The organism is Rhizomicrobium sp. (genome assembly GCF_056722145.1).
Genome location: NZ_JBWZET010000364.1, coordinates 1 through 51,840, shown reverse-complemented (window position 1 = coordinate 51,840; position 51,840 = coordinate 1). Strand labels below are relative to the sequence as shown.

Below are 51,840 nucleotides of genomic sequence, written 5' to 3'. Positions count from 1 at the left end.
GAGGCGGGCTTTGGCTTCCTGGCCGCGCTGGCGCACGAGGTCCGACAGGGTCTCGGCGATGCGCGAGAAGCCGGCTTTCAACTCACCCACGTCGTCCGACAGCTTCTTGACGTCTTCGTTTGCCATGGCACTTCCATCCTGCTGTTCCGGGTTGAGACAACCCGCTTGAATTCCTATCCCCACACTGTGGCAGCATATTGCCGCAGGGCAAGCCCTCCAGGCAATTTCGCCTGTGGGCATCACCGGGGCCTCCTCTTAAGGGAATTCGGGGTTCAAATACAGGAAGAACCTGAGTCTCGCTGCCCCCGTCGCGGGAGTAATTTGACAATGCGCAATGCGTTTGGCGGCCCCGGCTTCCACAACAGCGCGCCCCTGGAGGGAATTCGACCATGCAGCACGCCCTGATCATTGCCCACCCCAATCCGCGCAGTTTCGTCTCGTCGTTGGCGGTGGCCTATGCCGAGGCCGCCGAAGCGCTCGGACATAAAACAATCATGCGCGACCTCTATGGCATGGCGTTCGATCCTTGCCTGAAGGCCGACGAGATTCCGTCCGCGGCCGGCTATGCGCCCCGCCCCGATGTCGTGGCCGAGCGCCTTCTGCTGGCCGATACCGATGTGTTTGCGCTGTTTTATCCGTTCTGGCTCAACTCCCCGCCGGCGATGCTGAAGGGCTATCTCGATCGCGTCTTCGGCTATGGTTTTGCCTATGGAAAAGGCAAGGCGGGCAACGAGCCGCTGCTGACGGGGCGCAAGCTGATCAGTTTCACGGCATCGGGGGCGCCGTCGGAATGGGTGCGGAAAACCGGCGCCTGGGAGGCGGTCCGCACACTGTTTGACGAACATGTGTCAGCCGTCTGCGGTCTTACAGTCGTCGACCATGTTCATTTTGGCAGCGTCGTCCCGGGCATTCGTGGCGATGTTGTGGCACGCCACCAGGACAGCGTGCGTGACGCTGTGGCGAGACAATTCGGCCCACACTGACTGACTGGCAATCCCCAGGTCAGAGGTTTAACAGGCCCGCAAACCCCCCAATGAGGCGCGATGCATGACGACCCGCAACCTTGATGCTTTGTTTCATCCCAAGAGCATTGCTCTGATCGGTGCCAGCCAGAAGCCGAAGTCGATCGGCGCGGTGATTGCTGAGAACCTGCTCGCCGGCGGCTTCAAAGGCCCGATCATGCCGGTCAATCCCAAGGCCGAAGCGATCAACGGCGTGCTCGCTTATAAAGATGTCGCCAGCCTGCCGGTCGTTCCCGACCTGGCGTGCATCGCGACGCCGCCGGCTTCGATCCCGGCGATCATCGACGAACTCGGCGCCCGCGGCACCCGCGCGGCGGTCGTGATCACCGCCGGCCTGCGCGACATGCTCGCCCCCGACGGTCAGACGCTCGAATATCACATGCTCGCGAACGCCAAGAAGCACGGCCTTCGCATCGCCGGTCCGAACTGCATCGGCATCATCTCCACTCCGGCCGGCGTCAACGCCTCGTTCGCCGAAGCCAAGCCGAAGAAGGGCCGCGTTGCCTTCGTGGCGCAGTCCGGTGCGCTCGTCGCCACCATGCTCGACTGGGCGCTGGAACGCGGCGTCGGCTTCAGCCATCTCGTCTCGATGGGCGACCAAGCCGATGCCGACTTCGGCGACATGCTCGACTACATGGCGCAGGACCCCGACACCGACGCGGTCGTGCTCTACATCGAAGCGGCCGGCCACAAGAACGGCTTCAGCCCGCGCAAGTTCATCTCGGCGGCGCGCGCCTGCGCCCGCATCAAGCCCGTGATCGCCATCAAGGCCGGCCGCTCGGCCGCGGCGGCGAAGGCGGCGTCCTCGCACACCGGCGCGCTCGCCGGCGCCGACGGCGTCTATGATGCGGTGTTCAACCGCTCGGGCATTCTGCGCGCCCGCGATCTCGACGAGATCTTCGACGCGATCGAAACCCTGTCGAAGCCCGGTCGCGTCACCGGCGACCGTCTGCTCATCGTCACCAACGGCGGCGGCGCCGGCGTGATGGCGGTGGACAAGCTGTCGGACCTCGGCGGCAATCTGATCGACATCTCGGAAGAAACGATCAAGAACATCGACGCCGTCTGCCCGCCGACGTGGTCGCGCGGTAACCCGGTCGACATCATCGGCGACGCCCCCGGCAAGCGCTTCTTCGACACCATGAAGATCTGCAACGAGGTTCCCGATGCCGATGGCGTCGTCGTCCTCTATTGCCCGACCGCCGTGGCGTCGAGCCTGGAAGGCGCCGAGGCGGTGGTCGAATCCGTCAAGGGTACGACCCGTCCGGTCTTCACCAACTGGCTGGGCTCGTCGGACGAAACCAAGAAGGCCCGCGATGCGTTCCGCGCCGCCGGCATTCCGACCTTCGAAACCCCGGAAAAGGCGATCCGCGCCTTCATGCACCTGGCCCAGTTCAGCCGCGTGCAGAACCTTCTGATGGAAGTGCCGCCGTCCAAGGGCGAGAATTTCTCGCCGGATGAAGCCAAGGCCAAGGCGATCGTCGAAAAGGCGATGAGCGAAAAGCAGCTGTGGCTCGATGCGGTCAGCCTGTCCGATCTGTTCGCCTGCTACCAGATCCCGATCGCCCGTTCGAAGGCCGCCAAGACCCCGGCCGACGTCGCCGCGATTTCGGCCGACTGGAAGTCGCCGATCGTGATCAAGATCATGTCGCCGGAAATCACCCACAAGTCGGACGTCGGCGGCGTCAAGCTGAACCTGGAAACCCCGGAAGAGGCCAAGGCCGCGGCCGAGCAGATGCTGATCACCGTCGGCAAGAACTGCCCGGACGCCAAGCTCGACGGCTTCCTGGTGCAGGAAATGATCAAGCGCCCGCGCGCCTACGAACTGATCTGCGGCGTTGCGGTCGACGGCACCTTCGGACCGTACCTGTTGTTCGGTCAGGGCGGCGTGTCGGTGGAAGTGGTGGCGGACTCGGCGCTGGCGCTGGCGCCGATCAACACCACGCTCGCCATGGACATGATCACCCATACCCGCATCTACAAGCAGCTCAAGGGCTTCCGCGATCGTCCGCCGGCGGCGATCAACGACGTTGCCGACGTGCTGGTGCGCGTGTCGAAGCTGATCTGCGACTTCCCGGAAATCCAGGAACTCGACATCAATCCGCTGCTCTGCGACGACAAGGGCGTGATCGCGGTCGACGCCCGCATCAAGCTTGGCGAACCCAAGCCGGGTGCGCGTGACGGTCGCCTTGCGATCAAGCCGTATCCGAAGGAACTGGAAGCCACCGAAGCCGTCTCCGGCGCCGGCGAATTCTTCGTCCGTCCGGTCCGCCCCGAGGACTACAAGGTGTTCACCGAATTCTTCGGCAAGCTGGCGCCCGATGACGTCCGCCTGCGGTTCTTCTCGCCGCTGCGCACCCTGCCGACCAGCCTGCTGTCGCGTCTCACCCACATCGACTACGACCGCGACATGGCGTTCGTCATGTTCAACGACAAGAACGAGCTGGTGGGCATCGCCAACTTCTCGTCGGATGCCAACAAGGACAGCGCCGAGTATGCGGTCCTGGTGCGCTCCGACCTCAAGGGCCACGGCCTCGGCACCGCGCTGATGAAGCGCGTCGTCGAGTACGCCAAGTCCTATGGCGTCAAGGAGGTCCACGGCGACGTCCTGACCGAGAACACCATGATGCTGGCCCTGTGCAAGGACCTCGGCTTCAAGGTGGTTCCGGTCGCGGGTTCGCCGGAATTGGTGGTTACCTCGCTGACGTTCTAAAATATCCCGGAAGTCCGTAACGGAATTTCGGAAATTACATACGGGGGGTGGCTCTTTACAGGGAGCCGCCCCCCGGCGCTATTCTGGGGTGTCGCGTTTCGCGGAAGGCTCCAGTGCAGCGCAGATTGGCAGAAAGTGCGATCGACACGCCCGGCGAGGCCGCGAGGCCGGCGGCTTGCGAGCACGGCTGCCGCTTCTTCGCCGACACCGGCTGCATCTCCAAATCCGACATGGACGCGCACGGCGTCACCATGCACTTCGCCCGCAACGAGACGATCTACGCCAAGGGCGACGAGGCGCGTTATTCCTTCAAGGTGGTCGAAGGGGCGGTGCGCCTGTCGCGCATCTTCGCCGACGGCCGCCGCCAGATCGTCAATTTCTTCCTGCCCGACGAAACCTTCGGCATCGAGCTTTCCAACGAATACTCGGCGACCGCCGAGGCAGTCGGCGATGTCGTGGCGCTGAGGTGTCCACGCCTGTGCATTTCGGCGATGACCGAAGGCGATCCCGACATCAGCCAGAAGCGGCTGGCGATGTTCTCGAAGTCGCTCGCGGCCGCCGAACGCCATGTCGCCATGCTCGGCCACCAGAGCGCCAAGGAGCGGGTCGCCTCGTTCTTCATGGCGCTCGAGATGCAGCGCCGCAACGATGATTCCCACACGCTCGACCTGCCGCTCAGCCGCCAGGACATCGCCGATTATCTCGGCCTGACGATCGAAACCACCTGCCGGGCGCTGTCGGAGCTGAAGCGCCAGAACATCATCGCCACCCCCAGCCGCCGCCGCATCGTCATCCGCGACCTCGCCGGCCTGACCGCCATCGCCGAGGGCGGCGGGGACTAAGGCCCTCTTTTCTGCCCCCACACGCGCACCGGTCGCCTCGCTCGCACACAGAGTGTGGGGGAAGTGGCGCGAGAGCGCCAAAAGGGGCAGAATGCCCATCTTTGACAACTCTCAATGCCAAACCCGCGCCGATAGGCTCTTGTTCTGACGAATGGGGGCTTTCTGGGGAGTGGGCCATGCCGTTCGTCAAGATTCTGGTGCCGGTTGCAGGCGTGGCGCGGGACCGTTTCGCGCTGGCCACGGCGTTCGCGGCGGCCAAGCCCTTCAACGCCCATGTACTGGCGCTGTTCGTACACGCCGACCCGCGCGAGCAGGTGCCCTATGGCGAGCTGCCGCTGTCGCCCGACATCGTCCAGGATCTGATCGATACCGCCGCCGATCTCGAAAAGGCCTCGTCCAAGGCGGCGCGCTCGACGCTGGCTTCGATGGCGGCCGAGGCGAACATGCGCATCGTCGCCCGGGCGGAGCGCAAGGACGCCGTCACCGTCTCCTATGAAGAGGTGCGCGAGCACCTGCCGCGGGCGCTCGACAAGGCGGCGCGGCTTTGCGACCTGGTGGTGTTCCCGCCGATCCGCGAGACCGACGAGCCCGAGGTGCAGGAAGCGTTCGTCCGTACCCTGACCAAAGTCGGGCGCCCGGTGCTGCTCTCGGCCGAAACCATGCCCGAGACCATCGGCAAGCGCATTGCGGTCGGCTGGGACGGCTCCATCGTTTCGGCGCATGCGCTGACCGCGGCGTTGCCGTTCCTGCGCCGGGCCGAGAAGATCGAAGTCATCACCGTCCAGAACGGCGTGCTGCCGGGCAACGGTTCCGACGTCGCCGCCTATCTCGCCCTGCACAACCTGACGTGCGAGACCAAGATCTTGCCGCGTGGCGACGCTTCGACCGCGGAAGTGCTGCTCGATACTGCCGCGAACCAAGGCTTCGATCTGCTGGTCTGCGGCGGCTACGGTCACCACCAGGTAATGGAATCGATCTTCGGCGGCGTCACCGAACACATCGTCTCCCACCCGATGATCCCGGTACTGATGATGCACTGAGGCAAGAGAGGCCGGCGTCAGTCCTTCCATTTTTGCCAAGTGTAGTCGGCCCACCCCTTGTCGCGGTAGTGCTCGCAAGGCGCAAATTCGGCTGCGCCGCAATCGAGACCGTCGCTATCTGGTACGCGATATTCACCCCAGTTGGCCTTTTTGACCAGACGGCCAGGATAGGCTGTCCACCAGCCGGTATACTGATTATTGGCATATCCGTCCGACACGATGTCGATTTCGTCGCGAACCAGACTGCCCTGGGCGTCGATCACCCAATCGAGCCACATCGTGCCCGTAAAGATGCCGGCATGGGTCTGTTCGGGATTTTCCCGAAATTCATAATGGGCGGCGAGATGACCGCGCGCCTTTACCGTGACCGGCGGCACATCTTCCGGCGTGTAAGTGAACGGCGCCTGTGCGGAGATCTTGTCGATGACGATGGTGCCGGTGAAATCGCACGCGGTGTTCTTCACCAGCGTCAGGCCGCGGACGCGATAGAGTTTGGGATTGGCGCTATCGCGTCTGACCTCGGTGAAGTGGATTTTCAGGCGCTGAAAATCGGTGCCGATATAGCCGATGAATTCCGACCCAGGCTTGAGCAGCGTCGAGAAATCCCGAGCCGCATAGCGACTCGTCGTTGTGGCGCCCTGCTCGGTCGCCGCGGCAGGAGCCATCGCGATCATGAGCAATGTCAGGAACCGGATTATTCGCCACATCTGCCGACCCACCCGAGTTGCACTTCTGTGATCCTAGCCTCCACGGCCAGGAGGGCGATGCGTCGGTTCCGTCATAATTTTGCACAGGAGCGTAGGGTTGCGCGCGGTTTGGACGAGGCGAAAAAGTTTCACGCCGGCTTGGCAGGTCACTACAAGGTACGCCGCCTATAAGTCGCAATCGCATTGGTGCAGCGCAAATATTAGAGCGTTTCGAATTGGATTCGGGCAGGAGCGCTCCGCGCTGTTTAGCGTGGGCCTATTTGGCTAAAAAACGCCCGTTTTCCGCCTTTTGGCCAGTCTGAAGTGCGTCGGAGCGGCGGATTTCGCCCACACTTCGGATCAAAACAGGTATCGGACCTTCGGTTTTTTGTTGCGTTGCGGCACGCCCGGGGCTTTGTTCCATTTCCAAGTTTCACCGCCACGAGCACCAAGTCCAAATGTCACCCAGCCTGCAACTCGACAGCCACGAAACCATCCGCCGCCTCGGCCGCATCCTTGGCACCGTCATCAAGGAGCAATACGGCCAGGGTGAAGCCGAGCTGAAGCGCGGCCAGCACGATCTCGATCTGGTCGAGCAGATCCGCCAGCAATCGGTCGGCGAGTACCGCTCCGGGGCCGGCGAGGTGACGATCGAGAAGCGTCTGTCGCAGCTCGATCCGCGCGAGGTGGCGCTTTTGATCCGCGCCTTCTCGATCTTCTCCCAGCTCGCCAACATCGCCGACGACCATTGGGTGCGGGCGGAAAAAGGCCCCGGGCCTCTGCAGAAGCTCGAGCACCAGATGTGGATCAACGCCAGCAAGGTGCGCGCCTTCCTGGCCCAGGCGCTGTTGTCGCCGGTGATCACCGCCCATCCGACCGAAGTGCGGCGCAAGTCGATCCTCGACCGCGAAACCGACATCGCCCACCTGCTGAATCAGCTCGACGACGCCAATCATCACGAAGGCGAAGATTCCGAGATTGAGGCCCAGCTCAAGCGCGAAATCCGCACCTTGTGGCAGACCCGCATGTTCCGGCCGGTGCGCATCCATGTCACCGACGAGATCGAGAACGCCATCGCGGTGTTCGCGCGCACCTTCGTGCCGCAGATTCCGCTGCTCAAGCGCCGCGTCGGCGAGCTTTACGGCCTCGGCGGCGAGGTAGTGCCCTATATCAAGCCGGGCTCGTGGGTCGGCGGCGACCGCGACGGCAATCCCTTCGTCACCGCTCAGACGCTCGAATACGCGCTGCACCGCCAGTGCGAAGTGGTGCTCGACCATTATCTCAGCGAAGTGAATACGCTCGGCAGCGAGCTGTCGCTGTCGGACGAGTTCGTCTCCACCAGCACCGCCTTGAAGGCGCTGGCGGCGACCCCCGATCACGTCTCGCATCAGCAGATGGACGAGCCCTACCGGCGCGCCCTCATCACCTGTTACGCGCGGCTGGCGGCCACCCGCAAGGTCCTGGTCGGCCAGGGCCCGGCGCTGGCCCCGCGCTGGGACGCGGCGCCGTATGATTGCCCCGAGGATTTCGCTGCCGATCTCGCGGTGGTGGTCCATTCGCTGCAGGAAAACGGCGACGGCGATCTCGCTGACGGCCGCCTGTTCTCGCTGCGCGAGGCGGTGACGACGTTCGGCTTCCATCTGGCGACCATGGATTTGCGCCAGAATTCGGCGGTGCACGAGCATGTCGTGGCCGAGCTCTTGAAAAGCGCCGGCGTGGTCGAGGACTACAGCGCCCTCGCCGAAAAGGAGCGCGTCGCGCTGCTGCTCAAGGAGCTGTCGAGCCCACGGCTGCTGCGCTCGCCGTACCGCGACTATTCGGCGCTGACCCAGAGCGAACTCGGCATCGGCGACAAGGCGGCCGAAATCCTCAAGCGCTTCGGCAAGGACGCCATCTCGAACTACGTCATTTCGCACACCGAAAGCGTCTCGGATTTCTTCGAGACCGCATTGGTGATGAGGGAAACCGGCCTGTTCGAGCCCGGCGAGAGCCCGCGCGGGGCCTTGCGCATCGTGCCGCTGTTCGAAACCATTCCCGACTTGCGCGCCTCCGACGAGATCATGCGCACCTGGCTCGACATGCCGTTCGTGCGGGCGCTGCTCGACGGGCAGGGCGCCATCCAGGAAGTGATGATCGGCTATTCCGATTCCAACAAGGACGGTGGCTATCTCACCTCCAACTGGGAAATCCGCACCTCGATCGCGCGCCTGACCTATCTCGCCGCCGCGCGCGGCATCAAGATGCGCTTCTTCCATGGCCGCGGTGGTGCCGTGGGCCGCGGCGGTGGCTCCTCGTTCGACGCCATCCAGGCGCTGCCGTGCAATGCCTCGGCGCCGGGCATCCGCATCACCGAGCAGGGCGAGGTCGTTTCCTCCAAGTACGGCGATCCCGAACTCGGCCGCCGCAATCTCGAGACCATCCTGGTCGCGGCGCTGCTGTCGGAATTGAACCACGACACCGATGCCGCCGACGGCGAAGCGGCGATCATGCTGTCGACCATGAGCGAGACTTCGCTTCGGACCTACCAGTCGCTGGTCTATGGCACGCCGGGGTTCGTCGATTATTTCCGCCAATCGACGCCGCTGCCGGAAATCTCCGACCTCAAGATCGGTTCGCGGCCGGCCTCGCGCACGTCGTCGGTGCGGATCGAGGATCTTCGCGCCATTCCGTGGGTGTTCTCGTGGAGCCAGGCGCGCGTCATGCTGCCCGGCTGGTACGGTTTCGGCACTGCCGTGCGCGAAATGGGCATGGAGCATTTGCGGCCGCTCTACCGCACCTCGCCGTTCTTCCGCACCACCGTGTCGAACATGGAGATGGTGCTGGCGAAGTCGTCGCTGCCGATCGCGCGGCGCTACTCCGAGCTGGTGGAAGACAAGGCGCTGGCGCGAGCTATTTTCGCGAGCATCGAGAAGGAGTGGCACGCTACGGTGGAAGCAATTCTCGGCCTGACGGAGCAGCGCATCCTGCTCGAGCGCAGTCCGAAGCTGCTGTCGTCGATCCGGCTCAGATTGCCGTACATCGACGCGCTCAACCACTTGCAGGTTGATTTGATGCGCCGCCGCAGGGCCGGTGATGACAGTGAGGGCACGAGCCGTGCCATTCACATGTCGATCAACGGCATCTCTGCGGGGCTGAGAAACAGCGGCTGAAGCCGGCGCGCGACGGGAAACCGGCGATCATGCCGAGTCCGGTTTCCACGTCGTCGCAGCGGTTCAAGCGACCGTTTCCTCGCCGATTCCGTACAGCTCGTCGGCCTTGCCCTCAGCCAGTTGCTTGGCAAGGTTGAGGATGGCGCGGCGGTGCTTGGGTGCCTGGATCGACGCATACGCATCGAGCAGTTCGGTCGCGCCCGGCTCGTTGAGGCTGGCCAGGTGGCGCGAGAACGCTGTCGACTCGCCGGGCTTGTCGAGATCGCCGACGATATCGCTGATGCCGCAATGCAGCGCCTGGGCGATTTCGACGAGACGCGAGAAGCTCACGCGGTTCGTGCCGTGCTCGTATTTCTGAACTTGCTGAAAGGTGATGCCGACTTCGCGTGCGAGCTGCTCCTGGGAATATCCCAGTTCGCGGCGACGCAGGCGAATGCGTGATCCAAGGGCAATATCAAGCGGGTGCGGAGAGCCGTTCTCCGTGGTCTTTGTCATTAGTGTGCCTTCTGTCCATCGGTTGAAGCACCCCTACCACTTGCAAATGCCCCGTGTTTTTGGTGCGCGTCCCCACGCGCAGTCCGGAGTTGTAGAACAACCCCCACAGAAAGCATCCGTAATTGCGACCGCTGGTTAATCAGCCATTGTGGCGCAAGTATAGCGGAAAATGTTCGTTTGTTCAGCGAACGGTCCGTACTCTGCAATTCTCAAGGCCTCAGCGCAGGTTGAGTAGTCTTGGGTCTGGCAACCGTAATGATTCCCCGCGACGAATTGTTTTGGTTTTAACCATCTACTGTATCGACGCGGGACAGCGCGCTTCCTAGCGCAGCGGCGCCTACACCGCAATCGTGTACACCTACGTCGCGAAATGGGACGGAGTGGACCCGTAAAACTGGCCCCACTCATGCAACCGGGATGATCGAAGCCATCGTCCGGTCCTGTTCTTGAGCACGCACCAGCACTCCATCGTCGTTGGCAACGCCGATTCGATCGGCGAAGCGATTGCGGCACTGCCCTCGCCCGTCGATTTACTGCCGGCCGGCAGTGTCAATCTGTTCACCCCGGTCAACACCAACGACGACTGGTCGGCGAGCTTCGCCAAACGGCTGTTGGACATCGCAATTGCGGTGCCGGCGCTGCTTTTGCTGTCGCCGCTGTTCCTCGTCATCGCGTTCCTCATCACCATCGATTCCAACGGACCGGTGTTGTTCCGCCAGCAGCGCACCGGCGCCTGCGGCAAAAGCTTCGAGATCCTGAAATTCCGCACCATGCATGTGATGGAAGACGGCGCCGAGGTGAGGCAGGCCGTCGCCGGCGATTCCCGCACTACGCGCATCGGCCGCTTCCTGCGCAAGTATTCCCTCGACGAACTGCCGCAGCTGTTCAACGTCGCCAACGGCGAGATGTCGCTGGTTGGCCCGCGCCCGCACGCCAAGGCCCACGATGCCTATTACGGCGAGCACATTGCCGAGTACGGCCATCGCTTCGCAGTCAAGCCGGGCATGACCGGCTGGGCCCAGATCAAAGGCCATCGCGGACCGACGCCGACTGTCGCGGTGATGGAAGCACGCATCGATCACGACGTCTGGTACGTCAAGCACGCCAGCTTCGCGCTCGATCTCAAGATCCTCATCAAGACCCCGTTCGCCATCATCAGCCCGAGGAATGCCGTTTGATGCGTGCCGATGCTGCCCCTGTTCGCGAACGCCGCTCCGGCCCGCGCCTTTATGACCGGGTGACGGTCGGTGGCCTCGAAACCGCCTGCGTTTCCCGCCACCAGCTCGGCGGCCTGATGGTCGGCGACTGCCTGGCCGCCCGTGGCGGACGCCGCTCGCCGCGCCTGGTGTTCGCCTCCAACGGCCACGCCATCGCCATGGCCGCGCTTGACCGCCGCTTCCGCGACACCTTCAGCAAGGCCGATCTGATCCATGCCGACGGCGAGCCCGTGGTTGCCGCCTCCAAGCTGTTGTCGCGCACGCCGGTGCCGGAACGTAGCGCCACCACCGATTTCCTGTTCGATGCCGCCGCCGCCGCCGCCGCCAGCGGGCTGACCTTTTTCCTGCTCGGCGCCACCGAGACCATCAACGCACGCGCTGCCGCCAAGGTGGAAACGGCGGGCGTGACCGTGGTCGGCCGGCGCAACGGCTATTTCTCGCGCGATGAAGAAGAGGCGGTCGTCGCCGCGATCAATGCCTCGGGCGCCGACGTGTTGTGGGTCGGCCTCGGTGTGCCGTTCGAGTACGAATTCTGCCTGCGCAACAAGGCCCGTCTCAAAGTGGGATGGGTGGTGACCTGCGGCGGCTGCTTCAATTTCGCTGCCGGCGATTACCAGCGCGCTCCCGCATGGATGCAGAAAAACGGCCTGGAATGGCTGTTCCGGCTGTGGCGCGAACCGCGCCGGCTGTTCTGGCGCTATCTCATTACCAACCCCGTCGCGATCGCGATGCTTCTTCTGAGGACCGGCGCGAAACCTGCAAGCTGATGTTCTTATGTCAGCATTGGGACAACGCGCGGGTGTGGAAGGCTGGACGGCAGCGGTCTGGCGCTCGGCCTATCGCTATGGCCTGACCTCGCTTGGCCCGGTGGCGGTGTCGGGAGCTCATTTCGTCGCCTCACTGTTGTTCCTGCGGCTGCTGCCGCCGGCCGATTTCGGACATTTCTCTTTTTTAATGATCGTGGTGCCGTTCTGCCTGTCGGCGACCGGTGCGATGCTCGGTGCGCCCGCCGCCATGACCCGCGGCAAGGACCCGCTCGCCGCCGAAGCTGACCTCAAGATCCTCGTCAACATATCACTGGTGGTTTCGACGCTGGCGTTCGGCGTGGTCGCCGCGATGATGGCCGCCACCGGCGCCACGCTTCTCTCGGCGCTGGTGTTCGGGCTTTATGCTGCCGTCTTCACCGCCCGCTCATTTGCCCGCAGCTTCGCCAATGTGATGGGCGCGATCGAGCGCGTCGCGATGTCGGATATCGCCTATTCCCTGGTTTTGATTGCGGCGCTCACAGGGCTCGCCGCCACCGGCCGGTTCACCCTCGCCAACGCCGCGATTGCGCTGGTCGTCGCCAGCCTGATTGCCCTGCCGCTGTTCGGTCGGGCTTATGCCGCCCGGCTGCGCGCGGCGTTTGCGGCGCCCCGGCTTGCCGCCTACCGGCCGATGTGGCGCGACGTCACCCGCTGGTCGCTGCTCGGGGTGGTGCTGACCGAACTGGCGTCCAACTGCCACGCCTACCTTGTCACCTTCATTTCCGGCCCCGGCGCTTTCGGCCTGCTGGCGCTGGGCGCCCTGTTCATGCGCCCGGCGAGCCTGGTTCTGGGGGCGCTGCCCGACATCGACCAGCCGGTGATGGCCCGCAAGATCGCGAGCGGCGACTGGAAGGGCGCCGTTGCCGTGGTTAACGAATTTCGAACGGCGGGGGGTGCAGTCTTGGCGGGAACCGTTTTGTTGGCGCTCGTCCTCGTGGTCTGGTTTCCGCACCTTCTGCTCAAACACTACCAGGTGAACGACGTGTTGGTCGTGCTCGCCTTGTGGACCGTGATCACGGCCCTCAGAGTCGTGCGCACGCCCGAAGCGGTGCTGGTGATGGCAAATGGAGGCTATTCCAAGCTCGCCTGGATCAGCGGCGTCTCCAGCGTGGCGGCCTTGGTGCTGACTTTGATCCTGCTCGTCACCGTCGGCCCGGTGTGGTCGCTCGGCGGCGTCTTGGCGGGCGAGGTCGTGATGGTGGCGATGCTGCTGCCCCTCACCAACCGATGGAGGCGGCAGATTGGCTGAGATCGTCGTCGCCATTCCGACCTTCAAGCGCCCGGTCGCGCTGGCGAAGCTGCTCGCCGCCCTGGAAAAGCTTGATACCGAAGAATCGCTGATCGTCATCGTTGCCGACAATGATGGCGACGGCCATGGCGGCTACGATCTCTGCCGCTCGCTCGCCACCCATTACCGCTGGCCGCTCGATCCGGTGATCGCCGAGGAGCGCGGGCTGGCCCAGGTGCGCAACGTACTGGTGGAGCGCGCGCTGTCCTATCCCGACGCGTCTTATGTCGCCATGATCGACGACGACGAATGGCCGGCGCCCGGCTGGCTGCAAGAACTCGTCCGCGTCCAGCGCCAGACCGGCGCCGATATTGTGGAAGGCTCGATCCTGTTCGAAGGCGGCGAGGCGGGGCCGTTCGACGGCGTCTCCGATATGCGCCGCCCGACCGGTCCGGTTGCCATGCTGGAAGGGGCGGGCAACCTTCTCATCGCGCGGGCCTGCCTCGAAAAGTTCGCCCGGCCGTGGTTCGATCCGGCGTTTGCCTTGAGCGGTGGCGAGGACCATGAGTTTTTCACCCGCGTGAAGGCCTCCGGCGGCCGTTTCGCCTGGGCTGATGACGCGGTTGCCCACACCAAGGTGCCCGAAATCCGCCGCTCGCTGACCTGGCGCCTCAGCCGCGCTTACGGCATCGGCAATTCCGAGATGCGCGTGTTCCTCAAATACAAGCCGGCGCCCGCGGCTTGCTGGCGCGAATACGCCAAGATCGCCGCCGCGCTGGTGACGACGCCGCTGGCGGGTGTGGCGCTGATGCTGTCGCCGCCGCGCGCGGCCGATGCCTGGCGCCGCTTCTTCCGCAATGCCGGCAAGCTTGCGGCGTTGATGGGTGTGCATACCGAGCCCTATGCGGTGCGCCATGTCGACTGATGCGCCCCGCCGCTGGATCGACGAGGCTGTGTTCCTCGCCTTCCTGCTGATTGCCTTCATCGGCGTGGCGCCGTTCAAGGCGCCCGATCCGGTCGCGGTCAATCTCGGCGGCACGATTTCCACCGGGGCCGGCGATGCGCTGCGGCAGCTGGCCTATCTCGCGGCATTCGCGGCCATCGTGGTGGTAGCGCTCTGCCGTCGCGGGGCCAAAGTGCTTTCGGCCTTTCCCCTTATTTTGTTAGGGTTACTGACATGGTGTGTGTTGAGTGCGCTGTGGTCGCCGGAGCCGACCGTCACCATCCGCCGCGCCGGTCTCGCCATCGTCCTGGTGACGTCGGCGATGCTGAGTGTCGAAACTCTCGGCGCCGAAGAGGCGATGCGGCTGTGGCGCTGGGTGCTGCTGGCGGTGCTGGTCATCAACATCGTTTCGGTCAAATTTGTCGCCAACGCCGTCCATCTGCCCGGTGAGGCCGATCCGGCGCTGGTTGGCAATTGGCGCGGTCTTTACGTGCACAAGAACATCGCCGGCGCGGTCGGGGCCGTGACCGTGCTGGTGTTCCTGTTCACGCCGCGCACCAAGCTCTGGCCCAAGCTTTCCGATTTCGCCGTTGCGGCACTGGCGCTGTTCTTCACGGTGATGACCCACTCCAAATCCTCGCTCGGGCTGCTGGTAGTGGCGATCGCGGCGGGCGCGGTCTACCGCATTGCCTGGCGGCGCGAGATCGACCGCACCATCGCGTTGGTGGCGACCGGGCTCGTTGTGATCGCCGGCATTGTGTTTTTCTTCGCCGATCAAGCGCTGGTGGCGCGGCTGCTGGCCGACCCGCAGCAATTCACCGGCCGCACCCAGATCTGGAACGCCGAAATCGCCTACATCCGCGACCATCCCTTGTTCGGCGCCGGCTTCGGCACCTTTGCCGATACCGGTGGGGTGTCGCCGCTCGCCCGCTATGTCGGCGGCTGGGTGTCGAGCGATGCCGCCAACGGCCACAACGGTTTCCTGCAGCTTTTGGTGACGATCGGCGGCATCGGCTTCGTGCTGGCGCTGCTGGCGCTGATCGTCCAGCCGATGACCGCGTTCTGGCGCCGCGACGCGACGCCTGAGAAATCGGTGCTGTTCGCGGTGTTCGTGTTCCTGGTGCTGCACAATCTGATGGAGACCGATTACCTCGAAGGCTTCGGCGTCGCCTGGATCGCCTACCTGCTGATATTGGCGATGCTCGGCACCATGCGGAGCCGTGCATGAACCCGTTCTTCTCCGTCGTGATCCCCGTCTACAACCGCGCCCATCTTATCGGCGATGCAATTCAGTCGGTGCTCGACCAGACCGAGCAGGATTTCGAGATCGTGGTGGTCGACGACGGCTCCAGCGACGATCCCGAAGCGGTGGTGAAAGCGTTCGCCGATCCCCGGATCGTGTTCCTTCGCCAAGCCAACGGCGGCGGCGGCAAGGCGCGCAATACCGGCATTGATGCCTGCAGGGGCGTCTTCATCGCCTTCCTCGATTCCGACGACCAGTTCCTGCCGCATCATCTCGCCGCGATGCACGCGCTTTTGGAAGGCACCCGCAACACCGGCGCTTATGCCCGCTTCATCGTCGATCGCGGCGAAGGACGGACGATCTTCAAACCGCATCGCGCCGTGCGGCCCGACGAGGACATGGCGACGTATCTGCTCTGTGACCGCGGCTTCATCGCCACCTCGGTGATCGTGGTGCCGACGGGGCTGGCGCGGTCGATCCGCTTCGACGAGAACCTGCCGGCGGCGGAAGATACCGATTTTCTCATCCGCGCCGCGCTCGCCGGCACCCGTTTCGTGATGGCGGAGACGCCGTCGCTTTATTGGCGCGATTTCTATGATCCGGGCCGGCTTTCCATCGGCCGGCGCTGCGAGTCGATGAAGGCTTGGATCGAATCCTTGCGCAATCGCATTCCCGAAAAGGCCTATTACGGCTGTCTCGGCTGGGCCTATGCGAAATATGTCGCGACCGACCGGCCAGGGGCGGCGTTCCGTCTGTGGCTCAATGCGATCGTACGTGGCTGTTACCGCCCCAGCGTTGCGGCAATTGTGTTTCTGCAGATTTTCCTTGGCGACAAAGGGTACCGGCGCGTTGCCGATACCGCGATCGGCTGGCTGGGGCCGTTGTGGAATCGCGCTGTGAAGCGTTAACTCCCGCGTTCACTCCCCATTGACCGCCCCGCCGTTATGCTCGCCGCCATGAAGCAGAAAGTTCTCCTGGTCACGACGGTCGCCTATTCGTCCGCGGCGCGGATGGCAGGAGCCTTCGCGAGCCTTGGCGCTGAGGTGGAAGCGGTGTTCCCGCGTGGCCATGCCCTTGGCGTCAGCCGCTATGTCGACCGCGGCTATCGCTACCGTGCGCTCGCCGCCGAAGCCTCGCTTGCCAGGGCGCTTCACGCGTCAGAACCGGATTTTCTCGTCTGCTGCGACGACCGCGCCATCGCGCTGCTGACCGAGCTGACCGAATTCGCGTCGCTGTTCGAACGCGCCCTGGGGCCACGCGAGTCCTATCGCCGGTTGCTCGCCCGCGCGCCTTCCATCGCGGCGGCCCGAGAAGAGGGTTTGGCGGCACCGTTGACGCTGGCCGTCGATAGCCGGGCGGCGCTACCTGAGGCGCTGCACGAGGTTGGGCTTCCTTGCGTAATGAAGACGGATTCGTCGTGGGGCGGCGCCGGGGTGAAATTCGTCTGTTCCACCGCCGAAGCCGAACGCGCGTTCATCAAGCTACAAGGCCCGCCGTCGCGGCTACGCAGTCTCGTGCGCGCGGTGAAGCGCCACGATCTGCATTTTCTCGACGCCGCCTTCCGTCCGCTCAAGGCGACGGTGAATGTCCAGGCCCTGGTGGCGGGAAAGCCCGCGACCAGCGTGTTTGCGGCCAAGGACGGCAAAGTGTTCGCAGCCCAGCACATGGATGTTGTGGCGTGGCAGGGCGACACCGGTCCGGCCAAGGTGATGGCGCGGGTTGACGATCCGCGGATGGATGAAGCCGCCGCCAAGATCGCCGCCCGCTTCCGCCTCAGCGGCCTGCATGGGCTCGATTTCGTGCGCGACGGCGATGGCGTGCCGCATCTCATAGAAGTCAATCCGCGCGCCACCCAGATTTGCCACCTGCCGCTCGATGGCGACTTGGCCGCTGCTCTGCTGGAGGTGCCGGCGCGCCCGGCAGTAACCGATTTGAAACGGATTGCGCTCTTCCCCCAGCTTCTCACATCCGAAACCCCGCCGCAGGTCTATCGCGACATCCCGTGGGACGATCCCAAGGTGTTGAGGGACTTAAGCGGCGAGGCGCTGCCGGAAGCGGCCGACCTCGAAGCGATCGCGCAATTCGATCGTCCGGTGGGGCGGGCGCTCAGGACCCGTTAACCGTTCCTCATCCGATTGCGGGTAAACCGAAGGGGCAGGCTGGCGGAAAAATGGCCACGAACGAACCGCGTCCCGAAGTTCCCGCGCCGCCCGAATCGACCTTCGGGCCGGCCGACTTGCTGCGCGTGATCGGCGAGCGCCACGCGCTCATTCGTACCGTGACGCTTTTGACCGTGGCGATCACCGCGGCGCTGATGTTCAGCCTGCCGACGCTGTATTCGACCAGCGCCAAGCTGATGCTGGACCAGCGCAAGAATGCGGTCGCCGATACCTCCAGCGTGTTGTCGGCACTGCCCACCGATCCCTCCAGCGTGCAGAACCAGATCCAGGTATTGTCGTCGCGCGATCTGGCACTGAAGGTGATCGAACGCCTCCATCTCGACGCCGACCCCGAGTTCAATCCCAGTCTCGGCGGCGGCATCGATCTCAACCCGCTGCATTACCTGCACCGCTCGACAGGCGCAGGCGACCCGCGCGACGGCGTGGTGGATGCCTTCCTCAAGCATCTCGATGTCGCCCAGCTCGGCCTGTCGACGTCGATCGAAGTCAGCTTCACCGCCAAAGACCCGCAGAAGGCGGCGCGCATCGTCAACGCGCTGGCCAAGAGCTACACCGACGATCAGATCGCCACCAAAGTGCAGGCGTCGCGTCAGGCCGCGACCTGGCTTGGCGAGCGTATGCGCCAGCTGTCGCAGCAGATGCAGCAGCAGGAAGCCGCGGTCCAGCTCTACAAGGCCGAAAACGATCTCGTCGAATCCGCCGACGGCCGCTCGCTGGTCGATGAGCAGTTGATCGCCATCAACGCCCAGTTGATCGCCGCCCAGTCCGACCTCGCCGAGAAGAAAGCGGCTTACGATCGGGTGGCGGCCTTGGCGCGGACCGGCAATGCCGCCGACATCACGCCGGTGGTGACCTCCAAAATGATCGGCGATTTGCGCACTCAGGAAGCCGAACTGGTGCGCCAGGAATCCGACCTCGCCACCCGTTACGGGCCGAACCATCCCAAGATGGTGGCGATCCGCAACGAAAAACGCGACCTCGCCGCCAAGATCGCGCGCGAAGTCCAGGGCATCGCCGGTTCGCTTGAAAGCGATCTTGAAGTCGCGCGCGCCCATGTCGGATCGATCCAGGCGAGCCTTGCCCGCGTAGAGCATGAGGCGCGGCAGGACAACATGGCGCGGGTCAAGCTGAAGGCGCTGGAGGGCAATCTTGCCTCCACCCGCGCGACATATGAATCCTTCGTCACCCGGCTTCGCGCCGTGCAGGACCAGGACGACATCCAGATTCCGGAAGCGCGGGTCATTTCCGCCGCCCCGGTGCCGACGGCGCCGTCGTCGCCGCACCGCACCCTGTTCATCGGCGCGTCCATTCCCGGCGGCCTCCTGCTCGGCATTCTGATCGCTTTGCTGCTCGAACGCTTCGCCGGCCCGGCACCGCAACCCGTCCGCATCGGCGAACGGCCGATGGCGCCGCCCGGCGCAGTTCCGGCGTTTGCGTACAGCCGCCCGCCGCCGCTCGATCTGCCGCCGGTGCTGGCGGAGCTTGCCACCTCGCCCGATTTGCGCCTCGCCGACTGGGTGCTCGACAACCCCCGGTCGCCGTACGGTCGCGGCCTGTTCGCCATCGTTTCCGCGCTGATGAGCCAGCGCAGCGGTTCGGCGCTGATCGTTGCGCTGACCTCGGTGACCGCCGATCCGGCCCAGTCGGCGACGGCTTTGGCGCTGGGGCGGGTGGCGACCGTAAACGGCTTGCGCACCCTGGTGATCGATGGCGAGCGCGGCCGTCTGGCGCCGGCGTCGCCCAATACCGGCTTGGCGGCGATGGTGAACGGCACCCCGTTTGCGACCGCCGTGCTCAAGGACCGGCGCACCAATCTTTATTGCCTGTCGGGGTTTGCGGCGGCCTGGCCGCAGGCCGACGGCGTCCTGGCGGGCTTGCGGTCGGGGCTCGATCTGGTCCTGATCAATGCGCCCGCGGCGGCCGATCCGGCGCTCTGGCCGCACCTGGCGCGTCACTGCGATGCGGTGCTGCTGGGCGTGCCGGCAAATGCCGCACAACCGGTTCTGGAGGCGGCGCTGCGCTCGCTGGTCGCAATGCGCGCCCCCCTGCGCGGCCTGGTGGTTACGCGATAAGTCTCTGACGCATCAGCGTTCTTTGATGGCTTGTGGGGTCAAACGCGGATTCATCAATAACCAACCTTGCGAAGATTTTCGTTGAGATTGCGGCAAGATATGGGATAGGCGAGGCCCTCGGAATTGGCCAGCCAATCCCGTCATTCGATCCACCGTAACAAAGCGAACCCAAATGAGCGAAATATCTCCTCCGCCAACGCGCACGAGTTTCGTTGACGGGTTACCACCCGGTGCCAAGAAGGCGGCGCTCTGGGGTGGAGTTGCCCTAGTTGGTATCCTTCTGGGTTGGGTTGGCCGCGGCGTTATCGCCGGACCGGCCGACGTGTTTACCGTCCAGGCCTATCAGGACTGGCGCGTGATCTGCCCGGCCCGCAAGGAAAAGGACCAGCACTGCCGTATGGAAAGCGTGGTGACCGATCAGCAGACCGGTCAGACCATCGCGACCCTGTCGTTCGTCACCGAGATCGACAAGGACAAGAAAGAGAGCAAGGTCCTGATCGCCAGCGTTCCGCTCGGCGTCGGCCTGCAGCCCGGTCTTGGCCTCAAGATCGGCGGCGACACCAAGACCTATGCCTATCGCGCCTGTTTGCAGGCCGGTTGCGCCGCGGTCATTCCGGTAACCGACGGCCTTGAGCAGTCGGTCGCCGATGCCAGCGATACCTCCCTTATCGTCGCCGGCGACAACGACCAGGCGGTCCCGCTGCCGTTCTCTACCAAGGGCTTTGCCGATGCGCGCAGGGCTTACAAGAATTTCGAAGCGAAGCGTTCTGCTCTTTGGTGGAGACTGTGGATATGAAATCTCTCGGTATTTCCCTGGCCTTTGCCGCTGCGTTGCTGGCCACTCCGGCCCTGGCGCAGGATGAGCAGCAGGCGCCCCCGCAGCAGCAGCGTCCGGTCCAGCCGACCGACCAGAAGGGTATCGGCGATTGGACCGTGCAGTGCTATCCGGTCCATTCCGCCACGCCCTGCGAAATGCTCGAAATGCAGGTCTCGACCAAGACCCGCCAGCGCATTCTCGCCGTGCTGCTCGCTTACGCGCCGAACGAGAACGTGACGCTGATGCGCGTCTCGGTGCCGCTCGGATCGCTGATCCAGAACGGCGTTGTGGTCTCGACCGATACGTATAAGTCGGGCGCGCTGAAGTTCCTGCGCTGCGATCAGGCGGGCTGCTACGCTCAGATCACCCTGACGCCGGACCAGGTCAATGCCCTCGGCAAGGCGACCACCAGCAAGGTCGAGATCGTGATGATCGACGGCAAGCATTACGGCCTTTCGTTCTCGACCAAGGGCTTTGCCGAGGCTTACAGCGCCATGGCAGGTCTGGCCCGGGCGAAGGCGCCCAAGGGCAATGAACCGGCCCCGGCTCCGGCCCAGTAAGCCAGTTCTACTTTCGTTCAGTTGATGGGGCGCGCGGATTTATCTTGCGCGCCCTTTCTATTGGCGACAAATCGGACAAACCTCGGCAAATGCGCTTTGCTATTCCGACCGGGTTCCGAAACTCGCGCGTTAGACCCGATGAGGGTAAGCCCATGAACGACCAGCCGAGCCGATTTAACAACCTTGAGACACCCCGCCGCCGCTTCGGAACCGAGGCGCGCGAAACCTATGGTCGCTGGCGCGAAAATCATCCCAACGCCAACAAGGCGGTGTGGCTGGTGCTGGCGCTGGTGCTGGTCGGCCTGTTCGTGTGGTGGCTGTTGCCCGGCCGGCTCAAAGGCGACATGCCGCGGGGCATGGGTGGTCCGCAGCCGGTCGGCGTCGAACGCGCGGTCAAGGGTCCGATCGACGTCACCATCAATGCGCTCGGCACGGTGACGCCGCTTGCGACCGTTAGCGTCCGGCCGCAGGTGTCGGGAACGGTCGTCCGCTTCGCCTTCCACGAAGGCCAGATGGTTCAGGCCGGCGACGTGCTGGTCGAAATCGATCCGCGCACGTTCCAGGCCGCGCTCGATCAGGCCAAGGGACAGCTCGCCCGTGATCAGGCGCTCCTCTCATTCAATCGGGTCGAACTCAAGCGCCAGCAGGCGCTGATGGCGGCAAAGGCGACCTCGCAGCAAAATCTCGACAACCAGATCGCGACGGTGAAGCAGTACGAAGGTACGGTCACCTCGGATCAGGCCAATGTCAAAGCCGCCGACGTCAATTTCGGCTACACCAAGGTGACCTCGCCGGTGGCGGGGCGCGCCGGCATCCGTCAGGTCGATGTCGGCAATTTTGTCAGCGCCGGCCAGACCACCCCGATCGTGGTGGTGACCCAGCTGCAGCCGATCTCGGTGTTGTTCACCGTTCCGGAAGACAATATCGGCGCCATCATGGAGCGCTTCAATGCCGGCGAGGCGATGCAGGTCGACGCCTATGACCGCGCCCAGACGGTCAAGCTGGCGACCGGGCGTCTGGTGGCGGTCGACAGCCAGGTCGACACCACAACGGGCACCGTCAAGCTGCGCGCCATGTTCGACAACGAAGAAGGCAAGCTGTTCCCCAACCAGTTCGTCAATGTGCGCCTCTTGGTCAACACGCTGCAGGACCAGGTGGTGATCCCGGCGGCGGCGGTGCAGCGCGGTGCCAGCGGCACCTTCGTCTTCGTCGTCAAGTCGGACAATACCGTGTCGATGCGCACGGTGACGCTCGGCGTCCAGCAGGGCGACCGCATTGCCGTCAGCCAGGGCCTCAATCCCGGCGAGACGGTGGTGACCGACGGTGCCGACCGCTTGCGCGATGGCGGCGAGGTAACGGTTGCGAACGGCACCAAGGTCGTCGACGTCAAGGCACCAGCAGGAGCCGGCGGCGTGAGCGACGAGGAACGCGCCAAGCGCCGGGCCCAGCTGATGGTGGTGTGCGGCGCCGACCTCAAGAAGTATTGCGACGGCCAAACCGGCCGCGACGCCTTCATGTGCATGCGCGAGCATCGCGACGATTTCAGCCCCGCCTGTCAGGCCGAGATGAAGAAGATGCGTCGTTCCGGCGGTGGTGGCGGTGGTGGTGGCGGCCGTCCGGCCGGAGGCCCGCCTCCCGGCTGATGCGAGGGCAAACTCCATGAATCCCTCCGCCCCATTTATCAAACGCCCGGTAGCAACCTCGCTGCTGATGCTGGCGATCATGCTGGTCGGCGTGCTCGGCTATCGCTTCCTGCCGCTGTCGGCGCTGCCCCAGGTCGATTACCCGACTATCCAGGTGGTGACGTTCCTGCCCGGCGCCAGCCCCGACGTGATGACCACGTCGGTCACGGCCCCGCTGGAACGCCAGTTCGGCCAGATGCCGGGCCTCAAGCAGATGTCGTCGGTGTCGTCCGGCGGCGCCTCGGTGATCACGCTGCAGTTCGACCTCAGCCTGTCGCTCGACATCGCCGAACAGGAAGTGCAGGCGGCGATCAACGCCGGCGGCAATATGCTGCCGCAGTCGCTGCCGGCGCCGCCGATCTACAACAAGGTCAATCCCGCCGACGCGCCGATCCTGACGCTGGCGATCCATTCCAAGTCGATGACGCTGCCGCAGCTCGAGAATCTCGCTGAGACGCGTGTCGTGCAGAAGATTCAGCAGCTGTCCGGCGTCGGCCTGGTGTCGATCGGCGGCGGCCAGCGGCCCGCCGTCAGGGTGCGTGCCAACATCCAGGCGCTGGCGCATTACGGCCTTAACATCGACGATCTGCGTACGACGATCTCGAACGCCAACACCAACGCGCCCAAGGGCAGCTTCGACGGGCCGACGCGGTCCTATACCATCAACGCCAACGACCAGATTCAGGACCCCAACGACTACAAGAAGATCGTCGTCGCCTTCAAGAACGGGGCGCCGGTGTATCTGTCCGACGTCGCCAGCGTCGATGACAGTGCCGAGAATTTGAAGCTGGCGAGCTGGATGAACCGGACCCCGGCGATCATCGTCAATATCCAGCGCCAGCCGGGCGCCAACGTCATTGCGGTGGCGGATTCGGTCAAGAACATCTTGAAGGACATCGAGGCGGGGCTGCCCGGCTCGGTCCAGGTCGATGTGGTGTCCGACCGCACCAACACCATCCGCGCCTCGGTCGCCGACGTGCAGTTCGAACTGGCGCTCGCGGTCATCCTGGTGGTCTTGGTGATATTCCTCTTCCTGCGCAACCTGTCGGCGACCTTCATCCCCTCGCTCAGCGTGCCGCTGTCGATCGTCGGCACCTTTGCGGCGATGTATCTGCTCGGTTATTCGCTCAACAATCTGTCGCTGATGGCGCTGACGATCGCCGCCGGTTTCGTGGTCGACGACGCCATCGTGATGATCGAGAACATCTCACGCTATCTCGAGCACGGCCTGACGCCGTACGAGGCGGCGATGAAGGGTGCCGGCGAAATCGGCTTCACCATCGTGTCGCTGACGGTGTCGCTGATCGCGGTGCTCATTCCGCTCCTTTTCATGCAGGAAGTGGTCGGCCGGCTGTTCCGCGAATTCGCGGTGACGCTCGCCATCACCATCCTGATCTCGGCGGTGGTGTCGCTGACGCTGGTGCCGATGCTGTGCGCCAAGCTGCTCCGCCACCGCTCCGATGCCAAGCCGCAAGGCGCCGTCGCCGCCAAATCCGAGGAACTCTACAACCGCCTCGTTGCCGCCTACGACCGCGGCCTTCGCTGGGTGCTCGATCATCAGCGCCTGACGCTGCAGGTCACGGTCGGCACGCTGCTCTTCACCGTCTTCCTCTATGCGGTGATTTCCAAGGGCTTCTTCCCGGTCCAGGACACCGGTCTTGTTCAGGGCATCACCGAGGCCGGACCGACGGTGTCGTTCGCCGAGATGCAGAACCGCCAGGAAGCGCTGGCGGCGGCCATCCTGAAAGACCCGGACGTGGCCGGCCTGTCCAGCTACATCGGCGTCGACGGGTCCAATACGACGCTCAATTCCGGGCGCATGCTGATCACGCTGAAGGACAAGGGCGAGCGTTCGTCGAGCTTTGACGCCATCCTCGGCCGCCTCAACGACACCTCGCGCGCGGTCGCCGGCATCTCGCTGTTCGTCCAGCCGGTGCAGGATCTGACCATCGATTCCACCGTGTCGCGCGCCCAATACCAATACGTGCTCGAAGACGCCTCCACCTCGGTCCTGAACCAATGGGTGCCGAAGCTTGTGGAGAGCATGCAGAAGCAGCCCGAACTCGCCAATGTTTCCACGAACTTCACCGACAAGGGGCTGGCGGCGTATGTGATGGTCGATCGCGATACCGCGGCCCGCTTCGGCATCACCGCGGCGACCATCGACAATGCGCTCTACGATGCTTTCGGCCAGCGCATCATCTCCACGATTTTCACCCAATCCAATCAGTACCGCGTCATCCTGGAGTCGGGCGGGCCGGAGCAGAAGTCGATCATGGCGATGAACGACATCTATCTGCCGTCATCGGCTGGCGGTCAGGTGCCGCTGTCTTCCCTGGCGCGGGTCAGCGAGGGCCTGTCGCCGCTCGAGAACGACCATCTCGGCCAGTTCCCCGCCGCCACCGTGTCGTTCGACGCCGCGCCCGGCTATTCGCTCGGCAGCGCCGTGGAAGCGGTCAAGCGGGCGCAGACGCAAGCCAGGCTCCCCGCCAGCATCAACACCGCCTTCCAGGGTTCGGCGCTGGCCTTCCAGTCGACGCTCGGCAATGAACTCCTGCTGATCCTCGCCGCCATCGTCACGGTCTACATCGTGCTCGGGGTGCTGTACGAGAGCTTCATCCACCCGGTGACGATCCTGTCGACGCTGCCGTCGGCGGGTATCGGCGCGCTGCTGGCGCTGATCATCACCGGCAACGACCTCAACGTGGTGTCGATCATCGGCATCATTCTTCTCATCGGTATCGTCAAGAAGAACGCCATCATGATGATCGACTTCGCGCTCGAGGCCGAACGCCACGAAGGCAAGTCGCCGCGCGATGCCATCTATCAGGCCGCGCTTCTGCGTTTCCGCCCAATCATGATGACGACGGTGGCGGCCGCGTTCGGCGCCCTGCCGCTGATGATCGGGTCGGGCACCGGGTCGGAGCTGCGCCATCCGCTCGGCCTTTCCATCGTCGGCGGTCTGATCGTCAGCCAGATGCTGACCCTGTTCACGACGCCGGTGATCTACATCTATTTCGACACGCTGGTGCAGCGTTTCCGCCGTAAAGCGCCGGAGCCGCACGTCGCATGAACATCTCGAAGGTCTTCATCGAGCGCCCGGTGGCAACCACGTTGTTGACCATCGGGCTCGCGCTGGCGGGCCTGGTGTCCTATTTCCTGCTGCCGGTGGCGCCGCTGCCTTCGGTCGACATGCCGGTGATCTTCGTCTCGGCGTCGATGCCGGGCGCCAGTCCCGAGGTGATGGCCTCCACCGTGGCGACGCCCTTGGAACGCCATCTCGGCACCATCGCCGGCGTCAACGAGATGACCTCGTCGAGTTCGGTCGGCACCTCGCGCATCACCCTGCAATTCGACATTAACCGCGACATCGATGGCGCCGCGCGCGACGTGCAGGCGGCGATCGTGGCGGCCCGCGCCGATCTTCCCACCGCGCTCAGGTCCAATCCGACCTATCGCAAGATCAATCCCGCCGATCAGCCGGTGATGATCCTGGCGCTGACCTCCGACACGCTGACGCCGGGCCAGATCTACGATTCCGCTTCCACCATCCTGTCGCAGAAGCTCTCCCAGGTCGGCGGCATCGGGCAGGTGCAGGTGTCGGGCTCGTCGCTGCCGGCGGTACGCGTCGATCTCAATCCGCGCGCCCTGTTCAAATACGGCGTCGGCCTCGAAACCGTGCGCGCGGCGCTGTCGGCAGCCAATGCCAATGCGCCCAAGGGCGCGTTGGAAGATGGCGCGCGGCGGTTCCAGATCTATGTCAACGATCAGGCCCGCACGGCGCGCGATTTCCAGGGTCTGATCGTCGCCTATCGCAACGGCGCCGCGGTGCGCCTGTCCGATGTCGCCGACGTCAGCGATGGCGTCGAAGACGTGCGCAACCTCGGCATGGCCAACGGCAAGCCGGCCGTGCTGGTGATCCTGACCCGCCAGCCCGGTGCCAACATCATCGATACCGTCAAGAACGTGAAGGCGGTGCTGCCGCAACTGCAGGACGCGCTGCCGCCCGCGGTCAGGGTCGACATCGTCAACGACCGCACCCAGTCGATTCAGGCCTCGGTCACCGATGTGCAGATCACCATGGGCATCGCGGTGCTGTTGGTGATGGTGGTAGTCTACCTGTTCCTGCGCAATGGGCGGGCGACGATCATTCCCTCGGTGGCGGTGCCGTTGTCGATCCTCGGCACTTTCGGGGTGATGTATGTCTGCCATTTCACCCTCGACGTGCTGTCGCTGATGGCCCTGACGGTGGCGACCGGGTTTGTCGTCGACGACGCCATCGTGGTGCTCGAAAATGTCACCCGCCACATCGAGGCGGGGACGCCGCGGCTCAAGGCGGCGATGATCGGCACCGGCGAGGTCGGCTTCACCGTCGTGGCGATGAGCCTGTCGCTGATCGCCGTGTTCCTGCCGATCCTGCTGATGGGCGGGCCGATCGGGCGCATGTTCCAGGAATTCGCGGTGGTGCTGGCGGCCTCGGTCGGCATTTCGCTGGTGATCTCGCTGACCACCACCGCGATGCTGTGCGGCCATCTTGATTTCAAGCACGGCGAAGGCGGCGACAGCTGGCTGCTGCGCCGATCCGAGCACGCCTTCGACTGGATGAAACGGGTTTACGACCGCTCGCTGGCCTGGGCGCTGGCCAATCCCGGCACCATCATCGTGATCTTCTTCCTCACCTTCGGGCTCAACATTTTCCTGTGGTTCCAGGTGCCGACCGGCTTCATGCCGAACGAGGACACCGGTCAGGTCCAGGGCTCCATTCGCGCCGATCAGGCGATCAGCTTCCAGCTGATGCAGCAGAAATTCACCCAGTTCGTGAAGATCATCGCCGAAGACCCGGGGGTCGACAGTGTCGCCGGCTTCACCGGTGGCGGTGGTGGCGGGCCGCGCGGCGGCTCGGTCAACTCGGCCAATGTCTTCATCCAGCTGAAGCCGCTGCCGCAGCGCCACGGCATGAAGACCAACGATGTCGTCGACCGCCTCAACACCAAGCTGAAAGGCATCGCCGGCGCCCGTATCTTCCTGCGCGCCGCCGGCAATTTCCGCGCCGGCGCCCGCCAGAGCGATTCCACCTACCAGTATTCGATGCTGGGCGAGACCCTCGGCGATCTCGATACCTGGGTGCCGCGCATCACCGACGCGCTGATGAACGTGCCCGAGATTGCCGACGTCAATTCCGATCGCCAGGATGCCGGCCTCGAGGTGCAGCTGCAGATCGACCGCGCCACCGCCGCCCGGCTCGGCATCAACACCACCCAGATCACGTCCACGCTCTACGACGCCTTCGGCCAGCGCCAAGTGTCGACGATCTACGAAGACCTCAACCAGTATCACGTCGTGATGGGGGTGGCGCCGGCGTTCTGGCAGAGTCCGGAAACGCTGAAGGACATTTACGTCTCGACCTCGGGCGGGGCGATTTCCGGCACCGCATCGTCGGGCGTGGCGGCGGGAACGGTGGTGTCGTCCACCGCCCAGCTGACGGCGGCCGATGTCGCCAATGACGCCAAGCGCAATCAGCAGATGAACGCGCTGGTGACCTCGGTCGGCGGCAGCGCGTCCACCGCCGCGTCGGTGTCGACCCGCCAGGAAACGATGGTGCCGCTGTCGACCTTCACCTCGTTCGGTCCTGGCCTGATGCCGCTGTCGATCAACCACCAGGGGCCGTTCGTCGCCACCACCTTCTCGTTCGATCTCGCCCGCGGCAAGACACTGGGCGAGGCGGTCGATGCCATCCACCGCGTCATGGCGCAATTGAATGTGCCGATTTCGATTCACGGCGAATTTGCCGGCAATGCGCGCCTGTTCCAGTCCCAGAACTCTGGCCAGCTGTGGCAGATCCTGGCGGCGATCGTCGCGGTCTATATCGTGCTCGGCATTCTCTACGAGAGCCTGATCCATCCGATAACGATCATTTCGACGCTGCCCTCGGCCGGCGTCGGCGCGCTGGTGGCGCTGCTGGTGGCGCGCAAGTTCAACGACACCATCGATTTCAACACCATCACCTTCAGCGGCAGCATTCTGCTCATCGGCATCGTCAAGAAGAACGCCATCATGATGGTGGATTTTGCGCTCGATGCCGAACGACGCCGGGGGCTGTCCTCGCACGAGGCGATCTACGAGGCCTGCCGGCTGCGTTTTCGCCCGATCATGATGACGACGTTTGCCGCCATCCTCGGCGCCCTGCCGCTGGCGTTCGGGTTCGGAACCGGCTCGGAAATGCGCCAGCCGCTCGGCATTTCGATCGTCGGCGGCCTGTTGGTCAGCCAGGTGCTGACGCTCTACACGACGCCGGTGATCTATCTCTACATGGACCGCTTCCGCCTGTGGGCGAGCCGGCACTGGAATCGCTTCTACGCGCGCCTCCTCGGCGATCCGATGCCCGAAGCGGGGGAATAGGCCGGCTTGTCATCGCGTTGCGACTGCGCTCAGCCGGGGAGGACAAGAGGTCTCAGAAATCAGGCGTATCGGCGTCGGAGGTATCCGGCTTGCCGTTGCGGATTTCGGAATTGCGGTACTGGCGATAGAGGCTGCGCGTGGTCGCGTACATGTCGATCGAGGTGCGCTCGATCTGGTCGAGGGTGTCGATGTTGCGGGCTCTGAGGTCGAGCACCGAAACACCGGAGCGCACCGCGTACCAGGTGTCGGAGCCGTGGAAGCGGATGTAGGTGGTGGGGTCGATGAAGATGTCGACGATGTCGCCGGCGAGGTCGCGCGGCGGATTGGGCCCCATGAACGGGATCACCAGATACGGACCTTCGCCGACGCCGTAGACGCCGAGCGTCTGGCCGAAATCCTCGGTGTGGTCGGGAATGCCGATCATGCTGGCGACATCGACCAGGCCGCCGACGCCGAGGGCGATATTGACCGTGAAGCGCGACAGCGTTTCGCCGGCGCGAGAGCCTTCGCCCTGCAACAGGTCGTTGCCGAAGGTCACCGGCTTGTCGAGGTTGGTGAGGAAATTGTGCACGCCGTTGCGGGCGAATTGCGGCACCGCGTGGTTGTAGAATTTGGCCACCGGCTTGGCGACGGCTTTGTCGATCTTGGTGTTGAGATCGAACACCGCGCGATTGGTCGGCTCATAGGGATCGTTCTGAGCGATCGCTTCGGGGTCCTTGGTGCCGGCGCATCCCGCCGCCAAGACAGCCACCATTGCGATCATGACTATGTTCTGACGCATCAACGAAGCCCACCCGGCGCAACGAGCACATATTGTCCAACGCGATCCTGAATATCGGTGTTCAAGGCGCCCCCTTCAAGGGAAATTCGGGTCAGATACCGCCATACCAGCTGTAACCCTGGTCTTCCCAGTAGCCGCCGCGACCGCCGGCGATCCCCGACAGTGTCGGCACCACTTCGATATACTTGATGTATTTGGCCATTTTGTAACCGAGCTGGCGTTCCGCCCGGAGCCGGACGGGGGCGCCGTTCTTGACCGGCAACGGCGCACCATTGAGTTCGTAAGCGAGAAGCGTTTGAGGGTGGGTGGCCTCCAAGAGGTCCAGACTCTCGTAATAGAACTGCGCCGGCGCGCCGGGCCCCGCCATGTTATCGGCTGAGTGGAATACGACGTAGCGCGCCTCTCGTTTCACGCCTGCCGCCGCCAGGACGGTGGCGAGCGGAACGCCGGTCCATTTGCCGATGCAGCTCCAGCCCTCGACGCAATCGTGACGCGTGATCTGGGTGCGCGACGGCAACGCCTTGAGGGCCTTGAGCGTCAGCGACAGCTCCCGTTCGACCAGCCCGCCGACGCCGACACGCCAGTCGGCGAAGCCGTTGGCGACATGGGCGGCGTAGTCGTCCGTGGCCGGATCGAGGGTGCCGTTGGCACGGAAGTCGGGGGCGATGTCGGTTTCGGCGAATTCCGGCGCCAAGGCGTGCGAGCCGGCGAACAGGCGCTGGGCGCGGCGGGTCAGGTTCTCGACGTCGCTGAGCAGGTCGGCGACCCAGGCTTTTTGCGACAGTCGCGTACATCCGGACAACGACAGCAGGCTGAGTCCGGCGCCGGCACGGGCGAGGAAGCGGCGGCGATCAGTCATGGCGATCCTCGATGACGTAATGGCCCGTGATCATCGAGCGGAGGTTGTTCCAGGCGCCCGACAGCACCACCATGGCGATGTGAATGAGGAAAAAGCCGACAAAGGAAAAGGCGCAGAGGAAGTGAAGGGTGCGGGCCGTCTGCCGCCCGCCGAACAGCCACAGCAGGCCGGGAAAGGCGGCATCCATGGTCGGCGACATGGTGAGCCCGGTGAGGAGCGCCAACGGCCCCAGGCCGAAGATCACGGCGACATAAGCCAGCTTTTGCAGGCCGTTGTAGTGCCGCGCCGAGTCGCCTTGGGGAAAGCGCAGCTGCAAATGGTCGAGGAAAGTCCGTGGCAGGTGTTTCAGCTCGGCCCGGGTTGGCATCAGGTCGCGGCGCAGATGCCCCCGCCACAATGTCCAGGCCGCGAACAGAAGGCCGTTAACCACGAACAGCCAAGCCGCCGCGAAGTGCCATAGCCGACCCATGGCCAGCCACTGTGGACCCGGCAGGGTCGCCCAGGCGGGAAAGCCGCGTGCGGTGATCACCCCGTCCTCGTTGGAGGCGCCGAACAGGCCGGTGGTGTCGATTGGGTGGTGGCCGATCCAGGTGTAGCCTTTGAGACCGTCCGGTGTGCTCGCGGCGGTCATCGCCAGGATGGGATGGTCGAAGTCGGACGCCACCCCAAGGTAAAGCGCAGGATGGGCATTGAAAATCTGCAGTCCGCTCATCAGGAGTACGACAAAGGCCCCGGCATTGATCCAATGGGCAATCCGCACCAGGAGCGTGTGACGCCGGATCAGACGCACCGGTCCGGGTGGCGTCAGGCCCAAAAACCGTTGCCAGAACGGCATCTTCGATCGGCTCCCGCGGTAATACGCCGCGCACCATATCAGGGCCTTGGAAGCGCTGCCAATCGCCGCCGCTGCAGTGCTAGCGGTGGACATCGGCGGGACCGAGTGATTACGTTACCACACCTTGTCCAGAGGACTCCCCATGCCGACGCCCCTTCGCCTGCACCCTGATCGATTCTTCCAGCCCGATTCCGATACCGGTAACATCGCGCGGCGGCTGTTTGCGAAGGTCGAAAAACTTCCCATCATCAGCCCGCACGGCCATACCGATCCGTCGTGGTTCGCCAACGATACGCCGTTCGAGGATGCCACCAGCCTGTTCCTCTGGCCCGACCACTATGTGCACCGGATGCTGTACAGCCAGGGCATCACGCTCGCCCAACTTGGTTTGGCGCCCAAGGGTGGCTCCGCCGAACCCGATCGCCGCAAAGCCTGGAAGCTGTTTGCGGAGCATTATCACCTGTTCCGCGGCACGCCGTCCCGCACCTGGCTCGACCACGCATTTTCGACCGTTTTCGGTATCGACGTACGGCTCGAGGGGGCGACCGCCGATCATTATTACGACGTGATCGAGGCGAGTCTTGCCAGGCCGGAATTCCGTCCGCGCGCATTGTTCAAGCGTTTCAATATCGAAACGCTGGCGACCACCGAAGGCGCCACCGATGCGTTGCCGCATCACCAGAAGATCGCCGCCGAATGGCCTGGCCACGTCATCACGACGTTCCGGCCCGATGGTGTCGTCAATCCCGAGGTGGATGGCTTCGCCCAGAACATGGCCGACCTCGCAGAGCTTACCAAGGAAAACGTCGCGACCTGGAAAGGCTATCTCGCCGCCCTGAAGAACCGGCGCGAATATTTCCGCCGTGTCGGCGGTGCGACGGCGACCGATCATGGCCATCCGACGCCGATCACGGCCGATCTGCCGGACGTGGAATGCCAGCGCATGCTGGATCGGGCGCTGAGGGGCGTGCTGACGCCGACCGAATGCGAGATGTTCCGCGGCCAGATGCTGACCGAGATGGCATTGATGAGCCTCGAAGACGGCATGACGATGCAGATTCATCCCGGCTCGTACCGCAACCACAATGCCGCGCTGTTTGCCGGCTATGGCGCGGACCGCGGCGCCGACATTCCGGTGCGGGTGTCTTATGCCGAGAATCTGAAGCCGCTGCTCGACAAGGTCGGCAACCGCGCCGATCTGACGATCCTGCTCTTCACCCTCGATGAATCGAACTATGCGCGCGAACTGGCGCCGCTGGCCGGGCATTATCCCTGCCTGACGCTGGGACCGGCGTGGTGGTTCCACGATTCGCCGGAAGGCATGATCCGCTTCCGCCGCAACTGCACCGAGACCGCCGGCTTCTACAACACCGCCGGCTTCAACGACGACACCCGTGCCTTCCTGTCGATCCCGGCCCGCCACGACGTCGCCCGCCGCATGGATTGTGTTTATCTGGCCGAACTGGTCGCCACCAAGCGGCTGGATGAGGAAGAGGCCGGCGAGATTGCAGTGGCGCTCGCCTATCAGCTGCCGAAGAAGGCCTATCACCTCGGCTGATGGTCATTGCCGGTCGATCAAAAAAAAGCCCCCGAAATCGGGGGCTTTTTCATATCTGCTCGATGGCAGGATCACTTCTTCGCGGCGGCGGCGGCCTTCTTGGCGTCGTCGGCGGCCTTGGCATCGGCGAGGCCCTGGGCCTTGGCGAGCTCGTCCTTGAGGAATTGGCGCGACGGATCGAGGGTCACGGCATCCTGCAGCTTGGCGACGGCGGTGGCCGGATCGCCGGCGGTCAGCGCGACTTGCGCCTCGGCGACGTCGAGATTGATCCTGGCGGCCTTGTTGTCGGGCACCAGGTTCAGCACGTCCTTGAACTTCTCGATCGCGCCGGCGGCGTTGCCGGCCTTGAGCAGGGTGACGCCTTCGAGATTGAGTTTGGTGACCTTGACGGCACCGAGGCTGTCTTTGACCTTCTTGGTCACGGCGAACTTGCCGGCCGGGTCCTGCGCCATGGCTTCTTCGAGCAGCGCGGTGGCGCCGGCTTCGTCCTTGGCGTTGAACTTGACGTTGGCGGCGTTGAGCAGCGTGATCTCGAAGTTCTCTTTGAAGGTGGCGGTCTTCTTCGCGTACTTCGCGACACCGTCGATCAGCTTGATCGCTTCGCGATGCTTGGCGATGGCGCCGTCGAGATTGCCGGCCTTTTCGAGGTCGAGGGCGGTGATTTCGGCTTCATCGGCCTGGTCGCCGATCGACTCTGCTGCCTGCGCGGCCGGCGCCGCCACGATGAATGCCGCAAAGACGGCCAGAAAACTCAGACGCGAGAACCGCATACGAACCTCCCCCTTGGATGATTTTTTGGTACTGTTCCCTGGGGGAATTTTACTGCAGGCAGAGCGGCTTGGCCAAGGTGTTGACGAATATGTCGCAACCCCGTCTTGCCGCTGTTTCGATTGCGCCTTATGCACGCAGTCGGGCGGCAGAACCGCCGCGATCACCCAAAATTGCAAGGTGAACCATGCACATCCAGTCGGTCTTCCTGTTCGATCTCGACGGCACTCTGGTCGATAGCGTTTACCAACATGTGCTGGCCTGGATGGAGGCGCTCGACGCCGAAGGGGTGGAGCTGTCGGTCTGGCGCATCCACCGCAAGATCGGCATGAGCGGCGGTCTGTTCGTCGACCAGTTCCTGCGCGAAACCGGCCTGACCATCACGCCGGAGTTGCTGCAGCGCCTGCGCGAGCGCCACGCCGCGGCCTACAATCGCATCGGCAAAATGGTGAAGCCGCTGCCGGGGGCCCGCGAACTGCTCGCGGCGCTTGATGACGGCGGCATTCCATGGGCGATCGCCACCTCGGGCCGGATCGAGACCGCCAAGCCCAATCTCGATGCCCTCGGGGTCGATCCGGCAAAGAACGTCGTCGTCACTCGTGACATGGTGCGCTACGCCAAGCCCGATCCGGACCTGTTCCTGACGGCCGCCGAAAAACTCGGCCAGCCGATCGAGAACTGTGTCGTGGTCGGCGATTCGATCTGGGACATGCTGGCGGCGAGGCGCTGCCGCGCCCTCGGTGTCGGCCTGTTGTCCGGCGGCTACGGCCAGGACGAGCTGGAACGCTCCGGCGCCGTGCGGGTCTACGAAGACCCGTCGGACCTGCTCAAGCACTTGGACGAAGTCGGCGGCCGGCGCTAGCGCAACGGCTTGCGAACCGGGCTATTTGATCCGCCTCACATGATATTTGGTTCGGAAGCCTTCGATCTTCAAGACATCATCGCCGAACGCGTTACGCCAAATCGCGACCTTGTCTTTGCGGTCCTTGCTGAGATGAAGGACGTCGCCGATCGCGGCGACTTGCCGCCAAACCTGCCCATTATCGAGCGTCACGACGAAGAGGCCGTAATCGAAGGTGTAGGATTCGATCGTGGCGGCGATGGCATCGGCGGGCGCTGGTTCACTGTCGGCATTGCCCAGCAGGCGGGAAAAGATGCTGCTCTCCTCTTGCGGTTTCGCAGCGGGAGGTGCCGGCGCTGCGACGACGGTCTTGGCGGCCTCGGCGGGCTTTGCCGCCGTAAATGATCTCACCAATGCTGGCAGCGTATCGTAGCAACGGTGACGCGTGTTGTCGTCGGGTATGGCCGAGCACTTGTTGATGGCGGTGATCAGTTCGTCGGCCACACCTGCATAGGCGGCGCAAGAAACCAGCTGGAACGCGGCCAAAGCCGCCAACGCACGAGATTGCATGGCCAAATCGATCCCTCTGCAGGTGCCGAGGCTTAGCCGATCCGATTGCGCTGCGATCGCCCCCCGGAACGCCACAGACTATACCACCATCGCGGGATTTTTGGAGATCGATCCGGCCGCGCCTACAGTTCGACCTGGGCGCCGAGTTCGACCACGCGGTTGGTCGGCAGGCGGTAGTAGCTCGCCGGCGACAGTGCGTTGGTGGTGAGCCAGGTATAGAGCGCCAGGCGCCAGCGGCTGATCACGGGAGCATCGGCGGCCACCAAGGTGTCGCGGCCGAGGAAGAAGCTGGTGGTTTCGGGATCGATGGCAAGGCCGAAGCGACGGGCCTCGGCGAGCGACTTCGGCAGGTCAGGGCTTTCGAAAAAGCCGTGGCGGATGTGGACGCCGAAGAAGCCCTTGCCGAGCTTCTCGACATCGAGCCGCTTGTCGGCGGCAACGAACGGGGTCTCGGCGACGCGTACGTCGACGATCAGAACGCGCTCGTGCAGCACCTTGTTGTGCTTGAGGTTGTGCAACAGGGCGCCGGGAATGGCGTCGGCGCGCGGTGTCAGGAACACGCCGGTACCGGCGACGCGGGTCGAAATGCGTTCGACGTTGGCGAGGAAGGAGGACAGCGCGACGGCGTTGCGGTGATGGCGGTCGGCCTGGGCGCGGCGGCCGCGGCGCCAGGTGTCCATCACCAGATAGACACAGGCCGCGATCAACAGCGGCAGCCAGCCGCCTTCGAAAATCTTCAGCGCGTTGGAGGCGAGGAAGGCGAAATCGACCAGCGCGAGGATGCCGAACAGCGGCACCACGGCGCGCACCGGCCAGCCCCACTGCTTGACCGCGACGATGCCGACCAGGATAGTGGAAAGCCCCATCACGCCGGTCACCGCGATGCCGTAGGCGGCCGCAAGGTTGTCGGAGGTGCGGAAGATCAAGACCACCAGCACGACGCCGACGGCGAGATAGGCGTTCATCCGCGGCACGTAGATCTGGCCGGATTCCTGCGCCGAGGTATGGCGGATTTCCATCCGCGGCAGTTGGCCGAGCTGCACCGCTTGGCGGGTGATCGAATAGACGCCGGTGATGACCGCCTGGCTGGCGATGATCGTTGCCACCGTCGCCAGCACTACCAGCGGATAATGCGCCCAGTGCGGCGCCAGCGAGAAGAAGGCAAAATCGGCGTGGGCGGGGTCGCGCAGCACCGAGGCGCCCTGACCGAAATAATTCAGCACCAGCGCCGGAAATACGAAGCCGAGCCACGCCAGCCGGATCGGGCCTTTGCCGAAATGGCCCATGTCGGCGTAAAGCGCTTCGCAGCCGGTCACCGCCAGCACGATCGAGCCGAGCGCGACGAACGCGGTCCACGGTTCCTCGACGAACAGCGCGAAGCCATAGGCGGGATTGATCGCCAGCAGGATCTGCGGCGTCTGGATCAGCGAGGCGAAACCCAGGACCGCCAGCACGATGAACCACACCACCATGATCGGCCCGAACAGCTTGCCGACCTTGTCGGTGCCGCGTGACTGGATCAGGAACAGCCCGACCAGGATGACGAGCGACAGCGGCAGGACGATATGCTCAAGCCGTGCATTTTCGACCGTCAGTCCTTCCACCGCCGACAACACCGAGATCGCCGGCGTCAGAATGCCGTCGCCGAAGAACAGGGCAAGGCCGAAGATCGCGGCGGTGCCGATCGCTGTCTTGGCGAGGCGCGACAGGCGGCGGACGCGATGGGCCATCGAGGCGAGCGCCAGGATGCCGCCTTCGCCGTCATTGTCGGCGCGCATGATCAGGCCGACATATTTCAACGTCACCACCACGATCAGCGACCACACGATGAGGCTCGTCACCCCCATCACCGCGGCGCCGCTGGCGAGATTGTGGGTGGCGGCAAGGGCCGATTGCTTCAGCGCATACAACGGGCTGGTGCCGATGTCGCCGTAGACGACACCGAGCGCACCGAGCGTCAGCGCGGTGTTGCGGCTGTGATGGGGCAGTTCGGCGGCAGGCAATACGGCCTCGGCGGTGCTCACGATCGATACGCGAGACGGGCTCGCTCCCACGGCTTCCGGTGAGACCGGAAAAGGGCGGGACCATATCGTCGTTGCTGCCGGCCGCAAGAGGCTTGCTGAGGTGGAAAATCCTTAGGCGATGCGGGCTTTCGTCACTGCGCCCAGGGAATTCATGTTGGTGACGGCGCGTTTATATTGTCCCTTGATGAAACGGCGACTTATTTATATGAGTTTTATATTCCACTGAGGCGCGAAGGTCTCGGGTGGGAACCGCGGCGGCTGCGGCGCGTTTGGCATCGGGCGCCATGGATATCATCACGGTTCGACATCTCACCCGCTACCGCTATGCCCGCCCGGTGGGGTTCGGCGAGCATCGCCTGATGCTGCGCCCGCGCGAAAGCTTCGATCAGCATGTGCTCGATTATACGCTGGCCATACGGCCGGAGCCGGCCGACATCCGCTATATCCACGATGTGTTCGGCAACACCATCGGCGTCGCGCGCTTTGCGGTTCAGGCGCCGGAATTGGCGATCGAAAGCTTCGTGCGCCTCGAGCATACGCCGGAGCGCTCGCTTGACGATCCCAGCGATCCCGATCTGGCGCGCAACAGCTATCCATTTGCTTACGCAGCGTCCGATCTGCCCGATCTACACGCCTCGCTGCTGCGCGAGTACGGTGCCGAGGGCCGGGAGCTGCGTACCTGGGCCAATCGTTTCCTCGAAAATCTGCCCAAAGTCGATGCTCCGCACGTCCTGGCGGCGATGACCCACGCCATTCACGACGAATTCGATTACTCGTCCCGTCGCAATGGACCGCCGCAGCGACCGACCGAAACCCTGCGTCTGGGGCGCGGCACCTGCCGCGATTTCGCGCTGTTGATGCTGGAAGCGGTACGCAGCCTCGGCCTCGCTGCCCGCTACGTCTCTGGCTATCTTTACGTTCCGCCACGCGAACTACCCGGATCGGTGCGCGAAGGCGGCGGGAACACGCATGCCTGGGTGCGCGTTTTCCTGCCGCAAGGGGGTTGGGCTGAGTATGACCCGACCAATGGTCTTGTCGGCAACCGCGATCTCATTCGCGTGGCGGTGGTGCGCGACCCGGCCCAGGCCTCCCCCTTGTCAGGCACGTTCGAAGGCAGGGCGGAGGATTTCGTGGACATGGATGTGACTGTGGACGTGGTGGTGGAGCGGCCGGGCCGGACCCGGCTGAAAGCGCCATGATCATCCGCGCCGGCTATTCGATCGCCTTCGAGTTCGCCGCGGCGACGCCGTTGTTGCTGATGCTGCACATCCGGCCAGAGCGCCAGATCGACCGTCTCACCCCGGAAGTGCTGACGATCACGCCCGCTGTCCCGCACCGGCTTTATCTCGACCGCTTCGGCAACGTCTGCACCCGCCTGTTGGCGCCCAAGGGTATTCTGGCGCTCGACACCGAATTTCTCGTCCGCGACAGCGGCGAGCCGGAATTGCTGCCGATCGGCGCCCGCCAGCACGCCGTCGACGAACTGCCCGACGAGGTCCTGATGTACCTGATGGGCAGCCGCTATTGCGATACCCAGCGCCTCATCGAGGTCGCCTGGGATTTGTTCGGCGGCATCGAAGCCGGCTGGCCGCGGATCGAGGCGATCCTCGATTTCACCCACAACCGCATCAGTTTCGGCTATGGCCACGCCCGCGACGACCGCACTGCCTCTGATGCTTATGTCGAACGTGTCGGGGTGTGCCGCGATTTCGCCCATCTCGCCATCACGCTGTGCCGCTGCATGAACATTCCGGCGCGCTATTGCACCGGCTATCTCGGCGACATCGGCGTGCCGCGCGATCCGGCGCCGATGGATTTTTCCGCCTGGTTCGAGGTCTATCTCGACGGCGCCTGGCACACGCTGGATGCCCGCCACAACATGCCGCGGATCGGGCGTATCCTGATGGCGCGGGGCCTCGATGCCGTCGACACCGCGATCAGCGTTGCCTTCGGCAAGACCAAGCTGGCGCGCTTCGCGGTGGTGACGGAAGAAGAGGCGGCCGCGGAAGAAATGCCGCTCAGGCCGGCTGCCACAGGGCGCTGAGCCCGGCTTCGATGGCGGCGGGATCGCTCAGGCGGCAGAACGCGGATTTGGCGGCGCGGCGCGCCTCGGCGGTATCGGGCGTTGGCGCCTGCTCGACATACCAGGCCAGATGCTTGCGGAAAATTTTCACCCCGTTGCGGGCGCCGTAAAACGCGATGCTGTCGGCGAGATGGGCGCGGGCGATGGCGAGGCGTTCGGCGAGCGAGGGTTCGGCGACGCGCGTTCCGGTCTTCAGATAGCGATCGATGGCGGCGGCGATCCACGGCCGGCCGCAAGCGCCGCGTCCGATCATCACCGCGTCGGCGCCTGATTGCGCCAGCGCCGCGTCGGCCGAGGCTTCATCGACGATGTCGCCGTTGACGATCACCGGCACCGTGACCGCGGTTTTCACCGCCTTCACCGCCTGCCAATCGCAAACGCCTTTGTAGAATTGGTTGCGGGTGCGCGCGTGCACCGTGATCGCCTTGACGCCGCTCTTTTCCGCCCGCACCGCCAATTCCGGTGCATTGCGGCTCGTCTCATCCCAGCCGAGCCGCATTTTGAGAGTCACCGGCCGCGCGGTGGCGGTCACGGCGGCGTCGATCAGGCGTTCGGCGTGATCGAGATCCTGCATCAGGGCGGCGCCGCAAAGCACGCCGGTGACCTCGCGCGACGGGCACCCCATATTGAGATCGATGATGTCGGCGCCGGCGTCTTCGGCCATTTTCGCGCCCAGCGCGATCCAGCGTGCCTCGCGGCCGACCAGTTGCACGACGCGGAGATCGTCGGCATCGAGTTTGGCCCGCCGCACCACGTCGGGCCGTCCGCTCGCCAGCGCATCGGCCGCCACCATTTCGGTGACGGTGTAACGGGCCCCGGCGCGCGCCGCCGCCCGGCGGAACGGCAGGTCGGAGACCCCGCTCATCGGCGCAATCAGGGCGCGCGTGCCGATAACGACGCCGCCGATCGTGAAGTCATCCTGCATGAAAAGGGTGTGACAGAGCCTTCCGGGCGGCACAAGCCGGGATTAACGCGACGCCTCGAGGTAGGTGGCGATCGCGGCGACGAAGGTGTGGCCGAATTCCTTCAGCTTGGCGGCACCGACGCCATTGATGCTGGCGAAGGCTTCGAGATCGCGCGGCGCCTTGCGCGCCATTTCCTGCAGCGACCGGTCGGGGAACACGAGATAGGCGGCAATGCCGCGCTCCTTGGCAATGGCAAGGCGAAGCTGTTTCAGCGCCAGGAACAAATCCATCTTGGCTTCGGGGAGTTCGGCGGTTTCGGCGGCGCGACGCTCCTTGCGGGTCGGAGTGATCTGGCGCGCCATGAACTGCCGCTTGCCGCCGAGCAGCAGCTGGCCTTCGGGCGACAGCGACAGCCCGCCGAAGCCGGCGACGTCGTGGATCAGCAGCCCGCCCGCCGTCAATTGATGGATCAGCGAACGCCAGTCTTCCTTCTTGCGCCCCCGCCCCGTGCCATAGGCTTCCAGGCGGTGGTGGCCGCAGGCTTCCACCTTCTCGGTCTCGGCGCCGCGCAGAATGTCGACGATATGGGCGGCGCCATAGCGCTCGCCGGTGCGCTCCACGAGGTCGAGCACCATCCAGGCCTCCCCGGTCGCATCGACCATGGTCGCCGGATGAAGGCAGGCATCGCAATTGCCGCAGTCTTTGGAAGCCTCGCCGAAATAGGCCAGCAGCGCCTTGCGCCGGCACGACGAGGCCTCGCAATAGCCGATCAGGGCGGCGAGGCGCTGGTGCTGGCGGCGCTTGTAGTCTGCGCTCGTCTCCTCGTCATCGATGAACATCTTGCGCATGCGGATGTCGCCGGGCCCGTACAGCATGTGGGCCTCGGCCGGCTCGCCGTCGCGCCCTGCGCGGCCGATCTCCTGGTAATAGGCTTCCAGGCTCGCCGGCAGGTCGGCGTGGAACACGAAGCGGACATCGGATTTGTCGATGCCCATGCCGAAGGCGATGGTCGCCGCCATCACGGTGGCCGGCTCGGTCATGAAGGCGTTCTGGTTGGCCTCGCGCGCCTCCTTGCTCATGCCGGCGTGATAGGCCAGCGCCTTGATGCCGGCGTCCGACAGCATCGCGGCGGCTTCCTCGGTGCGCTTGCGCGACAGGCAATAGACGATGCCGCTGGAGCGCCGCCGGGCTTTGACGAACTCGAGCAGCTGCTGCTTCCAGCTATTCTTGGCGGCGACGGTGAGACGGATGTTGGGGCGGTCGAAGCCGAGCACGATCTCGTCCACCTCGCCGCCGAACAGGTTGGCGGCAATGTCGGCGCGGGTGGATTCATCGGCGGTCGCGGTCAGCGCCATGATCGGCACCCGCGGGAATGTCGCGCGCAAACCGGCCAGCATGGCGTATTCGGGGCGGAAGGCCGGGCCCCATTGCGAGATGCAGTGGGCCTCGTCGACCGCGATCAGGCTGACCGGAAGCTTCGCCAGCGCCCTGAGCATCGCTTCGGTCATCAGCCGTTCCGGCGACAGATAGAGCAGGCGGGTTTCGCCCGCTACGGCGCGCCGCCAGGCCGCAACATTGTCGTCGCGGCTGCGCGATGAGTTGATGGTGTCGGCGCCAACTCCGGCGAGCCGCAACGACTCGACCTGGTCCTGCATCAAGGCGACCAGCGGCGAAACCACTAGCGCAAGCCCGCCCTTCACCAATGCTGGGACCTGGAAACACAGCGATTTGCCCGATCCGGTCGGCATCACGCAGAGGACATTGCGCCCGCTGAGCAATGCCCCCATCGCCGCTTCCTGCCCGGGGCGGAAGGCCTTGTAGCCGAACACATCCTTGAGGATCTGCCGGCACGAGGCAGTGTGGGTGACGGCATCCATTCCAGCATCCGAATCGACTTGGCGCCCTCAGATACTAGCGCGCCGGCTCAATCGCTACGGCCCGTGACGGCGTCGCCGACGAAGGGATTGGAGCGGCGCTCCTCGGCGATGGTCGACATCGGCCCGTGGCCGGGCACGAAGCGCATGGCACCGCCGAGCGGCCACAGCTTTTCGACAATGGAATGGATCAGCGTGGGATGATCGCCGCCGGGAAAATCGGTGCGCCCGATCGAGCCGCGAAACAACACGTCGCCGACGAAGGCGACCTCGGCTTCGCGCGATACGAACACGATATGGCCGGGGGTGTGGCCGGGGCAATGCAGCACCTCGAGCGTGACCTCGCCGAACGAAACCGTGTCGCCATCCGCGAGCCAGCGATCCGGCGTCGCCGCTTCGGCGTGGCCAAATCCCGGCATGCGCCGGTTTTCCGCGAGCGCCTCGAGCAGGAACGCGTCGCCCTGGTGCGGCCCTTCAAGCACGGCTCCCGTCCGCCGCTTCAAATCGGCCGCGCCCGAGGCATGATCGAGATGGCCGTGGGTGAGAAATATCTTTTCCACCGTGACGCCGTGCTCCGCCGCCGCCGCGATCAGCCGCTCGACGTCACCGCCGGGATCGATGATGGCGCCCTTCTTGGTGGCATCGCACCACAGCAGCGAGCAGTTCTGCTGATACGGCGTCACCGGAAGGATGGCGGCATGAAAGGCGGGCATGGATTAAGTCTCTGGGATTACGAGTGAAAAGCGAATCAGGGTGGTGTGGCGTTCAGGCGGGTCAGGGCGAAGCTATCCGGCAATCGGGGTGGAAATGCGGATGCCGACGAGAACCCTCCGCTTGGCCCGATCAAATTCCAGGCGGGATCGAAATTCAATGGTGGCGCGCTGTGCCGACGCGACGGGCTGCTGTCCGCGCTGCCTCGAATCCGGGTAGACGAGAGGGGGATAATGCCAAGTACAAAGCGATGAAACTGTCGTGCCCCGTCGGTGATATACTTCCGGTGTTTTCGATTGAAAAACATCCGCGATCGGCCGATACCATCAAAGAGTTCGAGTGTCCCGCCTTGACTGATCTCGGCTGGGGCGGATCGGCCGTGAATAGCAGTAGCTCAAGTTGTCCAAGGTTGGGGGGTGGAGCGATGGGGTTCCTGGTCTCTGCAGGCAAATCGAAGCGCACCGTTTCAATCGGCAGATTTGATTTGCATCTTGTGCTGCTGATGGCGTTGATTGCGCAAATCGCGCTGGCTGCGGGTTTCACCCATTTTTTGCCGCTCGAACCCGGCATTACTGCCGTCGGAACGGCGGAAAAATCTGCAACGCCGTTGCGGACGATTGAATCGCTGGTGGCCACGAGCCGCTACAAAAGACTGTTCACGGAATCCTTCAATTCGGCGAGTGGCGACGGCTCCAACTACATGCTGATGGCCAAAGGGGAGAAGTCTTATCCTCCCTATTCGCTTCGCCCTGTGATGCCGTTCGTGGTTGGAACGATTACGTCCGTGTTTGTTTCACCGCGCCTCGCGCCCGGCGACTTCTACTGCATTGCCCAACTCATCATGATCATGATGAATGTCGGCCTGTTGGTGCCGACGGCGCTGCTCACCTTCAAAATCGCGAGGCGGTATTGCACCGACGAGGCCTTCTGTGGGCTGCTTGCCGTCATTTCGGTGGTGAATTATTCCGTCCTGCAGACGGCGCCGTTCTTCATGCTGGAAGTCGCGTCGATCTTCATGGCGACCTTGACTGTCCATCTGGTCCTGACGAAGCGATATCTGGCGGCGGCAGCAGCGCTGGCGCTGGGCGTGCTGACGAAGGAAGTCCTGATCATTTTTGCGCTGCTGTTTGTTCTTCCGGTAGTCGAGGGGCGCCTTCGGATCGCAAAGGCGTTTGTGTATGCCATGTGCCCTCTCGCGGCGTTCGTCGGATTGCGCGTTGGGATGGGAGCTGACCCCTTGTCCATGCAATATGGCTGGCACGTAAGCCAAGGCCAATTCTCTTTGGAATACATTCGAGATCATTTTCGCACCCCGTTCCATGCACTTGCGTGCTTGAGCAAGCTCGGCCTGGGGCTGGGCGTCGTGGGCGGGATTGCGGCCGCGGCGATGACGTACCCTCGGCGCAAGGCAGAACTTTGGGTCATGGCGGCGGTTACGGTGCTGGTGATCGTCGCAATACTGCTGTTGGGTGGCCGGGTCATACGGGTTCTTCAGGTTTCCTATCCCGTCGTGGTGCTCGGGGCCGCCATCGGCTGGCACCGCATGTTTCCGACGCATTCCTCGCAGGACGGTGCTGCGCTTCCATGTGAAGTCGCTTGAATACGCGTTTCGGGATATTTCGCGGAACGACATCGCGAGCTCGCACGCCCGTCGCGTTGTCGATGGCGCCGCCGATCTATCGCATCCGGATGCCCCGGTACATCATTGAACCCAGCCAACCGGACGCCCAAGCGAACACGGCCCATTGGCCGAGGACATTGATGACGTAATAAATCGGATAATATAGGTAGACCACAACGTGAATGTGCTCGAAGACTTGAGGCGGTACTGTGAGAAAAGACCATAAAAAGGCTATGAGCCCGACGAGAAGATAGGCGGCCGTGCGGTTTGAATTATTTTCGTACGCCTTAAGCAAAGCCGGTATCGTGCCAATCAGAAAAATGAGCCGGTACGAGTAGTTCGTCCCCAAGCAGAACGTCAAACAGAAGATTGCAAGACCCGCGACGGCCAGAAGCGAGGCTGCATCATTTTCTGTCAGTACCGGAAATAGACCATGCCTTGATGGATTTCTGGCGGCGTACAGCATCCCGCCAATGGCAACGAGAACCGCCAGGGCCAGCGACAGCATTCTGATTGCGATGGGTTGCATCTGCAACGCAAGGACGCGTGAAGCCGCCAATAAAATCCCACCGCTGCCATACATGCCGAAAGAGCCAAACGGCGTCCCGGAATAGACCGCGCGAAGCTCGGATCGAGAGGACGTCATAAATACCAGCAATAGGCCGAATGCCCCCCACAGCAACAATTGAAAAACATCACGCCGTTGGTTGAATAAGGACGCCAGGGCAGCAATGGGAAACAACTTCAACGCTGCCAGTACGGAGATTGAAGTTCCCAAAAAGGTCTTTCTTGCGGAGACTGAAAATCGTTGCGCTGCAAATACCGCAAAAACCAAAAGGCAAAAAACAATGATGTCGCAGTTGCCGCGTTCCAGACCCAGCAATACCGGCGGCGAAAGGACGGCAAAAAATACGATTCGCCGACCAATGCGGTTACGAGTCCTGAATATCATCAGGAAAGCCATCACTTCCATGACAATCAGGGCGCAGCCGATGAGATTGGTCTGTTTTGATCCGAGGCCCAAGTATTTCAACAGCAGCCATGCCGCCGGATAATTCAGCGGCCGACCATACGGATCGCAAATATGCGCATACGGATCAATACCCTTGGCTGCGCAATCCAGCGCATGCGTTATGGCCTGCAAATCACTGAATGGCTGAGGCATGGATGGCACGAGCAGAACATGCCAAGCGGAACCGATGCTTCCAGTGAAGTTGTATCCGATCGATAGCGCGGCCACTGCCGCTGCCACCGCCGCCACTACGGGCGTATAGGGTGCAAAAAAGCGCAAATTACCGGAGTGCCGTGACAACGCCTTCCCGACATTGGCAGACGGATCGAGCATTTGCTTCTCCAAACCGGGTATGGATAAGCGAAAATTGCTACAGGTTCAGTTTTTTGAACAAGAACTCCGGAATGTTCCGGATGATCAGCATTATCAGCCCCCACACCGGCCGGACGTAGATGACATCGCGCCGCTTCGTTTCGGCAGCCTTATAAACGGCGGCACCGACTTCGATTGGTTCGGCTGTGAGCGGCTTGGGAAGTTTCAGGCCGGCCGTCATGCTGGTGCGCACAAAGCCGGGCTTGACGGTGACGACATGTACGCCAGAGCGCGTTAGGCGGTTGCGCAAGCCGGACAGAAATGCGGTCAGGCCGGCCTTGGCCGAACCGTAGACGTAGTTCGAAGCGCGTCCGCGCTCACCCGCCACCGAACTGACGCCGACGATCGTGCCACTTCCGCGTTTGGCCATGCGGCCCGCGATCTCGCCGAGCAACAGGGCCGGGCCTTCAAAATTCGTCCGCAGCACCAGCGCGGCGTGGGCGGGATCGGCTTCTGCCTTGGCCTGATCGCCCATATACCCCACAACGCAGACTGCGGTATCCGGCAGCACACCGAGGTCATCGAGAAACGCAGAGTGCTCGGTCGTCGTGCAGACATCGAACACCGCCGACGACACGTCGACGCCATAGCGCAACGCCAAGTCGCTCACATTGCGGCCGACATCCTCATTCTCGCGGGCGGCCAGAATGATGCGCCAGCCCTTTTGGGCATACACCGAGGCAATGGCAAAACCCATGTCCGAAACGCCGCCTAGCAGCAGCAGTGTACTTTGGTCGTTCACAGGTCGAGCCTTTCCGATTGCAGGGAACGAAACGCAGATCTGGCGCCGCTCGCCCTGCGGAAGTCGCGGAATTTGGCGATGTTCGGATAGCCGGCTTCGACCATGGTCCGGTCCTGCCTTGCATCCTTTGCGAGATAGAGCCGGCCGCCATTTGCAGCAACGATACGGTCCAGCTCGTTGGCGACCTGCATCGTGCGCTGGCTGACCGGGAAGTCGATGGCCAAGGTGTAGCCTTCCATCGGAAAGCTCATCCATCCCGCATCGTCGGCACCGAGCAGCTTCAACACGGCCAAGAACGACGGGTTGCCCTTGTGGTCGATGACCTCAAGCAATTCACCGAGGGCGTCGCGACTCTTGGCCTTGGGAATCACGCACTGATACTGGATGAACCCGCGCCGGCCATAGATGCGGTTCCAGTTGGATATGGCGTCGAGCGGAAAATAATAGGGATACCATCCCGCGATGGCGCTGCCCTGATGGCGCAGTCCGTTAAGGTAATAGGCCATATTGAAGGCTTTGACCGACAATCGGTTGAGCGTGAAATTCGGCATGTTGAACGGCACGGCCAGGGGCAGCGGCGCCCGGCTTCCGAACGGATCGCTTTGCTGCTTTTCGGTCAGGTCGCTCAAACGGGCATGTTCGCCGCGATAGACCAGCGACCGCCCGAGCGCGTTGCCCTTCGCCAGGCCGTCGATCCAGGCGACCGTGTAGGTCCAATCCTGGCTGGCTTCGAATATCTGCATCGCTTCGTCGAGATTGGCCGCGACCTTGATGTTCTGCCGGATATAGCCGGTTTCGACCCGGATCAGTTTGAACGTCACTTCGGTAATGATCCCGGTCAGCCCCATGCCGCCGATGGTGGCGCGGAACAGATCAGCGTTCTCGTGCGCAGAGCATCGGACAAGCTCGCCGTCGGCCGTCATCATTTTCAACCTGGTGACGGACTGGCCAAAGCCGCCGCCGCAATGATGGTTCTTGCCGTGCACATTGGCCGCCACGGCGCCGCCGGCGGTGATGAACTGTGTTCCCGGCACCACGCTCGGAAAAAAGCCCATCGGCAAGAGGATGCGGATGATGTCGGCCAAAACCGCACCGGCTTCGACCGTCAACTCCAGCGCGTCCCTGTTCAGCGCCAACAGGCGGTTCAGCTTCAGTGTCGATACCGTATGTCCCGTGCCGAGCGCGGCGTCGCCATAGCTGCGGCCCATGCCGTGGGCGATCGTTGGCCCGCCAGCCAGGGCGCGGCTTGCCAATTCCGGCGCCAGCAGATCCTGCATCTCGCCGTCGATGACCGGGTAGTTGCCCCAATCTGCTATGGACATTCCAGCGCTCCCTGCAGGAATACGAAGCGGCGATCCAAGCGGTATTTGGCGGCATAGCCCATGGCCAGTCCGATGGCCGCGCCGCTGTATCGCGCAATCGCCGTTTGCCACATCGCCCAGCAGCCCAGCTCGAACGACCAGAACACGGCCGTGGTTGCGACGGCGGTCATGCCATAAAGAGCGATCTTGCGGACTTCGTGTGCCGGCGAAACGGTGCGGTCGAAAAAGATGTAGCGTTTGTCGAGGACGTACTTCACCGCAAAGCCGACGGCAGTGCCGACAAGGATGGAGGCGGTTATCCTGCCGAACCCGGCATAAGCGCGCATCGCCGCTTCCTGTGCCCCGAGGTTGGCGGCAGTGGCAACGGCCGCAAATACGGCGTATCGCGCCGCAATGATCTCCAATCTCAGGGTCATAGCGCCACCATCATCAGAACGGCGATCAACCCGACCGACAGCAGGCTGATCCGATCCTTGATGGCGAACAGCACCGGATCATCGTGCAAGGCGCGGCGATGGCTCAGCATCAGGATGCGCGAAACCCAGTAGAGCAACACCGGACAGGCAAGCCACAGGACGTCAGGATGACGATACAGCTCTCTGACCGCACTGCTGGAAAGATATAGCGCAAACACGATGACCGCACTGTACCCGGACGACGCCGCCAGCGAGGCGATCACCGGCAAATCGCCGGCGCGATAGTTTCGGTTGGCCGGGTCCGGCAGGGCGGCATCCAGGCGCATTGCCATCTCGCAATAGCGTTTCACGAACGCCAGCGCCAAAAACAGGAACATCGAAAACGCGAGCAGCCATTGTGACAGCGTCACTTGCAGGGCGATCGCGCCGCCGATTATTCGCAGCGTATAGAGCGTGGCCAGCGTCACCGCGTCGATCAACATCTGGCGCTTGAGGAAGAAGGTGTAGCCCGTGCAAATGGCAAAGTAGCAAGCCAACACTGCGGTGAATTTCGGCGATACCAGCCAAGCAACGAGAAATGCCGCCGCAATCAGCAGCGGAGCCATCTCGGCGCCTTCCAAGAGCGACAGATTGCCGGAAGCGAAGGGGCGCTTCTTCTTGGCGGGATGCTGGCGATCCGCCTGCACATCGACCACATCGTTGATGACATAGACGCTGGATGCGCACAGCGAAAAGGCGACAAAGGCCAACAGCGCCGTCACCAGCGCGGAGGCCGAGAACAGATGGGCCGTCACGAGCGGAACGAATACCAGTGCGTTCTTCGCCCATTGATGCGGCCGCAGCGCCTTGATCACGCTGCGCAGGTGGCGCCTGGCGCCATCGCCGGGCAGGACGTCGCATCGGAGCCCCTCCCGCTGAACTTTGCGGACCAGCTCCGGTGAGGCGTTTGCCAGGATGGCGGTCGCCGCGACGCGCCACACCGGCAGATCGTCGGTGGAATTGCCGATATAGTCGAAGGCTTTCGCGCCGAATTTCGTGGCCAACCGGTCGGCTTTGGCCTGCTTGCTCAAATTTGTCGCGCCGTCGGACGCGAGCCAGCCGTCGAAACAGCCGAGATGGTCCGCCACAGCGCGCACGATGCGCGAGTCGGATGCCGATGCGAGATAGATCTGGCGGCCGTCGTTCTTCGCCGCCTGTATCCGGGCCAGCACCGCGTTGTTGTACGGTAGCGCCGCTACGTCCAGTTGAACGGCATCGGCTAAATGGCGTTTGAGTGCCGCCTTGCCCTCTGCCAGCCAACCAAAAATACGAAAAGAAGACAAAGGATGCTGGCCAACAAATGCGACCGCCGTTTCGGCCAACACGTCAGTCTTGATCAGTGTTCCGTCCAGATCGACGAAGAGGGGATTTTTCAATACCGCAGCTCATTTCGAGTCTTCCCCAAGGTAACGAGCGAAGCGAGCGATTTAAACTGGTATTTAGACTTCATCGTTCATCGGAACGGAGCAATATTTACTCACGTTATCAAACGCCCGCGCAAAGCCGTGATCAATCGGCGGATCATCAACGCCGCTCTTTTGATCGGCGTGCGAATGGAGCGCAGCTGTCGCGCCCAACTCGATGGCAACTCGCATTGTGGGAGGGGCCTCACGACAACGGCTGAGGCTTTCACGACGGTTCGTGGAATTCTGGTGCGGCGAACTCCTGTCCAATAGAGAGTTCACCGCCTGCTCAGGCAATTCCGTCGAACAGCATCATCATTTGCGAACGAAAAGCTGGCGGAGCCGGAGGGATCCATAAGTTTGGCATAAGATCAAGAAAGGCAAAGACAATTTAACTTTTGAATTTTTCAGATACCCCCAAATATGCCCCCCGCCTCACCGTTTCCGATGGGGCATGGCAACGAAAGGCGGGGGTCCTTATTTACAAACTGCCCCCGCGAAACTTGAGCGGTAGCGGGGCAGCACCTAGCGGCAAGATCCCATCCGTCATTCACGCCCGAAGACTGTCCAAAATGCGTGTGATCGAAATGTTGGCGACGCAAATGACGCTGTCGGATGCGCCGTAATAGATCGTCACCCGGTCCCCGTCCACAACATGGCCATTGGTGAAGATGATCGGTCCTGCGAAGCCCTCCCGCTCGTAGGGAGCTATCGGCTCCATGATGGGTTCCTCGGACCGGGCGAGTACACGCCACGGCTCTTTCAAATCGAGCAGCAGCGCGCCCAGACAATAACGATGCTGCTTGTCCGCCCCGTGATAGATTTCGAGCCAGCCCTCGCGTGTACGAATAGGAGCCGCGCCGGCGCCCACGCGGGCGCTGTCCCAGTATCCTTCGCGTGTGCGGGCGATGCAGTGGTGCCCGCCCCAGTGGATCAAATCCGGAGATTGACCGATCCAGATATAGTTGCCACCCAACGAGGGGCTGCTCGGCCGATGCAGGGCAAAATACGCGCCGCCGATTTTCTCCTCGAACAGGGCGCAATCCTTGTTGTGCGGCGGCAGCATCATGCCGTGATGGGTGAACCGCTTCCAGTCGCGGGTTGTCCTGAGGCCGACCCCGATTCCGTTGGGCGAAATCTGGCTGTAGGTTAGATAGTATGTATGTCCAACTTTCGAAACGCGGCAGTCTTCGATGCCGAACGTCTCCGATTCGCTGCTTCCGGTCAGTATCGGCGCGTTGCGGGGCTCGTCGAAATGAATGCCGTCCTCACTCTGGAAAAGCCGCAAGTGCGACAGGGTCGTGAGATAGTAGCGGCCTTCGAACCTGACAACGCGAGGGTCGAGGAGCTCGAGCCGCGGGTCGGTTGAATCGAAATCGAGGATTTCCATCTCTCCTTCCGGCGACAAGACGGGGAAGGACGTCCGGCCGGGAACTTGCGGCGGACGTTCGGCTACGCGCACGACCATCCACGTCTTGCCGCCGAACCGGAATACGCCCGGATTGAGCACGCAAGTGACTTCAAGCCCCGGAATGCTGGGGCGCACGTGCTGCGGCTCGAGGATCGCATTCGGAACGATGCGGTCGGCAAGATCACTCATTTCGACACCTCTCTGCGAGCGGGCCAACGATACGTCAGGAGATTTGGCTGGGCCTGAAGCTGCTGAAGATTGTGGACAACGCATTCCATTTGTACGGATGCACTACGCACCAACACGTCGCTGCGAAGCCGTGCAATATCTCGGCAGCGGTTCGATGTTGCATATGGGTCCATGGAATTCGTTCAGGTCAAGCGTTCATGATCGCGGACCGGTTGGCCTAAATGCCGCGCCCGACCTGTCAGATAAGTATTGCGAACCTGTCAGACAGGTTGTACAAGGATAATGCAGGGCCGCGAAGACGGCCGCGCATGGGAGAGAAATGGCAGAAGACCTCACACCGGGCGACGCCTGGCTGCAGGCGACGCATGCCTATAATTGCGAAGGCTGGGATCGCCGGCGCGTCTCTGCAG

At 63.5% G+C, this 51,840-nt stretch carries 41 protein-coding genes; 24 read left to right on the top strand and 17 right to left on the bottom strand.

Features of this window, described 5'->3' with window-relative positions; genetic code table 11:
* Window positions 1-389 precede the first annotated feature (389 nt).
* The 4 genes from AC1P6P_RS19425 to AC1P6P_RS19410 all read left to right on the top strand — a co-directional run bounded on the left by AC1P6P_RS19425 (window position 390) and on the right by AC1P6P_RS19410 (window position 5,617).
* The gene (locus AC1P6P_RS19425) at window positions 390-983 is read left to right on the top strand and encodes an NAD(P)H-dependent oxidoreductase (protein ID WP_481404098.1); all 594 of its coding nucleotides are present in this window, start codon (window positions 390-392) and stop codon (window positions 981-983) included.
* A 64-nt stretch (window positions 984-1,047) separates the two neighbouring features.
* The gene (locus tag AC1P6P_RS19420; RefSeq protein ID WP_481404097.1) at window positions 1,048-3,735 is read left to right on the top strand and encodes a bifunctional acetate--CoA ligase family protein/GNAT family N-acetyltransferase; all 2,688 of its coding nucleotides are present in this window, start codon (window positions 1,048-1,050) and stop codon (window positions 3,733-3,735) included.
* A gap of 113 nt (window positions 3,736-3,848) precedes the next feature.
* Window positions 3,849-4,577 (top strand): helix-turn-helix domain-containing protein, encoded by a 729-nt coding sequence (locus AC1P6P_RS19415; protein ID WP_481404096.1) that lies wholly within the window; start codon window positions 3,849-3,851, stop codon window positions 4,575-4,577.
* A gap of 176 nt (window positions 4,578-4,753) precedes the next feature.
* Entirely contained in the window at window positions 4,754-5,617 is an 864-nt protein-coding gene (locus tag AC1P6P_RS19410) for a universal stress protein (protein ID WP_481404095.1), read from the top strand.
* A 17-nt stretch (window positions 5,618-5,634) separates the two neighbouring features.
* Here AC1P6P_RS19410 and AC1P6P_RS19405 read toward each other — a convergent pair whose 3' ends face one another.
* Complete coding sequence (locus tag AC1P6P_RS19405; protein WP_481404094.1) at window positions 5,635-6,291, bottom strand: hypothetical protein; 657 nt, start codon at window positions 6,289-6,291, stop codon at window positions 5,635-5,637.
* 470 nt (window positions 6,292-6,761) lie between these two features.
* Here AC1P6P_RS19405 and ppc point away from each other — a divergent pair, with 470 nt between their 5' ends.
* Window positions 6,762-9,452 carry a phosphoenolpyruvate carboxylase gene (ppc, locus tag AC1P6P_RS19400; RefSeq protein WP_481404093.1) on the top strand — a complete coding sequence of 897 codons (2,691 nt, stop codon included), beginning with the start codon at window positions 6,762-6,764 and terminating at the stop codon, window positions 9,450-9,452.
* A gap of 63 nt (window positions 9,453-9,515) precedes the next feature.
* Here the strand turns inward: ppc and AC1P6P_RS19395 are convergent, their stop codons facing one another.
* Window positions 9,516-9,947 carry a helix-turn-helix domain-containing protein gene (locus AC1P6P_RS19395; RefSeq protein ID WP_481404092.1) on the bottom strand — a complete coding sequence of 144 codons (432 nt, stop codon included), beginning with the start codon at window positions 9,945-9,947 and terminating at the stop codon, window positions 9,516-9,518.
* A gap of 446 nt (window positions 9,948-10,393) precedes the next feature.
* Here AC1P6P_RS19395 and AC1P6P_RS19390 point away from each other — a divergent pair, with 446 nt between their 5' ends.
* The 13 genes from AC1P6P_RS19390 (at window position 10,394) to AC1P6P_RS19330 (ending at window position 29,094) form a co-directional block, all read left to right on the top strand.
* A complete protein-coding gene (locus AC1P6P_RS19390; RefSeq protein ID WP_481404091.1) occupies window positions 10,394-11,125 on the top strand; it encodes an exopolysaccharide biosynthesis polyprenyl glycosylphosphotransferase in 732 nt (243 codons plus the stop codon).
* A complete protein-coding gene (locus tag AC1P6P_RS19385; RefSeq protein ID WP_481404090.1) occupies window positions 11,125-11,931 on the top strand; it encodes a WecB/TagA/CpsF family glycosyltransferase in 807 nt (268 codons plus the stop codon). The genes AC1P6P_RS19390 and AC1P6P_RS19385 overlap by 1 nt, the downstream gene beginning before the upstream one ends.
* 7 nt (window positions 11,932-11,938) lie before the next feature.
* Window positions 11,939-13,219 carry a hypothetical protein gene (locus AC1P6P_RS19380; RefSeq protein ID WP_481404089.1) on the top strand — a complete coding sequence of 427 codons (1,281 nt, stop codon included), beginning with the start codon at window positions 11,939-11,941 and terminating at the stop codon, window positions 13,217-13,219.
* Window positions 13,212-14,123, top strand: a complete 912-nt coding sequence (locus AC1P6P_RS19375) for a glycosyltransferase family 2 protein (protein WP_481404088.1) — start codon at window positions 13,212-13,214, stop codon at window positions 14,121-14,123. Before AC1P6P_RS19380 ends, AC1P6P_RS19375 begins: the two co-directional genes overlap by 8 nt.
* On the top strand, window positions 14,113-15,369 hold the full coding sequence (locus AC1P6P_RS19370) for an O-antigen ligase family protein (protein WP_481404087.1): 1,257 nt from the start codon (window positions 14,113-14,115) through the stop codon (window positions 15,367-15,369). Before AC1P6P_RS19375 ends, AC1P6P_RS19370 begins: the two co-directional genes overlap by 11 nt.
* On the top strand, window positions 15,366-16,292 hold the full coding sequence (locus AC1P6P_RS19365) for a glycosyltransferase family 2 protein (RefSeq protein WP_481404086.1): 927 nt from the start codon (window positions 15,366-15,368) through the stop codon (window positions 16,290-16,292). Before AC1P6P_RS19370 ends, AC1P6P_RS19365 begins: the two co-directional genes overlap by 4 nt.
* Window positions 16,293-16,340: 48 nt before the next feature.
* Window positions 16,341-17,504: an ATP-grasp domain-containing protein gene (locus tag AC1P6P_RS19360; protein WP_481404085.1), complete on the top strand. Its 1,164-nt coding sequence runs from the start codon at window positions 16,341-16,343 to the stop codon at window positions 17,502-17,504.
* 50 nt (window positions 17,505-17,554) lie between these two features.
* Complete coding sequence (locus AC1P6P_RS19355; RefSeq protein ID WP_481404084.1) at window positions 17,555-19,636, top strand: GumC family protein; 2,082 nt, start codon at window positions 17,555-17,557, stop codon at window positions 19,634-19,636.
* A gap of 322 nt (window positions 19,637-19,958) precedes the next feature.
* Entirely contained in the window at window positions 19,959-20,432 is a 474-nt protein-coding gene (locus AC1P6P_RS19350) for an invasion associated locus B family protein (protein ID WP_481404083.1), read from the top strand.
* The gene (locus AC1P6P_RS19345; RefSeq protein ID WP_481404082.1) at window positions 20,429-21,013 is read left to right on the top strand and encodes an invasion associated locus B family protein; all 585 of its coding nucleotides are present in this window, start codon (window positions 20,429-20,431) and stop codon (window positions 21,011-21,013) included. Before AC1P6P_RS19350 ends, AC1P6P_RS19345 begins: the two co-directional genes overlap by 4 nt.
* Before the next feature lie 152 nt (window positions 21,014-21,165).
* Window positions 21,166-22,656 (top strand): MdtA/MuxA family multidrug efflux RND transporter periplasmic adaptor subunit, encoded by a 1,491-nt coding sequence (locus AC1P6P_RS19340; RefSeq protein ID WP_481404081.1) that lies wholly within the window; start codon window positions 21,166-21,168, stop codon window positions 22,654-22,656.
* Window positions 22,657-22,672: 16 nt separating this feature from the next.
* Window positions 22,673-25,768, top strand: coding sequence for an MdtB/MuxB family multidrug efflux RND transporter permease subunit (locus AC1P6P_RS19335; protein ID WP_481404080.1), 3,096 nt, complete (start codon window positions 22,673-22,675; stop codon window positions 25,766-25,768).
* The gene (locus tag AC1P6P_RS19330; protein ID WP_481404079.1) at window positions 25,765-29,094 is read left to right on the top strand and encodes an efflux RND transporter permease subunit; all 3,330 of its coding nucleotides are present in this window, start codon (window positions 25,765-25,767) and stop codon (window positions 29,092-29,094) included. Before AC1P6P_RS19335 ends, AC1P6P_RS19330 begins: the two co-directional genes overlap by 4 nt.
* 52 nt (window positions 29,095-29,146) lie before the next feature.
* Here AC1P6P_RS19330 and AC1P6P_RS19325 read toward each other — a convergent pair whose 3' ends face one another.
* From AC1P6P_RS19325 to AC1P6P_RS19315, 3 genes are all read right to left on the bottom strand, one after another.
* Window positions 29,147-29,857 carry an MlaA family lipoprotein gene (locus AC1P6P_RS19325; RefSeq protein WP_481404078.1) on the bottom strand — a complete coding sequence of 237 codons (711 nt, stop codon included), beginning with the start codon at window positions 29,855-29,857 and terminating at the stop codon, window positions 29,147-29,149.
* Between the two features lie 109 nt (window positions 29,858-29,966).
* Complete coding sequence (locus tag AC1P6P_RS19320; RefSeq protein ID WP_481404077.1) at window positions 29,967-30,734, bottom strand: molybdopterin-binding protein; 768 nt, start codon at window positions 30,732-30,734, stop codon at window positions 29,967-29,969.
* Window positions 30,727-31,569: a cytochrome b/b6 domain-containing protein gene (locus AC1P6P_RS19315; protein WP_481404076.1), complete on the bottom strand. Its 843-nt coding sequence runs from the start codon at window positions 31,567-31,569 to the stop codon at window positions 30,727-30,729. The genes AC1P6P_RS19320 and AC1P6P_RS19315 overlap by 8 nt, the downstream gene beginning before the upstream one ends.
* Window positions 31,570-31,711: 142 nt before the next feature.
* On the opposite strand from AC1P6P_RS19315, the gene uxaC reads away from it, so the two are divergent.
* Window positions 31,712-33,127: a glucuronate isomerase gene (uxaC, locus tag AC1P6P_RS19310; RefSeq protein ID WP_481404075.1), complete on the top strand. Its 1,416-nt coding sequence runs from the start codon at window positions 31,712-31,714 to the stop codon at window positions 33,125-33,127.
* Between the two features lie 71 nt (window positions 33,128-33,198).
* Here the strand turns inward: uxaC and AC1P6P_RS19305 are convergent, their stop codons facing one another.
* Window positions 33,199-33,897: a hypothetical protein gene (locus tag AC1P6P_RS19305; protein WP_481404074.1), complete on the bottom strand. Its 699-nt coding sequence runs from the start codon at window positions 33,895-33,897 to the stop codon at window positions 33,199-33,201.
* Between the two features lie 185 nt (window positions 33,898-34,082).
* Here AC1P6P_RS19305 and AC1P6P_RS19300 point away from each other — a divergent pair, with 185 nt between their 5' ends.
* Window positions 34,083-34,757 (top strand): HAD family hydrolase, encoded by a 675-nt coding sequence (locus AC1P6P_RS19300; RefSeq protein WP_481404073.1) that lies wholly within the window; start codon window positions 34,083-34,085, stop codon window positions 34,755-34,757.
* Between the two features lie 21 nt (window positions 34,758-34,778).
* Here AC1P6P_RS19300 and AC1P6P_RS19295 read toward each other — a convergent pair whose 3' ends face one another.
* Together AC1P6P_RS19295 and AC1P6P_RS19290 are read right to left on the bottom strand one after the other, a co-directional pair.
* Window positions 34,779-35,381 carry a hypothetical protein gene (locus AC1P6P_RS19295; RefSeq protein WP_481404072.1) on the bottom strand — a complete coding sequence of 201 codons (603 nt, stop codon included), beginning with the start codon at window positions 35,379-35,381 and terminating at the stop codon, window positions 34,779-34,781.
* A 47-nt stretch (window positions 35,382-35,428) separates the two neighbouring features.
* Entirely contained in the window at window positions 35,429-37,330 is a 1,902-nt protein-coding gene (locus AC1P6P_RS19290) for a potassium transporter Kup (RefSeq protein WP_481404071.1), read from the bottom strand.
* Window positions 37,331-37,614: 284 nt separating this feature from the next.
* On the opposite strand from AC1P6P_RS19290, the gene AC1P6P_RS19285 reads away from it, so the two are divergent.
* Entirely contained in the window at window positions 37,615-38,529 is a 915-nt protein-coding gene (locus AC1P6P_RS19285) for a transglutaminase family protein (protein ID WP_481404070.1), read from the top strand.
* Complete coding sequence (locus tag AC1P6P_RS19280) at window positions 38,526-39,374, top strand: transglutaminase-like domain-containing protein (RefSeq protein WP_481404069.1); 849 nt, start codon at window positions 38,526-38,528, stop codon at window positions 39,372-39,374. The genes AC1P6P_RS19285 and AC1P6P_RS19280 overlap by 4 nt, the downstream gene beginning before the upstream one ends.
* Here AC1P6P_RS19280 and dusB read toward each other — a convergent pair.
* From dusB to AC1P6P_RS19265, 3 genes are read right to left on the bottom strand one after another with little or no spacing between them, the layout of a single operon-like run.
* The gene (gene dusB, locus AC1P6P_RS19275) at window positions 39,349-40,338 is read right to left on the bottom strand and encodes a tRNA dihydrouridine synthase DusB (protein WP_481404068.1); all 990 of its coding nucleotides are present in this window, start codon (window positions 40,336-40,338) and stop codon (window positions 39,349-39,351) included. The two genes, AC1P6P_RS19280 and dusB, sit on opposite strands and share 26 nt — an antisense overlap.
* Window positions 40,339-40,380: 42 nt before the next feature.
* Window positions 40,381-42,195 carry a DNA helicase RecQ gene (recQ, locus tag AC1P6P_RS19270; protein ID WP_481404067.1) on the bottom strand — a complete coding sequence of 605 codons (1,815 nt, stop codon included), beginning with the start codon at window positions 42,193-42,195 and terminating at the stop codon, window positions 40,381-40,383.
* A gap of 47 nt (window positions 42,196-42,242) precedes the next feature.
* On the bottom strand, window positions 42,243-42,905 hold the full coding sequence (locus AC1P6P_RS19265) for an MBL fold metallo-hydrolase (RefSeq protein WP_481404066.1): 663 nt from the start codon (window positions 42,903-42,905) through the stop codon (window positions 42,243-42,245).
* Window positions 42,906-43,327: 422 nt separating this feature from the next.
* Between AC1P6P_RS19265 and AC1P6P_RS19260 the strand changes: the two genes are divergently transcribed.
* A complete protein-coding gene (locus tag AC1P6P_RS19260) occupies window positions 43,328-44,503 on the top strand; it encodes a hypothetical protein (protein WP_481404065.1) in 1,176 nt (391 codons plus the stop codon).
* A gap of 76 nt (window positions 44,504-44,579) precedes the next feature.
* Here AC1P6P_RS19260 and AC1P6P_RS19255 read toward each other — a convergent pair whose 3' ends face one another.
* Genes AC1P6P_RS19255 through AC1P6P_RS19235 form a run of 5 tightly spaced genes read right to left on the bottom strand, consistent with a single transcriptional unit; the run spans window position 44,580 to window position 49,752 of the window.
* Window positions 44,580-45,869 carry a hypothetical protein gene (locus AC1P6P_RS19255; RefSeq protein WP_481404064.1) on the bottom strand — a complete coding sequence of 430 codons (1,290 nt, stop codon included), beginning with the start codon at window positions 45,867-45,869 and terminating at the stop codon, window positions 44,580-44,582.
* 37 nt (window positions 45,870-45,906) lie between these two features.
* On the bottom strand, window positions 45,907-46,650 hold the full coding sequence (locus tag AC1P6P_RS19250; RefSeq protein WP_481404063.1) for an SDR family oxidoreductase: 744 nt from the start codon (window positions 46,648-46,650) through the stop codon (window positions 45,907-45,909).
* Window positions 46,647-47,972, bottom strand: a complete 1,326-nt coding sequence (locus AC1P6P_RS19245; protein WP_481404062.1) for an FAD-binding oxidoreductase — start codon at window positions 47,970-47,972, stop codon at window positions 46,647-46,649. Before AC1P6P_RS19245 ends, AC1P6P_RS19250 begins: the two co-directional genes overlap by 4 nt.
* Window positions 47,963-48,388, bottom strand: coding sequence for a GtrA family protein (locus AC1P6P_RS19240; protein ID WP_481404061.1), 426 nt, complete (start codon window positions 48,386-48,388; stop codon window positions 47,963-47,965). Before AC1P6P_RS19240 ends, AC1P6P_RS19245 begins: the two co-directional genes overlap by 10 nt.
* Window positions 48,385-49,752, bottom strand: a complete 1,368-nt coding sequence (locus AC1P6P_RS19235) for a UbiA family prenyltransferase (RefSeq protein WP_481404099.1) — start codon at window positions 49,750-49,752, stop codon at window positions 48,385-48,387. Before AC1P6P_RS19235 ends, AC1P6P_RS19240 begins: the two co-directional genes overlap by 4 nt.
* Here AC1P6P_RS19235 and AC1P6P_RS19230 point away from each other — a divergent pair.
* Window positions 49,714-50,103: a hypothetical protein gene (locus AC1P6P_RS19230; RefSeq protein ID WP_481404100.1), complete on the top strand. Its 390-nt coding sequence runs from the start codon at window positions 49,714-49,716 to the stop codon at window positions 50,101-50,103. The two genes, AC1P6P_RS19235 and AC1P6P_RS19230, sit on opposite strands and share 39 nt — an antisense overlap.
* Before the next feature lie 277 nt (window positions 50,104-50,380).
* Here AC1P6P_RS19230 and AC1P6P_RS19225 read toward each other — a convergent pair whose 3' ends face one another.
* Entirely contained in the window at window positions 50,381-51,430 is a 1,050-nt protein-coding gene (locus tag AC1P6P_RS19225) for a glycoside hydrolase family 130 protein (protein WP_481404060.1), read from the bottom strand.
* Between the last annotated feature and the right edge of the window lie 410 nt (window positions 51,431-51,840).

Coding starts and splice junctions, on each gene's coding strand:
- AC1P6P_RS19420 (WP_481404097.1), top strand. CDS start 1,048: ATGACGACCCGCAACCTTGATGCTTTGTTTCATCCCAAGAGCATTGCT.
- AC1P6P_RS19385 (WP_481404090.1), top strand. CDS start 11,125: ATGCGTGCCGATGCTGCCCCTGTTCGCGAACGCCGCTCCGGCCCGCGC.
- AC1P6P_RS19345 (WP_481404082.1), top strand. CDS start 20,429: ATGAAATCTCTCGGTATTTCCCTGGCCTTTGCCGCTGCGTTGCTGGCC.
- AC1P6P_RS19285 (WP_481404070.1), top strand. CDS start 37,615: ATGGATATCATCACGGTTCGACATCTCACCCGCTACCGCTATGCCCGC.
- AC1P6P_RS19425 (WP_481404098.1), top strand. CDS start 390: ATGCAGCACGCCCTGATCATTGCCCACCCCAATCCGCGCAGTTTCGTC.
- AC1P6P_RS19225 (WP_481404060.1), bottom strand. CDS start 51,430: ATGAGTGATCTTGCCGACCGCATCGTTCCGAATGCGATCCTCGAGCCG.
- AC1P6P_RS19300 (WP_481404073.1), top strand. CDS start 34,083: ATGCACATCCAGTCGGTCTTCCTGTTCGATCTCGACGGCACTCTGGTC.
- AC1P6P_RS19260 (WP_481404065.1), top strand. CDS start 43,328: ATGGGGTTCCTGGTCTCTGCAGGCAAATCGAAGCGCACCGTTTCAATC.
- AC1P6P_RS19305 (WP_481404074.1), bottom strand. CDS start 33,897: ATGCGGTTCTCGCGTCTGAGTTTTCTGGCCGTCTTTGCGGCATTCATC.
- AC1P6P_RS19330 (WP_481404079.1), top strand. CDS start 25,765: ATGAACATCTCGAAGGTCTTCATCGAGCGCCCGGTGGCAACCACGTTG.
- AC1P6P_RS19370 (WP_481404087.1), top strand. CDS start 14,113: ATGTCGACTGATGCGCCCCGCCGCTGGATCGACGAGGCTGTGTTCCTC.
- AC1P6P_RS19395 (WP_481404092.1), bottom strand. CDS start 9,947: ATGACAAAGACCACGGAGAACGGCTCTCCGCACCCGCTTGATATTGCC.
- AC1P6P_RS19265 (WP_481404066.1), bottom strand. CDS start 42,905: ATGCCCGCCTTTCATGCCGCCATCCTTCCGGTGACGCCGTATCAGCAG.
- AC1P6P_RS19325 (WP_481404078.1), bottom strand. CDS start 29,857: ATGATCGCAATGGTGGCTGTCTTGGCGGCGGGATGCGCCGGCACCAAG.
- recQ (WP_481404067.1), bottom strand. CDS start 42,195: ATGGATGCCGTCACCCACACTGCCTCGTGCCGGCAGATCCTCAAGGAT.
- AC1P6P_RS19340 (WP_481404081.1), top strand. CDS start 21,166: ATGAACGACCAGCCGAGCCGATTTAACAACCTTGAGACACCCCGCCGC.
- AC1P6P_RS19240 (WP_481404061.1), bottom strand. CDS start 48,388: ATGACCCTGAGATTGGAGATCATTGCGGCGCGATACGCCGTATTTGCG.
- AC1P6P_RS19405 (WP_481404094.1), bottom strand. CDS start 6,291: ATGATCGCGATGGCTCCTGCCGCGGCGACCGAGCAGGGCGCCACAACG.
- AC1P6P_RS19315 (WP_481404076.1), bottom strand. CDS start 31,569: ATGCCGTTCTGGCAACGGTTTTTGGGCCTGACGCCACCCGGACCGGTG.
- uxaC (WP_481404075.1), top strand. CDS start 31,712: ATGCCGACGCCCCTTCGCCTGCACCCTGATCGATTCTTCCAGCCCGAT.
- AC1P6P_RS19230 (WP_481404100.1), top strand. CDS start 49,714: ATGCTGGCCAACAAATGCGACCGCCGTTTCGGCCAACACGTCAGTCTT.
- AC1P6P_RS19245 (WP_481404062.1), bottom strand. CDS start 47,972: ATGTCCATAGCAGATTGGGGCAACTACCCGGTCATCGACGGCGAGATG.
- AC1P6P_RS19280 (WP_481404069.1), top strand. CDS start 38,526: ATGATCATCCGCGCCGGCTATTCGATCGCCTTCGAGTTCGCCGCGGCG.
- ppc (WP_481404093.1), top strand. CDS start 6,762: ATGTCACCCAGCCTGCAACTCGACAGCCACGAAACCATCCGCCGCCTC.
- AC1P6P_RS19320 (WP_481404077.1), bottom strand. CDS start 30,734: ATGACTGATCGCCGCCGCTTCCTCGCCCGTGCCGGCGCCGGACTCAGC.
- AC1P6P_RS19355 (WP_481404084.1), top strand. CDS start 17,555: ATGGCCACGAACGAACCGCGTCCCGAAGTTCCCGCGCCGCCCGAATCG.
- dusB (WP_481404068.1), bottom strand. CDS start 40,338: ATGCAGGATGACTTCACGATCGGCGGCGTCGTTATCGGCACGCGCGCC.
- AC1P6P_RS19335 (WP_481404080.1), top strand. CDS start 22,673: ATGAATCCCTCCGCCCCATTTATCAAACGCCCGGTAGCAACCTCGCTG.
- AC1P6P_RS19365 (WP_481404086.1), top strand. CDS start 15,366: ATGAACCCGTTCTTCTCCGTCGTGATCCCCGTCTACAACCGCGCCCAT.
- AC1P6P_RS19380 (WP_481404089.1), top strand. CDS start 11,939: ATGTCAGCATTGGGACAACGCGCGGGTGTGGAAGGCTGGACGGCAGCG.
- AC1P6P_RS19360 (WP_481404085.1), top strand. CDS start 16,341: ATGAAGCAGAAAGTTCTCCTGGTCACGACGGTCGCCTATTCGTCCGCG.
- AC1P6P_RS19410 (WP_481404095.1), top strand. CDS start 4,754: ATGCCGTTCGTCAAGATTCTGGTGCCGGTTGCAGGCGTGGCGCGGGAC.
- AC1P6P_RS19255 (WP_481404064.1), bottom strand. CDS start 45,869: ATGCTCGATCCGTCTGCCAATGTCGGGAAGGCGTTGTCACGGCACTCC.